53 protein-coding genes, 1 tRNA gene and 1 rRNA gene (1 of these 55 only partly in view) are annotated in these 55,998 nt (G+C 64.1%); 36 read left to right on the plus strand and 19 right to left on the minus strand.

Annotated elements, in window-relative coordinates:
• Positions 1–272: 272 nt before the first annotated feature.
• Positions 273–389, plus strand: a 5S ribosomal RNA gene (rrf, locus tag ACIPV6_RS14650).
• 210 nt (positions 390–599) lie between these two features.
• Here the strand turns inward: rrf and ACIPV6_RS14655 are convergent.
• The gene (locus ACIPV6_RS14655) at positions 600–1,559 is read right to left on the minus strand and encodes a hypothetical protein (protein WP_400271575.1); all 960 of its coding nucleotides are present in this window, start codon (positions 1,557–1,559) and stop codon (positions 600–602) included.
• Between the two features lie 6 nt (positions 1,560–1,565).
• On the opposite strand from ACIPV6_RS14655, the gene ACIPV6_RS14660 reads away from it, so the two are divergent.
• The 9 genes from ACIPV6_RS14660 to xerD all read left to right on the plus strand — a co-directional run bounded on the left by ACIPV6_RS14660 (position 1,566) and on the right by xerD (position 10,771).
• Positions 1,566–2,405, plus strand: a complete 840-nt coding sequence (locus ACIPV6_RS14660; protein ID WP_400271576.1) for a hypothetical protein — start codon at positions 1,566–1,568, stop codon at positions 2,403–2,405.
• Positions 2,398–3,384, plus strand: coding sequence for an HAD-IIA family hydrolase (locus ACIPV6_RS14665; RefSeq protein ID WP_400271577.1), 987 nt, complete (start codon positions 2,398–2,400; stop codon positions 3,382–3,384). Before ACIPV6_RS14660 ends, ACIPV6_RS14665 begins: the two co-directional genes overlap by 8 nt.
• A 9-nt stretch (positions 3,385–3,393) precedes the next feature.
• Positions 3,394–3,642: a hypothetical protein gene (locus ACIPV6_RS14670; protein ID WP_400271578.1), complete on the plus strand. Its 249-nt coding sequence runs from the start codon at positions 3,394–3,396 to the stop codon at positions 3,640–3,642.
• Positions 3,643–3,645: 3 nt separating this feature from the next.
• On the plus strand, positions 3,646–4,458 hold the full coding sequence (locus tag ACIPV6_RS14675) for a TlyA family RNA methyltransferase (protein ID WP_400271579.1): 813 nt from the start codon (positions 3,646–3,648) through the stop codon (positions 4,456–4,458).
• Between the two features lie 13 nt (positions 4,459–4,471).
• Complete coding sequence (locus ACIPV6_RS14680) at positions 4,472–5,494, plus strand: NAD kinase (protein ID WP_400271580.1); 1,023 nt, start codon at positions 4,472–4,474, stop codon at positions 5,492–5,494.
• A gap of 3 nt (positions 5,495–5,497) precedes the next feature.
• A complete protein-coding gene (gene recN / locus ACIPV6_RS14685; RefSeq protein WP_400271581.1) occupies positions 5,498–7,237 on the plus strand; it encodes a DNA repair protein RecN in 1,740 nt (579 codons plus the stop codon).
• A gap of 135 nt (positions 7,238–7,372) precedes the next feature.
• Complete coding sequence (locus ACIPV6_RS14690) at positions 7,373–9,118, plus strand: CTP synthase (RefSeq protein ID WP_400271582.1); 1,746 nt, start codon at positions 7,373–7,375, stop codon at positions 9,116–9,118.
• A gap of 28 nt (positions 9,119–9,146) precedes the next feature.
• Positions 9,147–9,809 carry an NUDIX domain-containing protein gene (locus ACIPV6_RS14695; RefSeq protein WP_400271583.1) on the plus strand — a complete coding sequence of 221 codons (663 nt, stop codon included), beginning with the start codon at positions 9,147–9,149 and terminating at the stop codon, positions 9,807–9,809.
• 2 nt (positions 9,810–9,811) lie between these two features.
• Positions 9,812–10,771, plus strand: a complete 960-nt coding sequence (gene xerD / locus ACIPV6_RS14700) for a site-specific tyrosine recombinase XerD (protein ID WP_400271584.1) — start codon at positions 9,812–9,814, stop codon at positions 10,769–10,771.
• A 2-nt stretch (positions 10,772–10,773) separates the two neighbouring features.
• On the opposite strand, the gene ACIPV6_RS14705 is transcribed toward xerD, so the two are convergent.
• Complete coding sequence (locus tag ACIPV6_RS14705; RefSeq protein WP_400271585.1) at positions 10,774–11,550, minus strand: hypothetical protein; 777 nt, start codon at positions 11,548–11,550, stop codon at positions 10,774–10,776.
• 56 nt (positions 11,551–11,606) lie between these two features.
• Here ACIPV6_RS14705 and ACIPV6_RS14710 point away from each other — a divergent pair, with 56 nt between their 5' ends.
• A complete protein-coding gene (locus tag ACIPV6_RS14710; RefSeq protein ID WP_400271586.1) occupies positions 11,607–12,101 on the plus strand; it encodes an 8-oxo-dGTP diphosphatase in 495 nt (164 codons plus the stop codon).
• Between the two features lie 100 nt (positions 12,102–12,201).
• On the opposite strand, the gene ACIPV6_RS14715 is transcribed toward ACIPV6_RS14710, so the two are convergent.
• The 6 genes from ACIPV6_RS14715 to ACIPV6_RS14740 form a co-directional block, all read right to left on the minus strand.
• Complete coding sequence (locus ACIPV6_RS14715; RefSeq protein ID WP_400271587.1) at positions 12,202–13,341, minus strand: bifunctional 2-methylcitrate synthase/citrate synthase; 1,140 nt, start codon at positions 13,339–13,341, stop codon at positions 12,202–12,204.
• Between the two features lie 73 nt (positions 13,342–13,414).
• Positions 13,415–14,320, minus strand: coding sequence for a methylisocitrate lyase (prpB, locus tag ACIPV6_RS14720; RefSeq protein WP_400271588.1), 906 nt, complete (start codon positions 14,318–14,320; stop codon positions 13,415–13,417).
• Positions 14,321–15,841, minus strand: coding sequence for an MmgE/PrpD family protein (locus ACIPV6_RS14725; protein WP_400271589.1), 1,521 nt, complete (start codon positions 15,839–15,841; stop codon positions 14,321–14,323).
• Positions 15,842–15,864: 23 nt separating this feature from the next.
• A complete protein-coding gene (locus ACIPV6_RS14730; protein ID WP_400271590.1) occupies positions 15,865–16,506 on the minus strand; it encodes a GntR family transcriptional regulator in 642 nt (213 codons plus the stop codon).
• A gap of 76 nt (positions 16,507–16,582) precedes the next feature.
• Complete coding sequence (locus ACIPV6_RS14735; protein ID WP_400271591.1) at positions 16,583–17,296, minus strand: response regulator; 714 nt, start codon at positions 17,294–17,296, stop codon at positions 16,583–16,585.
• Positions 17,293–18,957 (minus strand): ATP-binding protein, encoded by a 1,665-nt coding sequence (locus ACIPV6_RS14740; RefSeq protein ID WP_400271592.1) that lies wholly within the window; start codon positions 18,955–18,957, stop codon positions 17,293–17,295. The genes ACIPV6_RS14735 and ACIPV6_RS14740 overlap by 4 nt, the downstream gene beginning before the upstream one ends.
• A 141-nt stretch (positions 18,958–19,098) precedes the next feature.
• Here ACIPV6_RS14740 and ACIPV6_RS14745 point away from each other — a divergent pair, with 141 nt between their 5' ends.
• The 10 genes from ACIPV6_RS14745 to ACIPV6_RS14790 all read left to right on the plus strand — a co-directional run bounded on the left by ACIPV6_RS14745 (position 19,099) and on the right by ACIPV6_RS14790 (position 28,809).
• Positions 19,099–20,442 carry a cation:dicarboxylate symporter family transporter gene (locus tag ACIPV6_RS14745; protein WP_400271593.1) on the plus strand — a complete coding sequence of 448 codons (1,344 nt, stop codon included), beginning with the start codon at positions 19,099–19,101 and terminating at the stop codon, positions 20,440–20,442.
• Between the two features lie 243 nt (positions 20,443–20,685).
• Positions 20,686–21,585, plus strand: coding sequence for a ParA family protein (locus ACIPV6_RS14750; protein ID WP_397322929.1), 900 nt, complete (start codon positions 20,686–20,688; stop codon positions 21,583–21,585).
• Positions 21,586–21,623: 38 nt separating this feature from the next.
• Positions 21,624–22,490: a segregation and condensation protein A gene (locus ACIPV6_RS14755; RefSeq protein ID WP_400271712.1), complete on the plus strand. Its 867-nt coding sequence runs from the start codon at positions 21,624–21,626 to the stop codon at positions 22,488–22,490.
• Entirely contained in the window at positions 22,483–23,139 is a 657-nt protein-coding gene (locus ACIPV6_RS14760; RefSeq protein ID WP_400271594.1) for an SMC-Scp complex subunit ScpB, read from the plus strand. Before ACIPV6_RS14755 ends, ACIPV6_RS14760 begins: the two co-directional genes overlap by 8 nt.
• Positions 23,140–23,273: 134 nt before the next feature.
• Positions 23,274–24,482 carry a pseudouridine synthase gene (locus tag ACIPV6_RS14765; protein ID WP_400271595.1) on the plus strand — a complete coding sequence of 403 codons (1,209 nt, stop codon included), beginning with the start codon at positions 23,274–23,276 and terminating at the stop codon, positions 24,480–24,482.
• 2 nt (positions 24,483–24,484) lie between these two features.
• Positions 24,485–25,591 (plus strand): prephenate dehydrogenase, encoded by a 1,107-nt coding sequence (locus ACIPV6_RS14770; RefSeq protein WP_400271596.1) that lies wholly within the window; start codon positions 24,485–24,487, stop codon positions 25,589–25,591.
• Complete coding sequence (gene cmk / locus ACIPV6_RS14775) at positions 25,591–26,304, plus strand: (d)CMP kinase (RefSeq protein ID WP_400271597.1); 714 nt, start codon at positions 25,591–25,593, stop codon at positions 26,302–26,304. Before ACIPV6_RS14770 ends, cmk begins: the two co-directional genes overlap by 1 nt.
• Positions 26,294–27,028 carry a lysophospholipid acyltransferase family protein gene (locus tag ACIPV6_RS14780; RefSeq protein WP_400271598.1) on the plus strand — a complete coding sequence of 245 codons (735 nt, stop codon included), beginning with the start codon at positions 26,294–26,296 and terminating at the stop codon, positions 27,026–27,028. The genes cmk and ACIPV6_RS14780 overlap by 11 nt, the downstream gene beginning before the upstream one ends.
• Before the next feature lie 12 nt (positions 27,029–27,040).
• Positions 27,041–28,591, plus strand: a complete 1,551-nt coding sequence (gene der / locus ACIPV6_RS14785) for a ribosome biogenesis GTPase Der (RefSeq protein WP_400271599.1) — start codon at positions 27,041–27,043, stop codon at positions 28,589–28,591.
• A 141-nt stretch (positions 28,592–28,732) separates the two neighbouring features.
• Positions 28,733–28,809, plus strand: a tRNA-Pro gene (locus ACIPV6_RS14790).
• A gap of 104 nt (positions 28,810–28,913) precedes the next feature.
• Here ACIPV6_RS14790 and ACIPV6_RS14795 read toward each other — a convergent pair.
• On the minus strand, positions 28,914–29,360 hold the full coding sequence (locus ACIPV6_RS14795) for a MarR family winged helix-turn-helix transcriptional regulator (protein ID WP_400271600.1): 447 nt from the start codon (positions 29,358–29,360) through the stop codon (positions 28,914–28,916).
• A gap of 173 nt (positions 29,361–29,533) precedes the next feature.
• Between ACIPV6_RS14795 and ACIPV6_RS14800 the strand changes: the two genes are divergently transcribed.
• Entirely contained in the window at positions 29,534–30,742 is a 1,209-nt protein-coding gene (locus ACIPV6_RS14800) for an MFS transporter (protein WP_400271601.1), read from the plus strand.
• A gap of 106 nt (positions 30,743–30,848) precedes the next feature.
• Here the strand turns inward: ACIPV6_RS14800 and ACIPV6_RS14805 are convergent, their stop codons facing one another.
• Positions 30,849–31,439 (minus strand): hypothetical protein, encoded by a 591-nt coding sequence (locus ACIPV6_RS14805; RefSeq protein ID WP_400271602.1) that lies wholly within the window; start codon positions 31,437–31,439, stop codon positions 30,849–30,851.
• A gap of 117 nt (positions 31,440–31,556) precedes the next feature.
• Here ACIPV6_RS14805 and gcvH point away from each other — a divergent pair, with 117 nt between their 5' ends.
• The 5 genes from gcvH (at position 31,557) to ACIPV6_RS14830 (ending at position 34,631) form a co-directional block, all read left to right on the plus strand.
• Positions 31,557–31,943: a glycine cleavage system protein GcvH gene (gcvH, locus tag ACIPV6_RS14810; RefSeq protein ID WP_400271603.1), complete on the plus strand. Its 387-nt coding sequence runs from the start codon at positions 31,557–31,559 to the stop codon at positions 31,941–31,943.
• Between the two features lie 138 nt (positions 31,944–32,081).
• Positions 32,082–32,558, plus strand: coding sequence for an FHA domain-containing protein (locus tag ACIPV6_RS14815; protein ID WP_397322917.1), 477 nt, complete (start codon positions 32,082–32,084; stop codon positions 32,556–32,558).
• A 23-nt stretch (positions 32,559–32,581) separates the two neighbouring features.
• Positions 32,582–33,298 (plus strand): MerR family transcriptional regulator, encoded by a 717-nt coding sequence (locus tag ACIPV6_RS14820; protein WP_400271604.1) that lies wholly within the window; start codon positions 32,582–32,584, stop codon positions 33,296–33,298.
• Positions 33,298–33,801: a bifunctional nuclease family protein gene (locus tag ACIPV6_RS14825; protein ID WP_397322914.1), complete on the plus strand. Its 504-nt coding sequence runs from the start codon at positions 33,298–33,300 to the stop codon at positions 33,799–33,801. The genes ACIPV6_RS14820 and ACIPV6_RS14825 overlap by 1 nt, the downstream gene beginning before the upstream one ends.
• A gap of 236 nt (positions 33,802–34,037) precedes the next feature.
• Entirely contained in the window at positions 34,038–34,631 is a 594-nt protein-coding gene (locus ACIPV6_RS14830; RefSeq protein WP_387438600.1) for a MerR family transcriptional regulator, read from the plus strand.
• Between the two features lie 82 nt (positions 34,632–34,713).
• Here the strand turns inward: ACIPV6_RS14830 and ACIPV6_RS14835 are convergent, their stop codons facing one another.
• Positions 34,714–35,523, minus strand: coding sequence for a ParA family protein (locus tag ACIPV6_RS14835; RefSeq protein ID WP_400271605.1), 810 nt, complete (start codon positions 35,521–35,523; stop codon positions 34,714–34,716).
• 307 nt (positions 35,524–35,830) lie between these two features.
• On the opposite strand from ACIPV6_RS14835, the gene ACIPV6_RS14840 reads away from it, so the two are divergent.
• Positions 35,831–39,226, plus strand: coding sequence for a pyruvate carboxylase (locus ACIPV6_RS14840; protein ID WP_400271606.1), 3,396 nt, complete (start codon positions 35,831–35,833; stop codon positions 39,224–39,226).
• 79 nt (positions 39,227–39,305) lie between these two features.
• Here the strand turns inward: ACIPV6_RS14840 and ACIPV6_RS14845 are convergent, their stop codons facing one another.
• Complete coding sequence (locus ACIPV6_RS14845) at positions 39,306–41,117, minus strand: AMP-dependent synthetase/ligase (RefSeq protein ID WP_400271607.1); 1,812 nt, start codon at positions 41,115–41,117, stop codon at positions 39,306–39,308.
• Between the two features lie 187 nt (positions 41,118–41,304).
• Here ACIPV6_RS14845 and ACIPV6_RS14850 point away from each other — a divergent pair, with 187 nt between their 5' ends.
• Positions 41,305–42,363 carry an ROK family protein gene (locus ACIPV6_RS14850; protein WP_400271608.1) on the plus strand — a complete coding sequence of 353 codons (1,059 nt, stop codon included), beginning with the start codon at positions 41,305–41,307 and terminating at the stop codon, positions 42,361–42,363.
• A gap of 30 nt (positions 42,364–42,393) precedes the next feature.
• Here ACIPV6_RS14850 and ACIPV6_RS14855 read toward each other — a convergent pair whose 3' ends face one another.
• The 3 genes from ACIPV6_RS14855 to ACIPV6_RS14865 are packed head-to-tail and all read right to left on the minus strand — an operon-like array spanning position 42,394 to position 44,496.
• On the minus strand, positions 42,394–42,921 hold the full coding sequence (locus ACIPV6_RS14855) for a hypothetical protein (RefSeq protein WP_400271609.1): 528 nt from the start codon (positions 42,919–42,921) through the stop codon (positions 42,394–42,396).
• Entirely contained in the window at positions 42,908–43,711 is an 804-nt protein-coding gene (locus ACIPV6_RS14860) for an alpha/beta hydrolase (protein WP_400271610.1), read from the minus strand. The genes ACIPV6_RS14855 and ACIPV6_RS14860 overlap by 14 nt, the downstream gene beginning before the upstream one ends.
• Positions 43,708–44,496: an alpha/beta hydrolase gene (locus ACIPV6_RS14865; protein ID WP_400271611.1), complete on the minus strand. Its 789-nt coding sequence runs from the start codon at positions 44,494–44,496 to the stop codon at positions 43,708–43,710. Before ACIPV6_RS14865 ends, ACIPV6_RS14860 begins: the two co-directional genes overlap by 4 nt.
• 105 nt (positions 44,497–44,601) lie before the next feature.
• Here ACIPV6_RS14865 and ACIPV6_RS14870 point away from each other — a divergent pair, with 105 nt between their 5' ends.
• Together ACIPV6_RS14870 and ACIPV6_RS14875 are read left to right on the plus strand one after the other, a co-directional pair.
• On the plus strand, positions 44,602–45,393 hold the full coding sequence (locus tag ACIPV6_RS14870; protein ID WP_400271713.1) for a lysophospholipid acyltransferase family protein: 792 nt from the start codon (positions 44,602–44,604) through the stop codon (positions 45,391–45,393).
• A 66-nt stretch (positions 45,394–45,459) separates the two neighbouring features.
• Positions 45,460–46,863 (plus strand): class II 3-deoxy-7-phosphoheptulonate synthase, encoded by a 1,404-nt coding sequence (locus ACIPV6_RS14875; protein ID WP_400271612.1) that lies wholly within the window; start codon positions 45,460–45,462, stop codon positions 46,861–46,863.
• 65 nt (positions 46,864–46,928) lie between these two features.
• Here ACIPV6_RS14875 and pknB read toward each other — a convergent pair whose 3' ends face one another.
• Positions 46,929–48,968, minus strand: coding sequence for a Stk1 family PASTA domain-containing Ser/Thr kinase (gene pknB / locus ACIPV6_RS14880; protein ID WP_400271613.1), 2,040 nt, complete (start codon positions 48,966–48,968; stop codon positions 46,929–46,931).
• 76 nt (positions 48,969–49,044) lie between these two features.
• A complete protein-coding gene (locus tag ACIPV6_RS14885; RefSeq protein WP_400271614.1) occupies positions 49,045–50,394 on the minus strand; it encodes a LysM peptidoglycan-binding domain-containing protein in 1,350 nt (449 codons plus the stop codon).
• A 261-nt stretch (positions 50,395–50,655) separates the two neighbouring features.
• On the opposite strand from ACIPV6_RS14885, the gene ACIPV6_RS14890 reads away from it, so the two are divergent.
• The gene (locus ACIPV6_RS14890) at positions 50,656–51,009 is read left to right on the plus strand and encodes an Rv2175c family DNA-binding protein (protein ID WP_400271615.1); all 354 of its coding nucleotides are present in this window, start codon (positions 50,656–50,658) and stop codon (positions 51,007–51,009) included.
• 72 nt (positions 51,010–51,081) lie between these two features.
• Here the strand turns inward: ACIPV6_RS14890 and ACIPV6_RS14895 are convergent, their stop codons facing one another.
• Positions 51,082–52,167, minus strand: a complete 1,086-nt coding sequence (locus ACIPV6_RS14895) for a polyprenyl synthetase family protein (protein ID WP_400271616.1) — start codon at positions 52,165–52,167, stop codon at positions 51,082–51,084.
• Between the two features lie 8 nt (positions 52,168–52,175).
• Positions 52,176–52,730: a hypothetical protein gene (locus tag ACIPV6_RS14900; RefSeq protein ID WP_400271617.1), complete on the minus strand. Its 555-nt coding sequence runs from the start codon at positions 52,728–52,730 to the stop codon at positions 52,176–52,178.
• Positions 52,731–52,804: 74 nt separating this feature from the next.
• Between ACIPV6_RS14900 and dinB the strand changes: the two genes are divergently transcribed.
• The 4 genes from dinB to rsmH form a co-directional block, all read left to right on the plus strand.
• Entirely contained in the window at positions 52,805–54,067 is a 1,263-nt protein-coding gene (gene dinB / locus ACIPV6_RS14905; RefSeq protein WP_400271618.1) for a DNA polymerase IV, read from the plus strand.
• A gap of 240 nt (positions 54,068–54,307) precedes the next feature.
• Complete coding sequence (locus ACIPV6_RS14910) at positions 54,308–54,676, plus strand: DUF3040 domain-containing protein (RefSeq protein ID WP_400271619.1); 369 nt, start codon at positions 54,308–54,310, stop codon at positions 54,674–54,676.
• A gap of 486 nt (positions 54,677–55,162) precedes the next feature.
• Positions 55,163–55,594 (plus strand): division/cell wall cluster transcriptional repressor MraZ, encoded by a 432-nt coding sequence (gene mraZ, locus ACIPV6_RS14915; protein ID WP_397322897.1) that lies wholly within the window; start codon positions 55,163–55,165, stop codon positions 55,592–55,594.
• A gap of 164 nt (positions 55,595–55,758) precedes the next feature.
• Positions 55,759–55,998, plus strand: the 5' portion of a protein-coding gene (gene rsmH / locus ACIPV6_RS14920) for a 16S rRNA (cytosine(1402)-N(4))-methyltransferase RsmH (protein ID WP_400271620.1). It continues 759 nt past the right edge of the window; only the first 240 of its 999 coding nucleotides appear in the window; it begins with the start codon at positions 55,759–55,761; its stop codon lies off the right edge, out of view.

Here is a 55,998-nt window from a genome sequence, read left to right on the forward strand (position 1 = left end):
GTGTGAGAGGCCCCCAGCCAGACCACTGGGTTGATAGGCCGGATGTGGAAGCGAGGACTAAAGACTCGTGAAGCTGACCGGTACTAATAGGCCAACAACTTACACCACCCAAAAAACACTGCACGCGTCCACTATGTGGTTCCCAACCAACAACCCCGCCCCAACACCGGGGCAAACCAGGAAACCACTAATTGAATAACAACCAAGCACCACAGTTGTAACCACAAGACTTCCCAACCCCCACCAACAAGCGGGGGTGCGGGTGAAAAGGTTACGGCGGTCATAGCGTGGGGGAAACGCCCGGTCCCATTCCGAACCCGGAAGCTAAGACCCACAGCGCCGATGGTACTGCACCCGGGAGGGTGTGGGAGAGTAGGACACCGCCGGACAACACTTACAGGTCGAGGCCCCCCAACCACCACGGTTGGGGGGCCTCCCACTTTAACAACCAAAAGTACCGACAACAAGTTGTGAGACTTGCCACGGGAACACTATGAGGCGCCCTGGGCGTTCGGCTCCAGAAGTGCGGTCGCCTAGAATTGCATAAGACAAACGAGCCGGCATCCGTATTTGCCGGCGGCGTGACAACGAAATAAGGTTTATGAGCGACTACGCACGCGCCACTGGTCGGCTCGCAACAGGAGGAATCCATAATGGCTGAGCACAACGGCGGTAATCGAGGCGGCAATCGCGGTAACTTCGGCGGGAATCGTGGAGACCGCGGTTCCTACCGTCCCAATAACAACTCCGGCGGCGACCCCCGGGGCTTCCGCTCCAGGGAAAACCGAGATGGCAATGACCAAGGCCGTCCCTATGGCGAGCGGAAGCCCTTTGAGCGTCCTGCCCGTGACGGTGAGCGCCGACCGTTTAACAGCGATCGCAAGCCTTTCGGAGAGCGTCCCGAGCGCGGCTCCGACCGTCCGCGCCGTGATGGGGATGAGCGTCGTTCGTTTGGTGGTGACCGGAAGCCTTTTGGTGATCGTCCGCGCCGTGACGGTGACGACCGCCGTAGCTTTGGTGACCGCCCGGCACGCGGCGGGGAGCGTCCTGCCCGCGATGGTGAGCGCCGTTCCTTTGGTGACCGCCCGGCACGCGGCGGGGAGCGTCCTGCCCGCGATGGTGAGCGCCGGCCGTACAACGGTGACCGCAAGCCGTTTGGTGACCGCCCGGAACGTGGTCCGCGGAACTTTGATGGTCCGCGCCGCGACGGCGATGACCGCCGCACGTTCGGCGATCGTCCCCGGCGCGAAGGCGATCGCCCGCGCCGTGACGATGACCGTAAGCCCTTCCGTGATCGGACCGATCGCGACCGGAACGACCGTGGTGGGGATCGCCGGTCCTTCGGCGAGAACAGGCCCAGTGGTGGCCGTTTCGGCGAAGCCCGCGAAGACCGTCCGGCCCGTGTGCCTAACGCCAAGGACATTCGAAGCGCCAACCGTCCGGATCGTGAGCGTTCGCCGGAGATTGACGAGGATGTCACGGGCAATGAGCTGGACCGGGCCACAGGCCACCAGATCAAGACGCTTGAAGACCAGAACGCCGGTTGGGTTGCCAAGCATTTGGTCATGGCAGGGCGCCTGATCGATGTGGAGCCTGAACTCGCGTTCCAGCACGCCCTTGCTGCGAGCCGTCGTGGCGGCCGTTTGTCCGCTGTCCGCGAGGCTGTGGGTCTGACGGCTTACGCTGCCGGGCACTACGGTGAGGCACTGCGTGAGTTCCGCACGTACCGCCGTATCAGCGGCTCCAACGTGCATTTGCCGGTGATGGCTGACTGCGAGCGTGGCCTGGGCCGTGCCGACCGTGCCCTGGACATGGTGCGTTCACCCGAGGCCCAGGACCTGGATGCTCCGGGCAAGGTTGAGCTTGCCATTGTGGCTTCGGGCGCCCGTGCCGACCTTAACCAGTTGGATGCAGCGGTGGCCGAGCTAGAGATCCCGCAGCTGGACATCAACCGGGCCTTCTCCTACAGCCCCCGCTTGTTCCGCGCGTACGCCGAGGCCTTGACGGCTGCCGGCCGCGCTGATGAAGCAGTGCGCTGGGAGCGCCAGGCCGTCGTGGCCGAGAACGCCTTGGGCGTTGGCGACTTCGCGGAGCCGGAGATCCTGGACCTCGGTTGGGACGAAGAGGAAGAAGCAGCCGGGCGCAAGCCCCGTTTCCAGAAGCAGGACGGGGACGCCGCCGTCGGGCAGGCCGAAACCGAGACTGTGATCGCCGAGGCCGCGGCAGCGGATGCTGCCCACGATGACGTTGATGTGGACGACGCCGAGTCCGACTACTTTGAGTCGGACGACCCTGAGTCCGACATCGATTCCGCCGAGGACGAGGACGAGGACGAGGACCAGGACCAGGACGGCGACCCGGCTGAGGACGCAAAAGCAGCAGACGACGAGTCCCGCAATGGCTGAAGCGCTAATTGAGTCCTTTGACGCCGTTCTCTCCGATCTCGACGGCGTGGTTTATGCCGGGCCGCACGCCATTCCGGGCGCCGTGGAGTCGCTGCAGCGGCTGGAGTCCGTGGGAGTCGGCTTGGGGTACGTGACCAACAACGCGTCGCGGACGCCTGCACAGGTTGCCGCGCATTTGAGGGAACTGGGAGCGCCGGCAGAGGACCACCAGGTGGTGAGTTCCTCGCAGGCGGCAGGCGAACTGCTTGCGTCGATGCTGCCGGCGGGCGCGCATGTCCTGATTACAGGCAGCGCGGCCTTGGCCCATGAGATCGAGCTGGTGGGCCTCAAGCCCGTGCACAGCGCAGCTGAGCACCCGGTAGCGGTGGTGCAGGGTTTCAACCCGGAGATTGGCTGGAAGGAACTCGCCGAGGCCTCCTACGTCGTGGCTGGCGGCGCCAAGTGGTTCGCCACCAACACTGACATGTCCATTCCGCAGGCCCGCGGAATGGCTCCGGGCAACGGCACCTTGGTGGCGGCTGTTGCCGCCGCGACCGGGCAGTATCCCCTGGTTGCGGGCAAGCCGGAAGCGCCCCTGTTCCACGCCGCTGCGAAGCGGCTCAAGGCCGACCGGCCGCTCGTGGTGGGCGACCGCCTGGACACCGACATCCTGGGTGGCAACCGCGCAGGATATGCGACGGCGGCCGTCCTGACCGGCGTCGATACGAAGCACACCATCCTGGCCGCCCGGACGGATGAACGGCCGACGTACTTGCTGGCGGATCTCACCGAGCTCTACGAGCCTTATCCGGACGTCATCGGAGAAGACCACTCGTTCCGCTGCGGGGAGGCCTCCGCATCCGTGGAGGACAATGTTGTGACCGTCACGGGTTCCGAGGACGATCTCGATGCCTGGCGCGCGGCGTGTGCGGCCTGGTGGAGCGCTGTGCCGGATGCTTCCGAAGCGCAAGCGCCGAACCTCGAGTGGCGTTCTCACTAGACTGGTGCGATGACCGAGTCCACTGAAGAAACACTATGGCCCGGACCCGCCGCCCCCAGCGGTGAAGCGGCGGTCGACCGGACCCTGGAACTGTTGAACGCTGTTTCGGGGACTCCGGTATCGGAGCATGCGGACCTGTACACGGCGGTTCACGATTCGCTGTTGGAGGCCCTCGACGCCGAACCCGGCCTCCCGCCGGTCGCGGCGGCACAGGCGGCGGGACGGCCGAACGCCGACACCCCGGAAGGCAACAACTAGCGCATGGCACGACTCGATCAGGAACTCGTCGCCCGTGGGCTGGCGAGGTCCCGGACCCATGCGGCCAAGCTCATTGCCGATGGCAAGATCACGTCCGGCGGCACCGTCCTGTCCAAGGCTTCCCAGCCGGTGGGTGCCGAAACAGCTTTGGAGGTGGAACCCCATCCGGAGGACGCCTACGTCAGTCGTGCAGGTCATAAACTCGCGGGTGCGCTTGCAGCCTTCCCGGACGTGCTCGTTGCGGGCCGGAGGTGCCTCGACGCCGGTGCCTCCACCGGCGGCTTCACGGACGTCCTGCTGCGGCAGGGGGCCGCGCGGGTGGTGGCGGTGGACGTCGGGCACGGCCAGTTGGTCCAACGGCTCCGGGACGACTACCGGGTGGACGTCCATGAGGGACTCAATGTCAGGTACATGACGCCCGATCAGATCGGTGGGGCTGCATCCTTGACCGTGGCAGACCTCTCTTTTATTTCCTTGACGTTGGTCCTGGAGCCACTGGCGGCCTGCACCGCGCCGGGTGGTGACCTGGTGCTCATGGTGAAGCCGCAGTTCGAGGTTGGCAAGGAACGCTTGAGCCGCACCGGCGTGGTGTCTTCCGAACAGGAACGACGCCGGGCGGTCGCCCAGGTGGTGCGGGCCGCGGTGGATACCGGCTTGGACGTGCAGGGCCTCGCGGCCAGTCCGCTGCCGGGCCAGGACGGAAATGTTGAGTACTTCCTGTGGATGAAACGCAGGATGTCGGCGGAGTTGCCTAAGATCGAAGAGCGGGACGGGGACGTTGCTGCGTTGATGGAATCACTCTGGCCGAACCACTAGAAAGCAGAACCCGATGAGCAGGCATGTACTGGTCCTTGCCCACACCGGGCGGGAGGAATCGCTCCGCGCGGCGTGGGATGCCTGTACCCAACTGCATTCTTCCGGACTGGTTCCGGTGCTGCAGAAGTCCGAGCTGGCCGACGTCGAACGCTTTTTCGGCGCCGTGGATACGCCCATCGGGATCCTTCACGATCACGTGAGCCTGGAGGACGTCGAATTGGTGATGGTGCTGGGCGGCGACGGCACCATCCTGCGCGCTGCCGAACTGGTCCGCGAAGTGGATGTTCCGCTGCTGGGCGTGAACCTTGGTCACGTCGGCTTCCTTGCCGAAAGTGAACGCGCGGACCTGGCCCAGACCGTTGAATGGATTGCCAGCCGCCAGTACACGGTGGAAGAGCGCATGACCATCGATGTCCAGGTATGGATCAAGGGCCGGAAGATCTGGCATACCTGGGCCCTCAATGAGGCTGCCATCGAAAAAGCCAACCGGGAGCGCATGCTGGAAGTGGTCACCGAGGTGGACGAACGTCCGCTGACCTCGTTCGGCTGCGACGGCGTGGTCCTGGCAACTCCAACAGGTTCCACGGCTTACGCTTTCTCCTCCGGTGGCCCGGTTGTTTGGCCGGAAGTGGAGGCCTTGGTGATCGTGCCGATCAGCGCCCACGCCCTTTTCGCCAAGCCCTTGGTGGTGTCCCCGAGGTCCAAGCTGGCCGTGGAGATCATGAACCGGACAGATGCCCTGGGTGTGTTGTGGTGCGATGGCCGGCGTTCGGTGGACCTGCCGCCCGGAGCGCGCGTCGAGGTGACCCGGTCCGCCACACCCGTTCGGCTGGCCCGGACCCACATGACCCCGTTTTCCGCCCGACTGGTCCGGAAGTTCCAGCTGCCCATCCATGGCTGGCGTGGTCCCGCGCCACGCAGCGGCGAAGTCCACACCGGCCCGATCCCCGTGATCCGCACACCGTCGCCGGCACCCTTGCCGAGCCCGCACGAGCCTGGGCACGGTGAACCCTCCGACCCCACGAATGCGAAGTGAAGCATGCTTGAAGAACTCCGAATCCGTGACCTTGGCGTCATCACCGACGCCGCCCTTCCGCTCGGCCCCGGCCTGAGCGTCGTCACCGGTGAAACCGGCGCCGGCAAGACCATGGTGGTCACCGCCGTCGGGCTTCTCCTGGGCGCCCGCTCGGACGCCGGTGCCGTTCGCAGCGGCGCCAAGTCAGCATCCGCCGAGGCGGTACTGAAGCTCGATCCGCAACACAACGCCGTGGAGCGCACCCGGGAGGCCGGCGGCGAAGCGGAAGAGTACGACGGCGTGGCTGAACTCCTGCTCGCCCGTACCGTCAGTGCCGACGGACGCAGCCGGGCTTACGTGGGTGGGCGGACGGCGCCGGTCGGAGTCCTGGCGGAGCTGGGGGAGAGCCTGGTGGTGGTCCACGGCCAAACGGACCAGATCAGGCTCAAGGGCGCGGCAGCGCAGAGGCATGCCCTGGACCGCTTCGCCGGAGCATCCTTGGCCAAGCCGCTGGGGGAATACCAAGATCTGTACAAGCACTGGAAGTCGATCCAGTCCGAGCTGGAGACACTGCGCAACGAGGCCCGTGAGCGCTTGCGCGAAGCGGAGTCGTTGGATGCCGCGCTGACCGAAATCGATGAGATCGATCCCCAGCCCGGCGAAGACGAGGCACTCAAGGCCGAAGCGGTGAAACTTGCCAACGTCGAAGAATTGCGGATCGCCGCGGCATCAGCCCATGAGTCCTTGATCGCCGAGGAGTTCGGCGAGTCGGGGGATGCGACCTCCCTGGTGGATGCCGCCAAGCGGACCCTGGAACACGTGGCTGACCACGACGAAACCCTCGGCGCCGCCGCGGCACGACTGGCGGAAGTGGGCTTCCTGCTGAACGACATCGCGGCCGAACTGTCCAGCTACCAGGCTGCCCTGGACACGGAGGGACCCGAGCGACTGTCCGAAATCGAGGAACGCCGCGCTGCGCTGGCCAAGCTCATCCGCAAGTATGCTCCAAGCATCGATGAGGTGCTTGAGTGGGCCGCGACGGCGCGGATCCGCCTTGACGAACTCCAGGACGATTCGACCCGCATCGAATCCCTGGACGCCGAGGTTGCCGCGTCGGAGGAAAAGCTCCGCAAGTTGGCGGCCGCCATTACCAAGGCACGGCTCAAGGGGGCGAAGGAGCTTTCCTCGCGCGTCAGCGCGGAACTGAAGGCCCTGGCGATGGCCGACGCCACGTTGGTCATCGAGGTGGAGGACAGCGGCTCCCTGGGACCCTGGGGCACCGATGAGATCGCGTTCCTGCTCCGCCCGCACTCCGGTGCCCCGGCGAGGCCTTTGGGCAAGGGTGCCTCGGGCGGTGAACTGTCCCGGGTGATGCTTGCCATTGAAGTGGTCCTCGCTGCCGTGGACCCGGTTCCGACGTTCGTGTTCGACGAGGTTGACGCCGGCGTGGGCGGGCGAGCCGCCGTCGAAATCGGACGCCGGCTGGCCATGCTGGCCCGGCACGTCCAGGTGTTGGTAGTCACGCACTTGCCCCAGGTTGCCGCGTTTGCGGACCAGCACATCCGGGTCATCAAGACCTCGGTTCGTGGCGCGGACGGCAAGACCACCTCCGGATTCACGTCCAGCGATGTCCAGTTGTTGTCCGAGGAAGAACGGGTCAAGGAACTCGCCCGCATGCTGGCCGGGCAGGAGGACTCAGAGTCCGCGCAGGCGCACGCCCAGGAGCTCCTGGACGACGCGAAACTCCTTCCGCAGCAGGCATAGGGTCCAGGAGAGACACTGCGAGGACAATCACATTCAGTGCACTTTGTTCCGGCCGAACCCTTGATTGCAGGCCGGTAACTGGGCAACCATGGACCATTTGGGGAATCCGGACAGGACGCTTGGAAGGCGTAATTGATGATAAGCTCGAATTCCGTGGTGCAGCGATCAAATTCCCGTGTAAATTCCCGGTTCCCGGGTTCGTCCAAGACGACCAAACACATCTTCGTCACCGGCGGTGTGGCGTCCTCGCTCGGTAAGGGACTGACGGCTTCGAGCCTCGGCCACCTGCTGCGGGCACGCGGTTTGTCTGTAACTATGCAGAAGCTCGATCCCTACCTGAACGTGGATCCGGGCACGATGAATCCCTTCCAGCACGGCGAAGTGTTCGTGACTGACGATGGCGCCGAAACCGACCTCGACATCGGACACTACGAGCGCTTCCTCGACGAGAACCTCGAGGGTTCGGCCAACGTCACAACCGGCCAGATCTACTCGACGGTCATCGCGAAGGAACGCCGCGGCGAATACCTTGGCGATACTGTCCAGGTCATTCCGCACATCACTGACGAGATCAAGCGCCGCATGCGCCTGCCCGCCGAGGGCAAGAACGCTCCGGACGTCATCATCACCGAAATCGGTGGAACCGTTGGCGACATCGAATCGCAGCCGTTCCTGGAGTCAGCCCGCCAGGTCCGCCAGGACATCGGCCGGACGAACGTCTTCTTCCTCCATGTATCCCTGGTCCCGTACATCGGTCCCTCCCAGGAGCTGAAGACCAAGCCGACACAGCACTCCGTCGCTGCCCTGCGCTCCATCGGCATCCAGCCCGAAGCAATCGTGATCCGTTCTGACCGCGAAGTTCCCGAAGCCATGCGCGAGAAGATCGGCCGCATGTGCGATGTCGACATCGATGCCGTGGTCAACGCCGCCGACGCTCCGAGCATCTACGACATTCCCAAGACCCTGCACTCCCAGCAACTGGACTCCTACATCGTCCGCGCCCTGGACCTGCCGTTCAAGGACGTGGACTGGAGCAAGTGGGACAAACTGCTTGAGGCCGTGCACAACCCGAAGCACGAGGTCGAGGTCGCCCTGGTGGGCAAGTACATCGACCTTCCGGACGCCTACCTTTCGGTGACCGAGGCACTGCGCGCAGGCGGGTTCGCCAACGAGGCCAAGGTCAAGATCCGCTGGGTTCCTTCCGACGAATGCGAAACCCTCGCAGGTGCCACCAAGTCCCTGGCGGGCGTGGACGCGATCTGCGTTCCCGGTGGCTTCGGCATCCGTGGACTGGAAGGCAAGCTCGGTGCCTTGAAGTTCGCCCGTGAAACCAAGCTCCCAGTCCTGGGCCTGTGCCTCGGCCTGCAGTGCATGGTGATCGAGTACGCCCGCAACGTCGTGGGCCTTGAAGGCGCCTCTTCGAGCGAGTTCGAACCCGACTCCAAGTACCCGGTCATCGCCACCATGGAAGAGCAATTGGACATCGTGGACGGCAAGGGAGACCTCGGCGGGACCATGCGCCTGGGCCTCTACGAAGCCAAGCTCGACGAAGGCTCCGTGGTAGCCGAAACCTACGGCACCACGTCCGTGAGCGAACGCCACCGCCACCGGTACGAGGTCAACAACAAGTACCGCGACCAGATCGCGGCCGAGGGCCTGGTGTTCTCCGGTACCTCGCCCGATGGCAAGCTGGTGGAGTACGTGGAGCTTCCCCGCGAAGTGCACCCGTACTACGTCGCCACCCAGGCGCACCCCGAGCTCAGCTCCCGTCCCACGCGCCCCCACCCGCTGTTCGCAGGGCTGGTCAAGGCTGCGTTGGACCGCCGTGAAGGTGGAGCCGTCGAAGCTAAGCAGGCCGCCGACGCGGTAGCTGCCAAGTAAAGAAACCGCTCAAGCAAAGGACGGCGCGATGCCCGGTACTTCTGAAACCCCCAGCACGACACGGCAGGTTTCGGACGTGCCGAGCCCGCGCCGTCTTTTGTCTTCCAGCAAGGTCTATGAGGGCCGCATCTGGGATGTGGTCAGCGATTCCTTCCAACTCGGCGAGGACACCGACGCACTGGTGCGCGACTACATCGACCACCCCGGTGCCGTGGCCGTGCTGCCCATGAACGTGGACGGCGAAATTCTCCTCTTGAAGCAGTACCGCCACCCGGTGGCCATGGACCTCTGGGAAATCCCGGCAGGCCTCCTCGACGTGGAGGGCGAGGACTTCGTGGTGGGCGCTGCCCGCGAGCTGGCGGAGGAAGCGGACCTGACCGCGGCTACTTGGAACGTCCTTGTGGACTTCTTCAATTCGCCGGGATCCTCCAGCGAGGCCGTCCGCATCTACTTGGCCCGTGGCCTCAGCGAAGTTCCGGAAGCCGAACGCCATGTCCGAACGGACGAAGAAGCCGAGATTGAGCTGCATTGGATTCCGTTGGACGATGCCGTGCAGGCCGTCCTTGAGGGCCGGCTGCACAACCCTTCCGCGGTCCTTGGCATCCTGGCCGCGGCCGCTGCAAAGGCTGACGGCTTCAGCAGCCTCCGGCCGGCCACTGCTCCCTGGCCGGCACACCCGAGCCAGCGCTGAGCATGCCCGAGGCCGCCACCCGGACTGCCACGGCCATTGACCGTGGAATCACCGATTACCTGCAGTATGTGGGAGTGGAACGCGGCTTGGCGGCGAACACGCTGGCGGCGTACCGCCGGGACCTGGGCCGCTATGCGAATTTCCTTGCCGCGCAAGGGGTCGGCGAGCCAGGCGGGGTAACCCGTCACCATGTCACGGCTTTTGTGCAGGCCCTGTCCGACGGCGCGGACGGTGCATCCGTCCTGGGCGTGCGTTCGGCGGCCAGGACCGTGGTTGCGGTGCGGGGTCTGCATAAGTTTTGGGCTCTTGAGGGCCTCACGAGTTCAGACCCCGCGGGCGATGTCCACCCACCCATGCCCGGGAAGAGGCTTCCGAAAGCCATCAGCGTGGATGAGGTGACCCGGATCCTCGAAGCCGCCGGCACGGATACAGCCACAGGGCTCCGTGACCGCGCCCTCCTGGAGTTCCTCTACTCCACGGGCGCCCGCATCAGCGAGGCTGTCGGCCTGGATGTGGACGACGTCTCCTTGCAGGAAACGGGTCCCGGCCCGGCCATTGTCCGGCTGTTCGGCAAAGGATCCAAGGAACGCCTGGTACCCCTTGGCTCCTACGGCGCCCGGGCCGTTGGAGCTTATGTTGTCCGGGGCAGGCCGCTCCTTGCGTCCAAGGGTAAGGGCACCCCGGCCCTGTTCCTCAACGCGCGCGGCGGCCGACTCAGCAGGCAGAGCGCTTGGACCATCCTGAAGACCGCCGCCGAAAAAGCGAACATCACCAAGGACGTCTCGCCCCACACACTGCGGCATTCCTTTGCCACCCACCTCCTGGAAGGCGGAGCGGATGTGCGGGTCGTGCAGGAACTGCTGGGACATGCCTCGGTGACCACCACCCAGGTGTACACCCTGGTGACGGCGGATACGTTGCGTGAGGTCTACGCGGCGGCGCATCCCCGGGCCCTTGGATAGCCCTAGCCAATCACGCTGAACGTCAGCTCTACAGCGTCCACGAACAAGGCCAGCAGCGATGTTCCCAGGCCGGCCACCAGCAGCAATCCAGGGTGGGCCAGACCCACCACCACGCGCTTAAGGGCGGGTCGTCCGCGGAGGAACTTCTTGGGCACCCGGGTCTTCAGCGGTATTTGCCGCCAACCCCGCAGCCGCCGCAGGAACCAGGCGCACCGCACTATGAAGGCCATCCACAACACGGATAACACCAACGGTACCGATGCCACCATCAGGTTGAAGCCCAAGGCCGTGACTTCCTTTTCGGAATCACCGATCACTGTTTGGACGGTGGTTGAGATGGAAGCGCTCATCACCACGGAGGCGGCCCACACCATGAAAGCCGCCACGAGAGCCAGGAACCGCACGAAGAAGTGCCCCAGCACGGTCGCATCCACTGCTTTAAGGTGGCTCCGCGGGGTCGCGTGAAGGACCACCAACGTGGACACCAGTGTGGGCAGGGCGGCCACCAACACCAGCAGATACCAGGTCCAGCCAGCCAGGTCCACCACTTCGTCCAGGACGATCAGCCCGGACCACAGGACCGTCCAGGCCCACCCGGAGTACAGGGGGTGCGCCACCAGCCAGCGCGGCAACCATGCGTCACGGTCCGGAGCGGCTTTGGAAACCGGACCGGCCGCTGGAGCATCTGGACCGGCCATTGGAGTTACGGGACCGGACTCCCCAGCTGCGTGTTCGACGGCGGCCGTCGCCGTCCGCGGTTCACCCCCGGCTTTGCTCATGGGCTCACTGTAGCAATGGCGGCAGGACGGGGGGAGATCGGGTTAAGGTGGGCAGCATGACTGCAGCGCATGTGACGTTGTGCTTCCTCCTCCGCGATGATGCGGAGGGCGAGCACGTCCTTCTGGGAACCAAGAAGACCGGATTCGGCAGCGGCAAGGTGGTGGGTGTTGGCGGCCATGTCGAGGCCGGGGAGACGGCCATCGAAGCCGCGTGCCGGGAGGTCATGGAAGAGATCCATGTTGTGGTTGATGCCGCTGACCTCGTCCCTGCGGGAACCGTGGACTTCATCTTCCCCACCAGGCCCGAGTGGAACATGGCCACCACTGTCTTCCTCACCCGGATCTGGGAGGGCGAACCGTCGGAGAGCGACGAAATCGCGCCCGGCTGGTATCCGGTGGCACAGCTTCCGGTGGACCGGATGTGGGCCGACGCCGAGCATTGGCTGCCAGCCATGATCTCAGGCCGCCGCATCGCCGTGCGGGTGGAACTCGCACCGGACAACCAGAACGTGGCGGACGTCCAGACCGAGGTATGGACGGGCGTCGACTGACGGTATGGCACCGACGCACCCCACAGACGCGAACGACGGCGGGACGGCCACCTCAGGTGACCGGCCCGCCGTCGTTCGTCCTGCAGTGGCGTGCAACCCGTTAGGGGACGTGCCGTTCTTCCGGTCCGTTGTATTCGCTCAACGGCCGGATGAGCGAGTTGGAGGCCAACTGCTCCATGACGTGGGCGGTCCAGCCGGTGATGCGGCTGGCCACGAACAACGGAGTGAAGGTCTGGGTGTCGAATCCCATGAGGTGGTACGTGGGCCCGGCCGGGTAGTCGAGGTTGGGTTTGATGGCCTTGGCCTCGTCCATGGCCTGTTCCAGGCCGTTGTAGAGTCCCAGGAGTTCAGGCCGTCCGTAATGGGCGATCATCTTGTCCAGCGCAGCCTTCATGGTGGGAACTCGGGAGTCGCCGTGCTTGTAGACGCGGTGGCCGAAGCCCATGACCTTCTTCTTGTGTGCCAGGGCGTCTTCCATCCATGTACGCGCCCGGGCTGCGGCGTCCTCCAGGGATTCCTCCGGGCGGATGCCGATTTCGTCGAAGGTGTGCATGACGGCCTCGTTGGCGCCGCCGTGCAGGGGGCCCTTGAGTGCCCCGATCGCCGCCGTCACCGCGGAGTGCAAGTCGGAAAGCGTCGAAGTGACCACGCGGGCGGTGAACGTGGAAGCGTTGAAGGAGTGCTCGGCGTAGAGGATCATCGAGACGTTGAAGGCCTCAACCACCTCGTCAACGGGTTCCTCGCTGAACGTCATCCAGAGGAAGTTCGCCGAGTAGTCCAGATCGTCCCGGGGTTCCACCACGTCCTGGCCCCGGCGCCTGCGCTGGTCATAAGCCACCACGGCCGGCATGGCCGCCCACAGATCCACAGCCTTCTTCAGATTGGCTTCGGGCGAGGAATCCTCGGCAAGTTCGTGCCTGGCGCCCAGGACCGAGGCCGCCGTCCGGCAGACATCCATGGGATGCGCACTTGTGGGGAGCGTGTCGATGACCGACTTGACCACGGGATCCAGGGCACGGCCTGCGCGCTCGCGGGCCGTGAACTCTGCCAACTGCGACTCGTCCGGAAGCTCGCCGTTCCACAGGAGGTAGGCGACTTCCTCAAAGCTGCACTTCGCTGCCAGTTCCTGCACCGGGTACCCGCGGTACAGCAGGGAGTTGGTTTCCGGGTTGACCTTTGAAACGGCGGTGTAGTCCACCACGACTCCGGCGAGGCCCTTTTTGATGTCTTCAGCTGCCATGCTGAACTCCTTCGTTCTTGTGCAGGTCACCGGAGGGACCCCGGTTTCCTGCGTCCCCTATGATGATCCGGACCTAGCGGATGCCAGGAACCTGGAAGTTGAAAACGCCGGTATCGAATTGGTTGTATGCCTCGTAATCCACGAGTTCGTAGAGGCGAGCACGCGTAAGCATGGAGTCGACGTGTGCCTCTTGGGTCCCCGCAGCCTTGATCGATTCCAGAGTACGCTCTGCAGCGCCCATGGCAATGCGGAGGAGTGTCACCGGGTAGATCACCATGTTCACGCCGACGCCCTGGAGCTGTTCGGTGGTGAAGAGCTCGCTCTTTCCGAACTCAGTCATGTTGGCCAGGATGGGCACGTCCACGGCGTCGCGGATGGCCTGGAACTCGCTGAGGTCCTTCATCGCTTCGGGGAAGATCGCGTCGGCGCCGGCGTCCACCAGGGCTTTGGCTCTGTCCTGGGCCGCTTGGAGTCCATCCACGGCGCGGATGTCGGTGCGGGCCATGATGAGGAAGTTCGGGTCGCGGCGGGCGTCGGCTGCGGCGCGGATGCGTTTGGTGGCGGTGTCGAGGTCCACTACGTTCTTGCCGTCCAGGTGTCCGCAGCGTTTGGGGTTGAATTGGTCCTCGATGTGGCAGCCGGCCAGGCCGGCGTTTTCGAGTTCCTGGATGGTGCGGGCCACGTTCATGGGTTCACCAAAGCCGGTGTCCGCGTCCACTAAGGCAGGCAGCTCGGTCATGCGGGCGATCTGCCCGGCCCGGGTGGCGACTTCGGTGAGGGTGGTCAGCCCGATGTCCGGTAGTCCGAGGTCGTTGGCCAGGACTGCGCCGGAGATGTAGACGCCGGCGAAGCCCTTTTCTTCAATCAAGCGCGCCGAGAGCGGGTTGAACGCGCCCGGGAACTGCTGAACTGTTCCGGAGCCCAGGAGTTCCCGAAGCTTCACCCGCTTCTGTTCGGGAGTGGTCTTGGAGTACAGCATTTAGAACAGTCCCTTCGGAGCGTTCTCAAGGTCGATCACGCCGGGGGCGGCGGTGATGTTGAGTTGGTCCAGTTCGCCTGGCCCGAGTTCGGTGACGCGTTCGACGGCGGCGAGGAACCTGTCGATTTCGGCGTCCTCCACGAGCCCTGCGGCGAGGGTGCGGAACTTGTTCACGTACTGCTCCCGGGCGAACGGCCGGGCACCAAGCGGGTGGGCGTCGGCGACAGCGATCTCATCGGTGATGACCGTGCCATCGGTGAGGGTGATTTCCACGGAACCGCCGAAGGCTTTCTCCGCGATGTCCAGGGAGTGGTACCGGCGGGTCCATTCCGGGTCTTCCACGGTGGTGACCTTGTGCCAGAGCTCCACGGTGTCCGGGCGGGTGGCGCGTTCGGGGGCGTAGGAGTCCACATGGTGCCAGGCACCGTCCTGCAACGCGACGGTGAAGATGTACGGGATGGAATGGTCCAGGGTTTCCCGGGACGCCGTGGGGGAGTACTTCTGTGGGTCGTTGGCGCCGGAGCCGATCACATAGTGGGTGTGGTGGCTGGTCTTGATCAGCACGGAGTCCACGTTGGCGGGATCGGTGGTCTCCGGGTGTTCGCGATTGAGTTTCCGGGCCAGGTCGATCCAGGCCTGGGCTTGGTATTCGGCGGAGTGTTCCTTGGTGTAGGTGTCCAGGATGGCGCGCTTGGCCTCGCCCTTCTCCGGAAGCGGCACGTCATAGGAGGCGTCGGGGCCGTCGAGCATCCAGGCGATCACGCCGTCTTCGCCTTCATAGATCGGCACCGGCGAAGTCTGGCCGCGCATGGCCCGGTCCGCTGCTTCAACGGCCATTTTGCCGGCGAAGGCGGGGGCGTGGGCCTTCCAGGTGGAGATCTCGCCCTTGCGGGACTGGCGCGTTGCGGTGGTGGTGTGCAGGGCCTGGCCTACGGACTGGAAGATGGTCTCCACGTCCAGGCCCAGCAGGGTGCCGATACCGGCCGCGGCGGACGGGCCCAGGTGGGCTACGTGGTCGATCTTGTGCTTGTGCAGGCAGATGGCCTTGACCAGGTTCACCTGGATCTCGTAGCCGGTGGCGATCGCGCGGACCAGGTCGGCGCCGTTGGATCCCACGTGCTGGGCAACAGCCAGGATCGGCGGGATGTTATCGCCCGGATGCGAGTAGTCCGCTGCCAGGAACGTGTCGTGGTAGTCCAGTTCCCGAACGGCGACGCCGTTCGCCCAGGCAGCCCACTCCGGCGAAACCCGCTCCTCGATACCAAACACAGAAGCGCCCTTGCCGTTCGCGGACGGAGCATGGGCCAAGGCCTGCCCCCGGGCCGCAACGATCGGCGCCCGGTTCAGGGAGGCGATGGCTACTGAGGCGTTGTCGATGATCCGGTTGATCACCATGTCCGTCACTTCGGCAGTGACCTCTACGGGATCAGCGGCGACCGTGGCGATCTTGTGGGCCAACTGCTCCTCGCGGGGCAGGTTCTCCTCGGACTTGTAAACGCGGACGTGATGGTGCTGGACCATGGTGCTCCTTTGGGTTGGACGGTTCACTGGGCCGGCTGTGCGGCTTTGACGTGGGTGAGGCTGCGGTGCAAGTGGACGATCGTGGCGGCTTCGGCCAGTCGTGGGTTCCGCGCGGCTATGGCTTCGGCGATGGCTGCATGTTCTGCGGCCGCGGCGGCGAGGCGGGCGGAATCATCGACTGCGAGTCGCCGGATGCGGACCAGGTGGACACGGAGGCCCCGCATGGCCTGGGCGAGGTAGGTGTTGGCAACAGCGGCATCGATGGCGTCGTCCAAGCGCCCCACGAGGGCATAGTAATCGTGCCGTGCCGGGTCCGACTCCCGGAGCAGTCCGGGCGCGCGGTCCAGTTGTGCCTGCAGTTCGGTGAAAATGCCGGGATCGCCGCGATCCGCGGCCAAGGCTGCGGCCCTCACTTCCAAGGTTTCACGCAGTTCGAAGAGCTCATCGATGCTGTCCAGGGAGATATCGGTGACCACGACGCCCCGGCCGCCTGCCGCCGTCGTCAATCCTTCAGCGGTGAGCCGGCCGAGCGCTTCCCGGACCGGCGTCCTGGAGACGCCAAGGCGTTCGGACTGTTCCACTTCCGCCAGGACGGTGCCGGGACGGAGGCGCCATTCGATGATGTCCTCACGGAGGGCGGTGTAAGCCCGGTCACTGGCGCGCATGGTTTCCAGTGTATACAGAGCAGTCCAAATACACCATGAAGCGGTGTCCTGATGCCGTTAATGTATACACAAGCGGTCAGTTGCGACGCCATCCGTATTCGTTCTCCGGCCGCCCGGGGGTTCCGTACCGTGGGGTCCGGGTGACGGTGCCGGCGTCGGCCAGGTACTCCAAGTAGCGCCGGGCCGTCACGCGGGACATTCCCACTGCTTCCATGACCTCGCTGGCAGACACCGGCAGATCGCGGGTGCGCACCAGGTCCTTGACCGCCTCCAGTGTCGAGGGGGAGAGTCCCTTGGGCAGGGGCAGGTCCGTGGGTGCGCGAAGGCTGGCAAAGGCCTGGTCCACATCGCTCTGCGAGGCGCCCGCTCCGGGGGTCCCGGAGGTGGAGCCAGCCAATTGGTCGCGGAAAGCCCGGTAGCTGGTGAGCTTGTCCGCGAAGGTGGCATACGTGAACGGCTTGATCAGGTATTGCACCACACCGATCGACACCGCGCTCCGGACAATGCTGAGTTCGCGGACAGCCGTAATGGCGATGATGTCCGCAAGGATTCCAGCGGACCGCATGCGTCGGGCCACGTCCAGTCCATGGAGGTCGGGGAGGTTCATGTCCAGCAGCACCAGATCGACAGGTGACCCGGAAGCGGCGAATTCGCCCAGAATGCGGAGGGCCGATTGGCCGTCGGGGGCGGTGCCAACAACGGTGAAGCCGTCGATCCTGCCCACATAGACCGAATGGGCATCGGAAGCGATCGGTTCGTCCTCGACCACCAGGACGCGGATATCTGTCATGCCTTCCCTTCCCGGGGAGCCGTTGTGGGCAGCACAACACGGAATCGCGCGCCGCCCGGGTTGTCTGTTGTCCCCGGATTATCGATGGACATCGTACCGTTGAGCCGTTGGATCGCTTGCCGCACCAGTGCCAACCCGACGCCCCGGCCGTGGTTGCCGCGCGGATCTCCCGTCGATGACTTGGTGCTGTAGCCGTACTGCAGGACGTCGTCGATCGAAGCCGGATCGATCCCGGCGCCGGAGTCCCGGACCACGAACTCGACGGCGGCACTTCCGGTCAGCACCTCAAGTTCCACCGAGCGGGGGAGCCCGCCGGCTGCCGCTGCGTCGATGGCGTTGTCCAGCAGGTTTCCCACGATGGTCACCAGGTCCTGGATTTCCAGTCCGCGAACGCCCGCGGTTCCGGATGTCCGGACGGTCAGTTCCACGCCGCGTTCGTGGGCCTCTGCGGCCTTGCCCATCACCAGGGCGCTCATCACTGGTTCGTCCACGGCGGCCAGCATGTCGTCCGTCAGTTGCTGGCTCAGCTCAAGGTCCTTCGTGGCAAACTCCAGCGCCTGGGGCGTGCGGCCGAGCTCCAGCAGGGAGACGATCATGTGCAGGCGGTTGGCATGTTCATGGGTCTGCGCTCGCAGGGCGTCGGAGAGGGTCTTCATGGTTTCCAGTTCCGTGCCCAGGGCTTCGATCTCGGTACGGTCGCGGATGGTGGCCACGGTGCCGTAGACCGCGGGTTTCTGGCGGCTCCTGGGTGGGACGGGGCCAACGGCCGGGGCCTGGTTTACCACCAGGATCCGGGAACCCGTCAGATGAATCTCGTCGTGTGCCGATCGGCCTGACTCGAACAGGGCGCGCAGGCTGCCGTCGAAGGGAAGCTCGGCGAGCCGTGGTGCCTGGTCGGGGGAGCGGTCCGCTTCGGACGGCTCCAAGCCCAGCAATTCGGCTGCCTGGTCGTTGTACATGACGGCGTTGCCGCGCGTGTCGATGAGGATGAGGCCCTCGCGCACCGAGTGCAGGACCGATTCGTAGTAGGCAAAGAGCTGGGCCAGCTGCTCGGGTCCCCATCCACGCGTGACGGAGCGCAGGTATCGTCCCAGCAACCAGGACGCCACGGAGCCAAAGAAGAGTACGCCCAAGGCGATGGCGCCGATCACGGTCAGCCGTTCAGCGAGATCGGTGTCCACTGTGCGCACCGTGATGCCGGCAGCCACCAGGGCTTTGACGGACCCGGCCGCGTCCTTGACCGGGGCGATGGTCCGGACCGACGGGCCCAAGGTTCCCGCAGTTACTTCAGTGAACGTTTGGCCCTGCAGGGCCGGCTCGATGGTTCCAATGTAGGGCTTGCCCAGTTCCTCGGGCCGGGGGTGGGTCCACCGGGTCCGGTCCGGGGCCATGATGGTGATGAAATCCGCAACCGCAGTGTCCGTGACCTTCAGGGCGTAGGGCTGCAGGTCGGCTGAAGGATCGGGGCTGGAGGCAGCCTGCAGGACCAAGGGGTTGTTGGCAATGGAAGCGACGATCGCCTGCATCCGGCTGCCTGCGTCGTCGTAGGCACGGTTCCTGGCTTCCGCCACAGAGAAAGCGCCGAAGGCCGCCGTCAGCACCATGACGAACAGCAGGTTCGCCACGAACAACCGGCGGGCAATGCTCCAGCTATGAAACACGTGTGGGCCTCCCATGACCAATATGACCGCAACGGTGATGTATGTCACCAGCGGCTGAATGATGGATATCACACAAGGGCAGCGGAGTGGACACAAGTGCAGGACCGCAGCGCCTTACACAGTATCCAGAAGGAGATTCCCATGACCTCTCAACGAGGAGAGTCGGCATTGGCCGCCACCGGCGGGCGCAAGGGGCTCGACAAGTCGCACTACCTGTACATCGCTGTCATTCTCGCAGTCGTGCTCGGTGCCGTTGTTGGCCTGGTGTTCCCCGAAGCCGGCAAGTCGCTCAAGCCGCTCGGCGATGGCTTCATCAAGCTGATCAAGATGATGATCGCACCCGTCATCTTCTGCACCATCGTCCTGGGCATCGGCTCCATTGCCAAGGCCGCCACGGTGGGCAAGGTGGGCGGACTCGCCCTGGGGTACTTCGTGGCCATGTCCACGTTCGCGCTCGCCATCGGCTTGGTGGTCGGTAACCTGATCCACCCGGGCGAGGGCCTCAAGCTGACACCCTACGACCCCAACAAGAAGGCCGCCACGGACAGCACGGTGGACTTCCTGCTCGGCATCATTCCCGGTGATATTCCTGTGCTTCCCACCTTGCTGGCTGCCATCCTGGTGGGCTTTGCGCTCCAGAAAATGGGCAAGCAGGGACAGCCGATCCTCGCGGCCATCGGCCACGGGCAGCGCCTCGTGTTCCGCATCCTGATCATGATCATGTGGCTCGCACCCGTCGGCGCCTTCGGTGCCATTGCCGCAGTCGTTGGCGCAACCGGTGCGCAGGCAATCCTCAGTATGTTCACCCTGATGATCGCCTTCTACATCACCTGCATCCTGTTCATCGTGGTCATCCTCGGCACCCTGCTCCGTGCGGTTGCCGGTGTGAATATCTTCAAGCTGATGAAGTACCTGGCCCGCGAATACCTGCTGATCTTCTCCACCTCCTCCTCCGAAGCTGCGCTGCCGCGCCTCATCGCCAAGATGGAACACCTGGGTGTTTCCAAGCCAGTGGTAGGCGTGACTGTCCCCACCGGCTACTCGTTCAACCTGGACGGCACGGCCATCTACCTGACCATGGCCTCGCTGTTCGTTGCCAACGCCATGGGTACACCGCTTGACCTGGGCGCGCAGATCTCCCTCCTGGTCTTCATGATCATCGCTTCCAAGGGCGCGGCAGGCGTCACCGGCGCAGGCTTGGCCACGCTGGCCGCCGGGCTGCAGGCACACAAGCCGGAACTACTGGGTGGCGTGGGCATGATCGTCGGTATTGACCGCTTCATGTCCGAGGCGCGGGCGCTGACCAACTTCACCGGCAACGCCGTGGCGACGGTCCTGATCGGTACCTGGGTCAAGGAAATCGACACCAACCAGGTCAACCAGGTGCTGTCCGGCAACTCGCCCTTCGACGAGCAGACCATGCTGGCCCATGACGAGGTGGCCGAGGCTCCCGAAGCCGACGCCCGCGAGAAGGCAACCGTCTAGTCCTCCACCGAATCCCGAGCCCGTCTGAAGGCCGGTGCCCGCAGGGGCGCCGGTCTTCTTTCGCGCGCGGGGAGCAGGAAAATCCCAAACCTTCCACCTCTACTAGAGGGTAAAGGCTCAAAGACCGGGCAATGTCAAGTTCCCCGGAATACCGTGTCGGTCGCTGTAGCCTAGGTGGGTAGCAGTGCTGGTCCCACGGGACCGGCGGCCGGGAAGATCGTCGTCGAAAGAGTGGTTGGATACGTGAGCATCGAACGGGGAACAGCAACCCTGGCAGGCACCGAGCTCGATCTGGAAGACGCAATCATGGGGCCCACGGGCCGCCCGCACCGCGACTTCCCGGAACCGGCTCCGCTTGCTTCGCACGGCCCGGCGAGAGTCATCGCCATGGTCAACCAGAAGGGCGGAGTGGGCAAGACCACGTCAACCATCAACCTTGCTGCCGCGCTCGCCGAGTACGGCCGCCGCGTGCTGTTGGTGGACTTCGACCCGCAGGGCGCATTGTCGGCGGGGCTGGGCGTCAACCCCCATGAATTGGACCTCACCGTCTACAACGTGCTGATGGACCGGAAGGTGAGCATCCGCGAGGCCATCCACCAGACCGGCGTGGAGGGCGTGGACCTCCTGCCGGCCAACATCGACTTGTCCGCCGCCGAGGTGCAACTCGTCAATGAGGTGGCCCGTGAGCAAGTGCTGGACCGTGCCCTCAAGAGCGTCGAGGACGAGTACGATGTGGTCCTGATCGACTGCCAGCCGTCGCTGGGCCTGCTGACCGTCAACGCGCTGACCGCCGCGCACGGCGTCATCATCCCGCTCATTTGCGAGTTCTTTGCCCTGCGCGCTGTCGCCCTCCTGGTGGAAACCATCGAGAAGGTGCAGGACCGCCTGAATCCGCGCCTGCAAGTGGACGGCGTCCTGGCCACCATGTACGACGCCCGCACACTGCACAGCCGTGAGGTCATCTCCCGCTTGGTGGAGGCCTTTGGGGACAAAGTGTTCGAGACAGTCATCAAGCGTTCCATCAAGTTCGCGGACGCCACCGTTGCCGCCGAGCCCATCACGAGTTACGCGGGCAACCACGTCGGTGCGGACGCCTACCGCCGGCTCGCGAAGGAACTGATCTCGCGCGGCGGCGCGCCGTAGCCGTCGGCGTGGGATCGCCGTCTGCCCCACCGCTCGCGGTGGACTCCTCCGTTTCAACGCCCGACGCCGGCACCTCCGAAGCGTCAAAGGGCGGCTTTGAGGTACGGCTGGCCAACTTTACGGGCCCTTTCGACCTGCTGCTCGGCCTGATCGCCAAGCACAAGATGGACATCACTGAGGTGGCCCTCGCAACGGTGACGGACGAGTTCATCAAGTACATCCGCAGGTTGCAGGAACTGGGGGAGGACTGGGCGCTGGACGAAGCCAGCGAGTTCCTGGTCATTGCGGCCACCTTGCTGGATCTGAAGGCTGCCCGCCTCCTGCCCGCCGGCGAAGTGGAAGACGACGAGGACATTGCGCTGCTGGAAGCCCGTGACCTCCTGTTCGCCCGGTTGTTGCAATACAAGGCCTTCAAGGAAGTGGCTGGGCTCCTCGGCAACCAGTTGGAAGAGGAAGGCCTCAGGTTCCCGCGGCAAGTTGCCCTGGAGGGTCATTTTGCGGCGTTGTTGCCCGAGCTCGTGTGGCGCCACAGCCCGGAGCAATTTGCCGAGCTTGCCGCCAAGGCGCTCAAACCCAAAGATGCCCCGCCAAGCGAGGTGGGCCTGGGCCACCTGCATGCCCCACCTGTCAGCGTGAAGGAGCAGGCAGAGATCCTCGGCTACCGCTTGCAGTTGGGGGCGCCGCTGTCGTTCCAGGCGCTGATCGCAGACGCCGGGAGCACCCTGGTGGTGGTTGCCCGCTTCCTGGCCCTGCTCGAGATGTTCCGTGACCGCGTGGTCGCGTTTGAGCAGCCCACGCCCTTGGCCCAGTTGTTGGTCCGATGGACCGGAAGCGACGCAGAATGGGACAGCTCAAACCTGAGTGAAGAGTACGAAGACCTGGGAGATGGAGCCGCGGATGACTGAGCAGGCAGCGGGTACGGACGGCCTGGCCGAACTCGAGACCCTCCCGGGCGGCGCAAAGGCCGCCTTGGAAGCGGTGTTGATGGTGATCGACGAGCCGGCCACCTCCGAAGAGCTCGCCGCCGGGCTCAACGTGACGGTCGCCGTCGTCGATGATTTGCTGCAGGAACTCCTGCGCGAGTATAGCGGCTATACTGTTAAAGCCCCGGACGTGGATGCTGATGGCTTTGCAGCTGCAAGCAACGCACCCCGGGGTTTTGAATTGCGGAACATCGCCGGAGGTTGGCGTATCTATTCTCGGCCGGATTTTGCCCACATTGTTGGCAGGTTCGTCCTTGAGGGCCAAACCACCAGGCTGACCCAGGCAGCACTGGAAACTTTGGCGGTCATTGCCTACCGCCAGCCGGTCTCGAGGGCCAGGGTGTCCGCAATTCGCGGCGTTAACGTCGATTCCGTCGTCAGGACACTGACCCAGCGTGGATTGATCGAAGACGCCGGGAACGATCCCGAGTCCGGGGCAATCCTGTACCGGACAACCTCATACTTCCTGGAACGGATGGGCATCGGTTCAGTCGCGGACTTGCCGCAACTGTCCCCGCACCTCCCCGGCCTCGAAGGGATCGACGAGTATTACGACGCAAGCCGGATGTAACCATTCGGCACAAGTACATATTGGTTCACGGCGCGCAGGGCGTGCCGCAGCAGCAGGGGCAGGCGATTGCCTGCCGGGCTGGCTAGTGTTGATTGCAGCACGGAAGGCCGGCCAATACTACACAAGGACGGGTCATGACACAGGCGGGACGCCAGGGTTCACCACGTAACGGTTCGGGACGCAACAACTCCGGACGCAATGAGGCAAGGGGCGCAGGACGCTCCAACGCCGGCGGCTTTGCTGGCCGCGGCGGAAGTGCCGGCGCTGGAAAGCGCACCTTCAAGCAGGGCGACGGCCGGCCGTTCAAGGCCGCAAAGCCGCGGGAAGCGGCTCCTTTCGACCCCGACAACCCCACCACGGCCAGCGGCCGCGGCCAGGCGGCGAAGCCCGCCAAGCCCTTCCGCAAGCCTGGTTCCAACAAGCCGGGTTACGGCAAGGCACCCGGCACGCCCGGCGCCCTCAAGCCCAAGCCGAAGCCCGGCAACGCCAAGCAGTACGGCTCCAAGGCCTTCGGCAGCGAGCGTTTCGGCCAGAGCCTAGGTCCCGTCCGCAAGCCGGGCCGCAACCGCGGTCCACGACAGGACGTTCCGCAGTCGGACCTTCACGACGTCGATGGCGTGCGCCTGCAGAAAGTCATGGCGCAGGCCGGTGTCGCCTCCCGTCGCGTCTGTGAGGAGATGATCCTCGAAGGCCGCGTCGAAGTCGATGGCCAGGTCACCACTGAGCTGGGGATGCGCGTGGATCCCAAGTCGGCCGTCATCCACGTCGACGGTATCCGTATCCAGCTGGACGAAACGCTCGTCTACATGGTCTTCAACAAGCCCAAGGGCGTCGTGTCCACCATGGAAGACCCCGAGGGCCGTCCCTGCATCAGCGATTTCCTCAAGACCAACAAGAACAAGGGCGAACGCCTGTTCCACGTGGGCCGCCTGGACGTCGCCACCGAGGGGCTGCTGTTGTTGACCAACGACGGCGAACTGGCCAACCGCTTGACCCATCCTTCGTATGAGGTGCCCAAGACGTACCTCGTCCAGGTCCGTGGACCGTTCCCGCAGGGCGTCGGCGCCCAGCTCAAGTCCGGTGTGGAGCTCGAGGACGGCGTGGCCGCGGTGGACTCCTTCCGCTTGGTGGACTCCACTCCCGGCCATGTGCTGATTGAGGTTGTCCTGCACTCGGGCAAGAACCGCATTGTGCGCCGGATGTTCGACGCCGTCGGCTTCCCTGTACAGCGCCTGGTCCGCGTCAAGGTCGGACCGATTGGCTTGGGCGACCAGCGCCAGGGCAGCATCCGCAACCTCGGCAAGCAGGAAATCGGCCACCTGATGGCCGCCGTAGGGCTCTAGGCATGTCGGCATTCCGCACGCACGGACGGGGTCATCTCGATGGCCCCGTCGTGGTACTTGGTACGGGCTTGCTCGGTGCCAGCATCGGCCTGGGCCTGCGTGGGCGCGGCGTCCCGGTTTTCCTGTTCGACACCTCGCCCACCAACCAGGCCGTGGCCGTGGACATTGGTGCGGGTCGTCCCCTTGAAGAGCTGGACGCCCAGCCGCAACTTGTGGTTGTTGCAGCACCGCCGGATGTCACGGCAGACGTCGTCGAAAAGGCGTTGGCTGATTACCCGGAAGCCGTGGTCGTCGATATTGCCAGCGTCAAGGCCGCCATCCAGACCGACTTGCGTTCGCGAGGCGTGGATATGTCCCGCTATGTGGGCACCCACCCGATGGCAGGCCGGGAGAAATCCGGGCCCGTGGCGGCCAGGGGCGAGCTGTTCACGTCCATGCCCTGGGTCATCTGCCCGTCCGAAGAAACAGCGGACGAGGCACGCCAGGCAGCTCGTTCACTGGCCGGGGACCTGGGCGCGTTCGTTTCCCAGTTCACCGCTGACGAGCATGATGAGGCTGTGGCCCTGGTCTCGCACTTGCCGCAGATCATGTCCTCGCTGTTGGCCAGCCGGCTCCAAGGCACGCCGCTCCATGCACTGTCCCTTGCCGGTAACGGCCTGCGGGACACCACGCGCATCGCAGCAAGCGATCCTACCCTTTGGGTCCAGATCCTCGGTGGAAATGCGGAGAAGGTCGTGGAAATTCTGCATGGCGTCCGCGAAGACCTCAACCGGCTGATCGGCACCTTGGAGGATCCGTCGGCCCCTGGTGCCAGGCTTGACCTCGCCCAACTGATCAGCGAAGGCAACGCCGGGCAGGCCCGGATCCCGGGGAAGCACGGCGGCCCGCCGCAGGCATATTCCTGGTTGACCATCCTGGTCGATGACAGGCCAGGCCAGATCGCGCAGCTCCTCACCGAGATCGGCGAGATCGGCGTAAACCTGGAAGACCTTCGGCTGGACCATTCGTCAGGACAGAACGTGGGCATGGTGGAAATCTCCGTCCTGCCCAGCAAGCACGACCTCCTTGTTGAAGCATTGACCGATCGTGGATGGCGGGTACTCCAGTAATGACGCGTGAATTCTTTGGCCCGGAGACGGTCGCCCGTCCCGGCAAGCCGCTCGTGATAGCGATCGACGGTCCCTCCGGATCGGGCAAATCGAGTGTCAGCAAGGAAGTGGCCAAGCGACTGAAGCTGGCCTACCTGGACACGGGCGCCATGTACCGTGCCCTGACTTGGTACTGCCTCAAGACCGGGGTAGACCTCCACGACGGCGCCGCCGTTGAACTTGCTTCCAAGACCATGCCGTTGGAAATCAGCACCAGTGCCTCGAACGAGTACGTGGCTGTGGACGGAACGGACGTGACGGAGGAAATCAGGGATCCCCGGATTTCCTCGTCCGTGAGCGCCGTGGCCACCACGCTTGGTGCCAGGACGGAACTGATCCGCCGGCAGCGGCAACTGATCGACCAGCACCATCACCGCATGGTGGTGGAAGGCCGGGACATCACCACGGTCGTCGCGCCCGGTGCCGAAGTGCGCATGCTCCTGACCGCCAGCGAGGAAGCCAGGCTCCGCCGTCGCGGGATCCAGTTGGGCGGCACCCAGACAAAGGAACAGCTGGCCGCGCAGGTGATCCAGCGCGATGCGAAGGATTCCACGGTGGTCAACTTCACCCAGGCCGCCGATGGTGTGGTGACCCTGGATTCCTCGGACCTCGACTTTGAGGAAACCGTCCAAACCGCGTTGGCGATTGTCAGCAAGGTCATCTATGGCGACTGAGCAGTTGCGGCTTCCGGCATCCTGGAACCGTTTCTGGAGCCGTCCCATCGGGTGGTTCCTGGATCACGTTCTCTACAGGACTTCGGTGACGGGCAAGAGCAATATCCCTGCCGCCGGTCCGGTCATTTTCGCCGCCAACCACATCAGCTTCCTGGACGGCCCCGTCATGTACGGAGCCGCGCCGCGGCCCATGCACATCATGGTCAAGAAGGAGATGTTCAAGGGTTTCCTGGGCGGGGTCCTGACGGCTTCGGGCCAGATCCCGGTGGACCGCAGCGGCGACCGTGCCGCCCTGCACCTGGGCAAGGAACTGCTCGACGGCGGCCGTTGCGTCGGTATCCTGCCGGAAGGGACGCGGGGGACCGGTGCCGCCGAAAGCATCAGCAGCGGGGTTGCCTGGCTGGCGGTCAACTCCGGAGCCACGGTGATTCCCGTGGCCATCCTTGGCACGCGACACCCCGGCGAGCACCGTGACCATATTCCCCACCTGCGCAGGAAGCTGTACGTCAGCTTCGGCGAACCCCTGACGGTGCAGCGCCGGAAGGGCGAACCGGGGCGTGTTTCAATGGACAGGGCGGCGACGGCAATCCGCGAGGCCCTGGCAGCACACGTCCAGGATGCCGTCCGGAAGACCGGGCAGGCCCTTCCCCGGGAAGCAGCCCCTGAACCGGACCAGCACCACCGCCACATCGAAGTAGCCGGAACCCCGGCAGACCACCACTGAAGGAAAAGTGCAATGAGCGATACGACTCAAAAATCCGGCCACCATGGTGCCGGCGACGACGAATACACGCCCACCGGCACCGACCAGGTGGCTGAAAACCTGGCTGCCCTGGACGACGAGGAAGCGGAGCTCCGGGCCGCCACCCTTCGTGCCGGACTCGATGATTACGAGCTCGACGAAGACGACGCTGCCCTCCTCAGCGGCGACTACGAGGACGAAGGCGACGAGGGACCGCTCAAGCTGGATCCGGTCCTGGCCATCATCGGGCGTCCCAATGTTGGCAAGTCCACCCTGGTCAACCGCATCCTGGGCCGTCGTGAAGCCGTGGTGGAGGACACCCCGGGCGTCACCCGCGACCGTGTGATGTACTCGGCGCGCTGGAACGGCAAGAACTTCACGCTCGTGGACACCGGAGGGTGGGAGCACGACGCCAAGGGCATCCATGCCCGCGTGGCCGACCAAGCCGAGATGGCCGTTGAGTTGGCCGATGCCGTGCTGTTCGTGGTGGACTCCGCCGTTGGCGCCACGGCAACCGATGAAGGCGTCATGAAGATGCTCCGCAAGAGCAAGAAGCCGGTCATCATGGTGGCCAACAAGGTGGACGATTTCGCGCAGGAAGCCGACTCCGCCTCGTTGTGGGGCCTTGGCTTCGGTCAGCCGTATCCGGTGTCGGCCCTGCATGGCCGCGGGGTCGCCGACCTCCTGGACCATGTCATTGACACCTTGCCGGAGTTCTCGCAGGTGGAAGGCGTCGAGCGGTCCGGTGGTCCACGCCGCATCGCACTCATCGGTCGCCCGAACGTCGGCAAGTCCTCGCTGTTGAACAAGCTCGCCGGTTCGGAGCGTGTTGTGGTGGACCCGCTGGCAGGAACCACGCGTGATCCTGTGGACGAGTTCATCGAACTCGGCGACCGCACGTGGCGCTTCGTGGACACCGCCGGTATCCGCCGCCGCCAGCACATGGCCCAAGGCGCGGACTTCTATGCCTCGCTCCGAACCCAGGCCGCGCTCGAGAAGGCGGAGGTCGCCGTCGTGCTCCTCGCCGTCGACGAAGTCCTTAGCGAGCAGGACGTCCGCATCCTGCAGTTGGCCATCGAGTCCGGCCGTGCGCTGGTCCTGGCCTTCAACAAGTGGGACCTCCTGGACGATGAGCGTCGCCGCTACCTGGAACGCGAAATCGAACAGGACCTGGCGCACGTTGAATGGGCACCCCGTGTGAACATCTCCGCCAAGACCGGCTGGCACAAGGACCGTTTGGTTCCTGCGCTGGACAAGGCGCTGGAGAGCTGGGACCGCCGTATTCCCACCGGGCGCCTCAACGCGTTCCTGGGTGAACTCGTGGCAGCCCACCCGCACCCCGTCCGTGGCGGAAAGCAGCCGCGCATCCTCTTCGGCACCCAGGCCTCCAGCAGGCCGCCGAAGTTCGTGCTGTTCACCACCGGCTTCCTGGACCCCGGATACCGCCGGTTCATCACGCGGCGCCTGCGCGAAGCGTTCGGCTTCGAGGGCACGCCCATCGAGGTCAACATGCGCGTTCGAGAGAAGCGCGGCCGGAAAAAGTAAATGAGACGCGCATCACAGCCAACTTTGGCTTGGATGGCATAAGGGGCCTCCAACTTCGTGTAAGCTTTTGGAGGTGGTTCGGCCGGACTGCTTAGGTAGGAATCTTCGGAGAAATACCTTGGCGGAGAACGGTGGAACCAGCGGGCTGTAGCGCAGCTTGGTAGCGCACTTGACTGGGGGTCAAGGGGTCGCAGGTTCAAATCCTGTCAGCCCGACCATAAAGGCCGGAGTTCCGTGGAAACACGGGACTCCGGCCTTGGTCGTTAAAACGTGCGGCCTGTGGGCGGCCCGGCGAAAGCCGGGCCACCCAGGAGCGCGTGCGTCAGACTGCCTGCAAAGCGCCGAGCGCCCGCACCAGCGGCTCGAGTTCCGGAACCCGTTCAGCCGCAGCCAATGCTGATGCCAACGTCTCGTCGTGGACGGGCTTGGCATCCACGAGCAGCTTTTGTCCGGCCACCGTCAGTTCCGTGTAGATCCCGCGACGGTCATCGGCGCAGAGGATACGGGTGAGGAGCCCGCGGTCCTCCAGTCGATTCACGAGCCGGGTGGTAGCGCTGCTTGAAAGTGCCGTGGCGCGGGCGAGTTGTTGCATGCGCATGTGCCAGCCGTCCTGCCGGCTCAGCGCGTCAAGGACCGTGTACTCCACCACCGAGAGCTCGCTGGAGGCCTGGAGTGCTTTCTCCAATTCGGCTTCGATAGTCCCGTGCAAGGCGGCAAGCGTGCGCCATCCCTGTGCCCGTACCTCTACGGCGTCATCCTTGATGCCCATGTCTGCTCTGCTCCTGACTTGGTGGTGGCCCGATTGCAGGCTGCGTAAAGTAGTTGCTTGCGCAATTATCTAGCGTGTGCAACTATATATACAGCGTCTGCAACTATTATTCTACGGTTCCCGGCGGCGCACTTCCACTCCAGGGGACCACCCCATTTGAAGGAGCTCTCCACATGCCTGCAGGGTTGATTGCCCTTGCCCTGGGCGGTTTCGGTATCGGATTGACCGAATTCGTCATCATGGGCCTCTTGCCCGAAGTAGCGGCTGATTTCCGCGTCAGCGAAGCGTCGGCCGGCTGGTTCATCTCCGGCTACGCTTTGAGCGTCACCGTCGGTGCCCTCTTGGTTACGGCTGCCGTGACCAGGCTTCCCCGAAAGCCCGTGCTCATGGGCCTCCTGGTCCTCTTCATTGTTGGCAACTTCCTGTCCGCGGTGTCGGAAACCTACAGCGCCATGCTGGTTGGCCGGATTATTGCCGCGCTCTGCCATGGAGCCTTCTTTGGCATCGGTTCGGTGGTGGCTGCGAGCCTGGTTCCCGCACAAAAGAAGGCCGGAGCCATAGCCATCATGTTCACCGGCCTCACTGCCGCGAACGTCCTGGGAGTGCCGTTCGGTACCCTGCTCGGCCAGAACTTTGGCTGGCGCTCCACTTTCTGGGCCATTACCGTCATTGGGGTCGTCGCCTTGGCGGGGATTGCCCTCATGGTGCCCAAGGCCAGTTCCGAAGCCGCCAAGAGCCTGCGAACCGAAATCGGTGCCTTCCGCTCCGGCCAGGTGTGGCTCTCGATTGTGGTGACCATCCTCGGATTCGGCGGCATGTTCGGCGCGTTCACCTACATTGCCTTCACCCTGACCGAAGTCTCCGGGTTCGCGGCAAGTTCGGTTCCGTGGCTCCTTGTGCTGTTCGGTGCCGGCCTGTTCGTGGGCAACTTCCTGGGCGGCAAGGCGGCGGACAAGGCCCTCGATGCATCCCTGATGGTGATCCTCGGTGGCTTGGTGCTGGTCCTGGTGTTCTTCGCCCTGACGGCTTCCAGCAGCATCGCCACCCTCGTCTCGCTAGCGCTCATGGGTGGCTTCGGCTTTGCAACGGTGCCCGGTCTTCAGATGCGCGTCATGCATTTTGCCACGTCGGCGCCCACTTTGGCGTCCGGGGCAAACATCGGTGCCTTCAACCTTGGCAACGCCCTCGGTGCCTGGCTTGGCGGCATGACAATCAGTGCCGGCCTCGGCTACACATCGCCCATTTGGGCGGGTGCGGGGATCACGGTGGCAGCCCTGCTTGTCATGGTGGCGGCCGCTGTGGCGGCCAAGCGCAAGGATGTTTCGGCGCGAAAGCAGGCGTCCGACGTCGAACGCGAACCTCAGGCGGCCACCGTCGGCTGACGCTGACGGCAGCATGGAAGAGCCCGCCGCGGATATGTGTCCGTGGCGGGCTTCTTCATGCTCTGTTGCTGTCGGGTCAGACTCCTGGGGGGCAAAACGCCTGGGCTCACGGTCCGCTGTGCGTCCCGTTCCCTGCGTCTTCCGGCGACGGTGCAGCCTTGGCGGAGCGTACGCGTTCCAGTTCGGCTTGCTTGAGTGCCTTCATTTGCTTGCCACGGCGACGCCACACTGCCCAAAGAATGGTGACTGCGGCGAAGATGAGCGCGGCGGCCACTGCGGAGATCGCCGTCCATGTGGTGAAGAAACCGGCATCCACGCTGAGGGTGCGCTGGCCCGCGTGGGCGGATTCGCTGGAGCCGAACACGATTCCCGCGGTCAGGAGGTTCGGCGTCGCCACGGCTACCGCCACCAGGAGGATGGCGATCTTGAGGGGCCACTTCACTGCCTTGTGGGTGGCCTGCCAGGCAATCACCAGGGGTACGAAGGTGAAGACGAATCCGTAGAACATGCCTACCAGGACGCTGGCACCAAGGTCACGCCGAATTTGTCCCGCGATGACATCGGACCACCAGCGGGGGAGTATTGCGCCCAAAACAAAGTAGGTTGCCACAGCAACAAGCAATGCCACGATGATCAGGATTATTTTGACGCCCCAATTGCCTTTTTTCCCTGGTGGTACTTGTGCTTGTTCAGTCATGGGTCAATCATGGCAGAGACCTCACAGGGCGTAACGGAATTATGCCTATACTTTCAGCGGTGGCCGGAAGCCCGGGCCGCCGTCGAGGTCCAAAAAAGTCCCGATGAAAGGCGACCCATGAGCAATATTCCAGCCGATCTTTCCTATACCGCAGAACACGAATGGGTTTCGGCGCCGGACGGCGACGGAGTTGTCCGTATAGGCATCACGGATTTTGCCCAGGATGCCCTGGGCGATGTGGTCTATGCCCAGATGCCGGAACCGGGAACCAAGATCACCGGAAATGATGTTGTGGGAGAGGTTGAATCGACCAAGAGCGTCAGCGATATCTATGCTCCGGTCAGCGGCGAAGTCATCAACAGGAATGACGCCCTGGACCAGGATCCTGCCCTTATCAACTCCGATCCTTACGGCGAGGGCTGGCTTTTTGAAGTCAAACTCGCCGAAGCTGACGCAGTGGATTCCCTGCTCAGTGCATCGGAGTACGAACAACAGGTAGGCTAAAGTTATCTGGCCCGCCCGGCTGTATTTCCCCTGAGGGGAGTAACGGGAAGGCGGGCCAGCAACCGATTTGCCCGGCGGTACCGGGAGGTGGATGTGCCCGGCAGGTTTTGGAATGCCGGCGGATGAGGAGGAAATTCCATGGTTGGCGGCGACAAGAACCAAGCCAATGTAGGGAACGGCGCGGAGGAACAGCCCACGTCGGAGACCACCTCGATCAGCATCACGCCAACGTGGGACGAGCCGAGCATTGCCCCAAAGCTTGCGCCGGAAGAGCGAGCGTCGGTTGACGCGCTGCCGCCGGACTCCGCACTGCTCATTGCACACAGCGGCCCGAACGCCGGAGCGCGGTTCCTCCTCGATGCCGATACCACGACGGCAGGCCGGCACCCTGATGCCGACATCTTCCTGGATGACGTCACCGTTTCACGCAAGCACGTTGAATTCCACCGCACTTCCGCAGGCTTCGAGCTCGTGGACATGGGAAGCCTGAACGGCACTTACGTCAACCATGACCGAGTGGACCGTGTGCAGCTGAAGAGCGGCAACGAAGTGCAGATCGGCAAGTTCCGGCTGACCTACTACCTGAGCCCGGGCCGCCCGGCGGGCCAAGCCTGACCCCGGGGTACCTGCCTGTGGCAATGGCCCAGCCTGAACGTCGCGGACCGCAGGTCCTGAACATCGGGGAAGTCCTGGCTCAACTGAGCGATGATTTCCCAGGAATGACCGCGTCCAAGATCCGCTTCCTTGAGGAAAAGGGCCTCATCAATCCCAAACGCACGCCGGCCGGTTACCGGCAGTATGCGGACAGTGATGTGGAACGACTGCGGTTCGTCCTGGCCCTCCAGCGGGACCAGTACTTGCCGCTGAAGGTGATCAAGGATTACCTGGATGCGATCGACCGTGGGGAACGCCCGGACAATCTCCCGCCAGGCGTCTCGGTGACGCCCCGGGCAGTTACTGCCGAGATGGCTGCTGAGGTCCATGGCCGTGCCCGGACGCTAACGGCAGAACAGCTTCGCGCCGAGTCCGGTGCGAGCGTCCCCTTGCTGGAATCGCTGCTGAGTTTCGGGTTGATCAGCCACATTGGCGGGAAGTTTGACGAACATGCCCTCCAGGTGGCCCGCGCCTGCGTCCAACTGGAAGTCCACGGCCTTGAGCCCCGGCACTTGAGGCCGTTCCAGGCCGCCGCCGACCGCGAGTTTGGCCTGGTGGAAAGGGCCGTGGCGCCGCTGACGTCCCGGAAGGATGCTGCGTCGCAGGCCCGGGCGGCCGAAGCCGCGCGCGAAATCAGCGACCTCTGCCTCACCTTGCACCGGGCGCTCGTCCACCACCGCATCTCACGGATGGACTCCTGATGATCGAAGTAGAAATTGTCGGCGTTCGCATTGAGTTGCCGTCCAACCAGCCCTTGGTTTTGCTCAGGGAACTCAAGGGGGAGCGGCATGTTCCCATCTGGATCGGCACTCCCGAGGCCAGCGCCATCGCACTTGCACAGCAGGGCGTGGTTCCCCCGCGCCCCATGACGCACGATCTCCTGATCGACGTTGTTGAGTCCCTGGGCCACTCGATCATCAGCGTCAACATCGTTGCCGTCGAGGACAACATCTTCTACGGACAACTGCAGTTCGACGACGGCACGGTGGTCAGTTCACGGGCGTCGGATGCCCTGGCCCTGGCTTTGCGGGCAAAGTGCCGCATCTGGTGCGCCGACGCAGTTATGGAAGAAGCCGGCGTCCGCATCACTGAACACGACGAGGGTGAAGACTCCGAGCCGGATCCCAGCGTGGACGAAGAACGCGAGATGCGGCGCTTCCGCGAGTTCCTGGACGATGTGGAGCCTGAGGATTTCGAAGGCTGAGTCACCCTAAGCCTAAAGTTGAGGGTGAAAGTTTCGACACGCCTTTTTTCGCGGCCAACGTCTTTGACCTAAGGCCTGTACCGGCCTAACGTCGAAGTATCAAGTTCCCGTTGCATACACTGCCGGCGCAAGTCACACTGGAAGGTGCGGACTTGTGGGAATTACACGGCTGATTTTCAGCGTTGTGTTTCAGTGATGTGCACCGTCCCCAAGGGAACTGTCAACAAGGAGGTCACGTGAGTCCGAAAGGCGAAGCAGGCGAGCTGAAGCAGGCCTCGACCGGCATTGCTGCGCCCGCATCCGGCGCCCAAGGTTTGCTCTTTACGGAGGACCTTCCCGTGCTGGACGAGGACGCAGGCTACCGCGGCCCCACCGCATGCAAGGCAGCGGGAATCACGTACCGCCAGCTCGACTACTGGGCACGCACCGGCTTGGTTGAACCCGCTGTCCGCGGCGCCGCCGGTTCCGGTTCCCAGCGCCTTTACGGATTCCGCGACATCCTGGTCCTTAAAGTCGTCAAACGGTTGTTGGACACCGGAGTCTCGCTGCAGCAAATCCGGAGTGCCGTCGAGCACCTCCGGGAACGCGGTGTCGAAGACCTGGCACAGATCACGCTGATGAGTGATGGCGCCAGCGTCTACGAATGTACGTCCGCGGATGAAGTCATTGACCTGGTGCAAGGTGGCCAAGGCGTCTTTGGCATAGCCGTGGGCCGCGTGTGGCGCGAAGTCGAGGGGAGCCTCGCCGCCCTTCCGAGTGAGCATGCCGCCGAACAATCCTTTCCGGACGACGAACTCAGCAAGCGACGCGTAGCCCGCAAGATCGGCTGACCGAGCCGGGACTTTATGCAGTACCGAAGAAGCCGCCTCCCGCATCGGGAGGCGGCTTCTTCGCGTTGGTCCAGAGGGTGGCTCAGCCTTGGCGGCGGGATTGGGATGCTGATGGACCTGTGATGAGGTTCTGCAGCAACGCATCGAAAAGCTTGGCGGAGTTCTTGGCCGAGTCGCCGGGCCAGTGATGCACCGAATGGGCTGCACCCTGGATCTGCTGCCAGTTTGCCTGTTCCGGAATGTGCGGGCTGAGCAGGAGTTCCCCGAACATGGATTCCATTTCGGCAAGCCTGAACGCGTGTTCCGTTGAGCCGGTGCGTACGCGGTTGGCAACGATGCCGGCCGGAGCCAGATTCGGTGCGAATTCCTGCTTGAACAATTGGATGGCGCGCATGGTCCGCTCGGTTCCCGCAACCGAGAAGAGTCCGGGCTCCGCCACGAGTACTACGCGATCGCTGGCGCTCCAGGCCATGCGGGTCAGTCCGTTGAGTGATGGCGGGCAGTCCACCAGGACCAGGTCATAGCTGCTGGTCCCCGCGAGGACGGCGGAGAGGCGGCGGAGGTCCCTGCGGCCAAGGTCCGGCCGGTCATAGATTCCCGTCAGCGCCGAGCCGACGGCGACATCCAGGGTGCCGTTGCTGGAACCATTGGAAACCCAGCTGCTGCCGGAGACATTCTCGGGGAGCTTGGCCTTGCGCGGGCTCTTCAGCATCCGGCCGATGTCCAGCTTCCCGTTGGGCTGGACGCCAAGGGCGGTGGTGGCATCAGCGTGGGGATCGAGGTCCACCACCAGGGTGGAAATTCCTGCTGCGAGGGCCGCCGAGGCGAGGCCGGTGGTCACGGACGTCTTTCCCACGCCGCCTTTAAGGCTGCTGATGCTGACTACTTGCACTTGAAAACCCAAAACCTAACGCCGGTTGCCGTATCGCGCTGTTTTCCGCTCCTGCAGAGCTGGAGCCCGGGACTTGCCGAAGCCCCCTGAACATCATATGGTGCACGGCCCCCGAATCCCGCTTTCTACGCGCCCGGGGGACTCTTGGGAAGGGCCTGACATATCACGCCTTATGGTCCTCCATACCCATATACAGCGCACATGACGAATACTGTTGTGATGGTTGCCACAAAGATTTGTGTTTGATGCTGGCGGCACTACACACTGTGACCACCGACCGATCCACCCGCAATGATGCAGGAGAAGTATGTTTTCGAAAATTCTGGTGGCCAATCGCGGAGAGATCGCGATTAGGGCGTTTCGCGCTGGTTATGAACTGGGCGCAAAAACCGTTGCCGTCTTCCCGCACGAGGATCGTAACTCGATCCACAGGCAGAAGGCTGACGAGGCCTACCTGATCGGCGAGGTGGGCCACCCGGTCCGCGCCTACCTGGACGTAGAGGAGGTTGTCCGCGTCGCCAAGGAAGCCGGCGCCGACGCCATTTACCCCGGTTACGGTTTCCTGTCCGAGAACCCGGACCTCGCCCGCGCAGCAGCGGCCCAGGGCATCACCTTCGTTGGCCCGCCCGCCGAGGTGCTCGAGCTGGCAGGCAACAAGGTTGCTGCCCTTGAAGCTGCCCGCAAGGCCGGCGTTCCCGTCTTGAAGTCGAGCAAGCCATCCAAGGACCTGGACGAGCTGATCGCCGCAGCGGATGAGATCGGCTTCCCCATTTTCGCCAAGGCAGTTGCCGGTGGTGGTGGCCGCGGCATGCGCCGCGTCGAAACCCGCGAAGCGCTTCCCGAGGCCCTTCAGTCCGCCATGCGCGAGGCAGATGCGGCCTTCGGCGATCCCACGATGTTCCTTGAGCAGGCCGTGCTGCGTCCCCGCCACATCGAGGTGCAGATCCTTGCCGACGCCGAGGGCAACGTCATGCACCTCTTCGAGCGTGATTGTTCGCTCCAGCGCCGCCACCAGAAGGTTGTGGAAATCGCTCCGGCGCCGAACCTGGACGAAAACATCCGCCAGGCCCTTTACCGTGACGCTGTGGCGTTCGCGAAAGCGCTGAACTACGTCAACGCCGGAACCGTCGAGTTCCTGGTGGACACCGAGGGCGCACGTGCGGGTCAGCATGTATTCATCGAGATGAACCCCCGCATCCAGGTTGAGCACACGGTCACCGAAGAGATCACGGACGTGGACCTGGTCCAGGCCCAGATGCGCATTGCCTCCGGCGAGACTCTTGCCGACCTTGGGCTGAGCCAGGAAACCGTCGCCATCAAGGGCGCTGCACTGCAGTGCCGCATCACCACCGAGGACCCCGCGAACGGTTTCCGTCCCGACGTCGGAAAGATCACCGGCTACCGTTCGGCCGGTGGCGCCGGTGTCAGGCTCGACGGCGGTACCGTTTACTCCGGTGCCGAGATCAGCCCGCACTTTGACTCGATGCTGGTCAAGCTCACCTGCCGTGGACGCGACTACCCGGCCGCAGTTGCCCGCGCCCGCCGCGGCCTCGCCGAATTCCGTATCCGCGGTGTATCCACCAACATCCCCTTCCTCCAGGCTGTCCTGGCCGACCCGGACTTCAACGCCGGCAACGTGGCCACTGACTTCATCGACAAGCGCCCCGAACTGCTCAAGTCCCACATTTCGGCAGACCGTGGCACCAAGCTGTTGACCTGGCTGGCAGACGTTACGGTGAACAAGCCCAACGGGGAACTGACGGTCCAGTCGGACCCGGCCGATAAGTTGCCGGTTATCGATGGCCCGGTGCCCACCTCGGGTTCACGCCAGCGCCTCCAGGAACTCGGTCCGGAAGGCTTCGCCAAGGCCCTTCGTGAACAGCAGGCTCTCGCCGTCACGGACACCACGTTCCGTGATGCCCACCAATCCCTCCTGGCTACCCGCGTGCGCACCCGCGACCTGGTTGCCGCCGGCCCTGCGGTCACGGCTTTGCTGCCGGAACTGCTTTCGGTCGAAGCCTGGGGTGGAGCCACGTACGACGTCGCGCTCCGCTTCCTCGGTGAGGACCCATGGGACCGCTTGGCTGCTTTGCGTCAGGCACTGCCCAACACGTGTATCCAGATGCTGCTCCGCGGCCGGAACACTGTTGGCTACACACCGTACCCGGAAGAAGTCACGGAAGCCTTCGTCAACGAAGCCGCAGCCACCGGCATCGATATCTTCCGTATTTTCGACGCGCTGAACGACGTGAACCAGATGGCTCCCGCCATCCGCGCCGTCCGCGCCACGGGAACCGCAGTCGCCGAGGTGGCCCTCTGCTACACCGGCAACCTGCTTGACCCTGAAGAGAAGCTGTACACGCTCGACTACTACCTGGACCTCGCCCAGAAGATTGTCGACGCCGGTGCCCACATCCTCGCGATCAAGGACATGGCCGGCCTGTTGCGTCCGGCGGCCGCCGCCAAGCTGGTTTCCGCGCTGCGCGAGCGGTTCGACCTCCCGGTTCACCTGCACACGCACGACACCGCCGGAGGACAGCTCGCAACGCTGCTCGCGGCCGTCGACGCCGGCGTGGACGCCGTCGACGTCGCAGCCGCCTCCCTCGCCGGTACCACGAGCCAGCCGGCAGCTTCGGCCCTCGTGGCAGCCTTGGCCAATACGCCGCGGGACACAGGCCTCAGCCTGGAGAACGTGGGGGCCTTCGAACCGTACTGGGAGGCTGTGCGCCGTGTGTACGCGCCGTTCGAGTCCGGCCTTCCGGGTCCGACAGGCCGGGTTTACCAGCACGAAATCCCCGGTGGACAGCTCTCCAACCTCAGGCAGCAGGCGATCGCCTTGGGCCTCGGTGAGCAGTTCGAGGCCATCGAGGACATGTACACGGCTGCCGACCGGATCCTTGGCCGCCTCGTCAAGGTAACCCCGTCGTCCAAGGTGGTGGGTGACCTCGCCCTGCACCTGGTGGGACTGAACGCCGATCCGGCCGACTTCAACGAGAACCCGCAGAATTACGACATTCCGGATTCCGTCATCGGCTTCCTCTCCGGCGAACTCGGTGATCCTCCCGGAGGCTGGCCCGAGCCGTTCCGCACCAAGGCCCTCCAGGGCCGCAGCGTGAAGGTCCGCGACGTCGAGATCAGCGCAGAGGACAGCGCCGCGCTGAAGGCGGATTCCAAGACCCGCCAGCAGACGCTGAACCGCCTCCTGTTCGCCGGCCCTACCAAGGACTACCAGAAGAGCGTTGACACCTACGGCAACATCTCTGTCCTTGATACGCGCGACTACCTTTACGGCCTGCAGCGCGGTGCAGAGCACATCATCGAACTGGAGAAGGGCGTCCGGCTCATCGCGCAGCTGGAAGCTGTTTCCGAAGCTGATGAAAAGGGCATGCGTACGGTGATGTGCACGCTCAACGGACAGTCCCGCCCGGTGGTGGTCCGTGACCGTTCCGTGGTGAGCAACGTCAAGGCCGCCGAAAAGGCAGATCCCGCCCAGCCGGGCCAGGTCGCGGCGCCCTTCGCCGGTGCCGTCACGGTGACCGTGAAGGTTGGCGATGAAGTAAAGGCCGGCGATACCGTCGCTACCATCGAAGCCATGAAGATGGAAGCGTCCATCACCACACCCGTGGCAGGAACCGTTTCCCGCCTCGCCATCTCCGCGGTGGAGCAGGTCCAGGGTGGCGATTTGCTGCTCGTGGTCGGCTAGCCACTGAACCGAAAGAACCCCGCCGGGAAACTTTCCTGGCGGGGTTCTTTGCTGCGATGGGCTGTATGCCGGGGAGGTCCTAGGAGTTCCGCGGGGCCGAGTACATATCCTCGATCACGGTGTCGAAGTCCTTCATGACCTGCGCGCGCTTGACCTTGAGCGAAGGGGTCAAATGGCCGGACGCCTCGGTAAAGTCCGAGGGAACGATCCGGAACGACTTGATCGCTTCGGCCTGCGAGACGGACTGGTTGGCCTTGCTGATGAGTTCCTGGACAGCTGCCTTGACCACGGCGTTGTCAGTTGCTTGCTCCAGGGTGGTGGAACCCGGGAGTCCGTGGCGTTCAAGCCAGCCGGGCAGTGCTTCCTCATCGAGGGTCACCAAAGCGCCGATGAACGGGCGGTTGTCGCCCACCACGAGCACCTGGGAGACCAGTGCATCGGCCCGGATCTGGTCCTCAAGGAGTGCCGGGACCACATTCTTGCCACCGGCGGTGACAATGATTTCCTTCTTGCGCCCGGTAATCTTCAGGAAGCCGTTGCTGTCCAGCTCGCCAATGTCTCCGGTCCGGAACCAGCCATCAACGAACGTCTCGTCGGTGAGGTCCTCGCGCTTGTAGTAGCCGCGCATCACGCAGACGCCCTTGGTGAGGATCTCGCCGTCGTCCGCAATCTTGACCGCATTGCCCGGAAGCGGCGCTCCCACTGTGCCGATCTTGATCATCGACGGCGTGTTCACCGAGATCGGTGCCGTGGTCTCGGTAAGGCCGTAGCCTTCCAGGATTTGGAGGCCAATGCCTTGGAAGAAGTGGCCAAGGCGTTCGCCGAGCGGGCCACCACCGGAAACTGCGTGGGCAACATGCCCGCCCATGGCCGCGCGGAGCCTGCCATACACGAGCTTGTCGAAGACTGCATGCTTGATCTTGAGGCCGATTCCCAGGGAACCGGACTGGCGTGCCTTGGAGTAGGCGATCGCGGTGTCCACCGCACGGTGGAAGATGGCGCCCTTTCCGCCGTCCTCCGCCTTGGTCAGTGCCGAGTTGTAGACCTTTTCGAAGACGCGGGGTACGGCAAGGATGAACGTCGGCTGGAAGCTCTGGAGATCCGCGAGGAGGTTCTTGATATCCGGGGTGTGCGCAACCTGGACGCCGCCGGCTACCGCCAGGACGGAAATGAAGCGGGCGAATACGTGTGCCAGCGGGAGGAACATGATGGTCTTCCCTGACTCGTTGATGATCTCGCCGAGTGCTGCCCGGGCATTCTCGGAAAGTTCAACGAAGTTGCCATGGGTCAGTTCGCAGCCCTTGGGGCGGCCTGTGGTGCCGGAGGTGTAGATGATGGTGGCGAGGTCGGAGAGGCCGGCAGCGGAGCGGCGGATTTCCAGCTCGTCATCGCTGACGTCAGCCCCGGCGGCGCGAAGGGCGTCCAGACCGGATTCTTCGAGCTGCCAGACGTTGGTGACAGTGCTGATGTCCTCTGCAGCGACGGCCTGCCGGATGATGTCCTCGTGATGGGCGGCTTCGCCGAACGCTGCCACGGCTCCTGAATCGCCGAGGTTCCAGGCAACCTGCGACGGCGAGGATGTCTCGTAGATCGGCACGGAGACGGCGCCGGCGAACCAGATGGCGAAGTCCACCAGGGACCATTCGTAGCGGGTGCGGGACATGATGCCCACGCGGTCGCCTGCGCCAACGCCGCTGGCGATCAGGCCCTTGGCCAGGGCTTTGACGTCCGCCAGGAATTCGGTGGCGCGGATGTCCTGCCATTGGCCTTGGCTGTCCAGCTTGGAAAAGAGAGCGGGGTTGGATGCCTTCGCGGCCTCCCGGACAACGAAGTCCGTGATGTTGGTTTCGGGGGCGACATTGACGAGGGGAGGAACACTGATTTCACGCACGGCAGCTCCTTTGATATCCACGGGCCACAAGGGGGCACTGTCCACTCTAGTATGCCCACTCATGGAGGTGTGTCCGATTTCACCTACTGGCGGGTAACTTTACGGATTGCTCGCCATTTTGGGCAACTTGGCGCCACTAATGGCGCCCGATGCCGGGCTGTCAGGGGCAGCGGAATAGGATGAGGGGATGCCTCAAATTCGGTCAAGTTCACGTCCCCGGCTCCGGCCTCCCGTTGCCGGCTGGAAGGACGTTCCGTGGGGCGCCCGGCGCAGCCACCTTGGCCGGCGCGGGCTTGCCATCGGCATCGACATCGGCGGAACCAAGGTGGCCGCCGGCGTAATCGACGCCGACGGCCGGGTGCTTGCCGAAGCCCGCCGCGCCACTCCGGGGTCCGATGCCCGGGCCGTTGAGCGGACCATCGTGGAACTGGTGGACGAGCTCAGTGCCGGTCACCGGATCGCTTCCGTGGGTATTGGGGCCGCCGGATGGATGGACCTCGACGGCGGAACGGTCCTGTTCAGCCCGCATCTGGCCTGGCGCAACGAGCCCCTGCGCGAAAGCCTGCAGAACCTCCTGCGGCGCCCGGTCCTGTTGACCAACGACGCCGATGCCGCCGCGTGGGCGGAATGGCGCTTTGGCGCGGGACAAGGAGAGAGCCGACTGGTGTGCATCACCCTGGGCACCGGGATCGGCGGCGCCATGGTGATGGACGGCCGCGTGGAGCGCGGCCGCTTTGGCGTGGCCGGGGAGTTCGGCCACCAGATCATTTTCCCGGGGGGCCACCGATGTGAATGCGGAAACCGCGGCTGCTGGGAACAGTACGCTTCAGGCAATGCCCTGGGCCGCGAAGCCAGGCAGCTCGTCAAGACCAACTCACCCGAGGGCCGGGGCCTTCTTGAAAAGGCCGGTGGCGTGGCGGACAGCATCACCGGAGCTGCAGTGACCACCTTGGCTTTGAACGGTGACGCCACCTCCAAGGAACTTATTGCCTACCAGGGTGAGTGGCTGGGCCTTGGGCTGGCCAATCTCGCAGCAGCCTTGGACCCGGGCATGTTCGTCATCGGCGGCGGATTGTGCGACGCCGGTGACCTCCTGGCCGATCCGGCGAGGGCGGCGTTTGCCAAGAACCTGACCGGACGCGGCTTCCGGCCGATGGCCCGTATCGAACTCGCTGCGCTGGGGCCGCGGGCCGGCATGATTGGCGCCGCCGACCTGTCGCGTGTCAGCGGACGCGCCCACGGCTAAGCTTTCACCCCTAGACCAGAGAATGCGCGCCTAGATGCGTGCGCCGTCGTCGTCCTCGTTCTTTTCGCGCGGAAGCCGCATGATGAGGTAGACCACGGAGGCGACGAAGGCTGCCACGATCCCCAGGATCGCGGCCAAGGGCGCCGAGCGCCAGAACATGGCCGTGAACAACAGGGCGAGCGGGCCTCCGACGGCGCCAAGCCACGCCAGCATGGTCAGCGGGTCTGTTCCCGCCAGGCTCGGCGGCTCCTCCGGAATGAAGGCCCCGTCATCGTCGGCAACATCGTAGTCCCGGGGACCTGCGGGAACGCCGGAACCGTCCTGCAGGCGGGGAGCATCTGTGCTTGGTCCGTCCTGCACTGCGCCCGGAGCCGAGAGGCCCAGTGGGTCGAAGTCCCGGAAGGATTTCCGGTCAACTGCAGGATCCGGCGTCGCCGCGGGTTCCGCGTCCAAGGGCGAGGATTCGGTCGCCTCCAGGCGGGCAACCAGGTCCAGCCATACGGCGTCGTCGTCATTGTTGGCGCTTTGGTCGGCAGAGTTGGGATCAGGCCTGTTCATCGGCTTTATCCTTTTCGAGCGATGGCCCGCTGCCGGCCATTGCCGCCAGGGTTTTCTGGATGAACCCAACAGTGCCCGAGAAAATTTCCGGAGCATCGTTGTCGAGGGTTGCCACATGGTAGCTGTTCCTGAGGTAGCTGACATCCACGTTGGCCTGCACCCGCGATTGCAGGATAGCCAGGCTGGCGTCGGACACGATGTTGTCAACTGTTGAACGGAACACCCGGACAGGGGCGTGGATCCGGGGGAGGAGGCCCACCGTGTCCTTGTACATCCGTTTCAACTGGTGGGCTGCCGCAACCGGTGTCCGCGGATAGGCACCCTCGTCCTGGTCCGGTTTCAGGATGTCGTTGGCGATCGCCGGTGTGCTTTTCAGTACGTACTTCAACGCGCCCACGATCACGGCCCGGGGATCATCCAGCACCATTCCCGGGTTGACCACGATGGTGCCAGCCACTGGTCGCGTGGCAGCGATCCGCAAGGCCAAGGTGCCGCCCATGGACAGTCCTGCGGCGAAGACGTAGTCGCACTCTTGGGCAAGTTCCAGATACGCATCGTCCACTGCGCGATGCCATTCGTGCCAGGAACGCGTGGCCATGTCCTGCCACGTGGTCCCATGGCCCGGCAAAAGCGGAAGATTGACGGCGTAACCGGCGGCCGCCAGATGCTCCGCCCACGGCCTGATGCTGCGGGGGCTTCCAGTGAATCCGTGGGACATGACCACGCCAATGCGGAGGCCGGTGGCCGTGAAGGCGCTGCGGAACGGAGCAGAATCGGGAAGCTTGTTCATGATGTCTCCGAGGCTACTCTGTCACCGGCATGACGGCGGAAAAACTGCGCGGATTCTTCAAAAATGATGGGGGCGTCCACGTCCAAGGTGGCCACGTGTCCACTGCCAGGGAGGGAAACCACCCTGAGCCGGGACGGATCCAGGTGTTTGGCAATCGTGGCCACGGAACTCGGCGGGATGACGCCGTCCACAGCGGACTTGAACACCAAAGCCGGTGCGTCCACCTGGGGCAGGGCGCGCGTCGCGTGCCTGAAGAGCTTCTTGAGTTCGTGGACGGACTGCAACGGGGTCTTCGAATAGTCGCCGTCCTCCGTGGCGGCCGCTGTCGGTTTCTCTTCCTCAATGGGGGACGTGGTGCGCATGACGTATTTCAAGGCACCCACGTAGCGCACCCGGCGGTCATAGAAGCTCAATCCGGGGTTGACCAACACCACGCCTGGAACAGGGTGCAGGGAAGCAACGCGCAGGGCGACGGCCCCGCCCATGGAGAGCCCGGCAACGAAACAGGCATTGGTTTGTCCGGCGAGATCCAGGTAGCTCTTTTCGAAAGTCCTGTACCAGTCCTGCCAGCGGGTAGTGGCAAGATCCCGCCAGTTGGTTCCATGCCCGGGGAGAAGCGGCACGGAGACGGCGAAGCCCCGCTCCGCCAAGTACTCCGCCCAGGGGAGTACGCTCAGGGGACTTCCGGTGAATCCATGGCAGATGGCGATACCCGTGGAGGCGTTTTCCCCGTGGCCTGGGTGGTGGAAAGCCAGTGGGGCCGCCGCTTGGTGTGGTTCCGTCATGGCTCCATCGTGTCACTGTTCCGGGCATTTCTCACTGGAGTAGGGTTGCTGTTGAATCCTGGCCGCAGCCGGGAGGCACCTGCCATCGGCCGTGAGAGGACAACCGTGTTCTATTGGGTCATGAAGAGGATCTTCCTCGGTCCCATCGTCAAACTCCTGTTCAGGCCCTGGGTCAAAGGCTTGGACAACGTTCCAGCGAACGGTGCCGCCATACTGGCATCGAACCACCTGTCATTTTCGGACTCGATCTTCCTTCCGTTGATGGTGCACCGGCCTGTGGTCTTCCTGGCCAAATCGGAGTACTTCACGGGCAAGGGCATCAAGGGCAGGTTGACGGCCCTCTTCTTCAGGCTGAGCAACCAGTTGCCCATGGACAGGTCGGGCGGCGCGGCCTCGGAGTCGTCCTTGCAGGCAGGCAGGGACGTATTGGCCGCCGGTGGCCTGCTGGGGATCTACCCCGAGGGGACACGCAGCCCGGATGCCCGGCTCTATCGTGGCAAGGTGGGCGTCGCCCGTCTTGCCCTCCAAACACGGGTTCCCGTGGTGCCGGTGGCCATGATCGGAACGGAAAAGGTGCAGCCCATTGGAAAGAGGCTGCCGAACATCCGACGGATCGGTTTGATCTTCGGGCAACCCATGGACTTCAGCCGGTACTACGGCATGGAGGAAGACCGGCACATCCAGCGGGCCGTCACGGACGAAATCATGTATGAACTCATGAGGTTATCCGGGCAGGAATATGTGGATGAGTATGCGGCAGTGGTCAAGGCAAGGCTGGCCGGCAAAGGCCCGGAGCCGGTACAGAAAGTCGAAGCCGCAGAGGAAGCTGCGGGTGGGATCGCGGAAGACCGGGATGAGCCGGGCAGTGGCATGGGGCCTTCCGACAGGACACTGTGACGCATCCCGCAGGATGGGTTACGGATGCTGTGCCCCAAGAACCGCCCGGGCTACTACTCTTGTAGGGTGACTGAGCTAACCGCGAACACCGCACCATCTGTAGCAGATCCGCTTGCCAGCACCGCCCAGAGCGGTGCCGCGAACTATCCCGGACTCGATGCCTGGCGTGACCTGCCCATCTCGCAGCAGCCTTCCTGGGCCGACGCAGAGGTCTTCAAGGCTTCCGTCAGGGAGTTGTCGATCGTTCCGCCCCTGGTTTTCGCCGGTGAAGTAGACGTCCTCCGGGACCGCTTGGCCGCTGCCGCGCAGGGGAAGGCTTTCCTCCTGCAAGGTGGCGACTGCGCCGAAACCTTTGAGGCTGCCACTGCCGACAAGATCAGCGCCCGCGTCAAGACGATCCTCCAGATGGCAGTGGTCCTCACCTATGGTGCCGCGATGCCCGTCATCAAGATGGGCCGCATGGCCGGCCAGTTCGCCAAGCCGCGTTCCTCGAACGACGAAACCCGCAACGGCGTCACTCTGCCCGCCTACCGCGGAGACATCGTCAACGGTTACGACTTCACTCCCGAGTCCCGCGCCCACGACGCCGGAAGGATGCTTCAGGCCTACCACACCTCGGCTTCCACGCTGAACCTCATCAGGGCTTTCACGCAGGGCGGTTTCGCTGATCTTCGCCTGGTCCACCAGTGGAACAAGGGCTTCACGGAAAACCCGGCGCACGCCCGCTACGAATCCCTGGCCCGTGACATCGACCGCGCCATCAAGTTCATGGATTCCTGCGGTGCTGACTTCGAGGCGCTCAAGCGCGTGGAGTTCTTCGCGAGCCACGAGGCACTCCTCCTGGACTACGAGCGGGCCCTGACCCGCATTGACTCGCGCACGGGGCTCCCGTATGACACCTCCGCGCATTTCCTGTGGATCGGCGAGCGGACTCGCGAACTGGACCACGCCCACGTGGACTTCCTGTCCCGTGTCCGCAACCCGATCGGCGTCAAGCTCGGCCCCACCACCAGCGGTGACGACGCCCTGCGCCTGATCGACAAGCTGGACCCGAACCGCGAACCGGGCCGCCTGACGTTCATTACCCGCATGGGTGCCAAGAACATCCGCGAAAAGCTGCCCGCCGTCGTCGAGCGTGTCACGGCTTCCGGCGCCCAGGTGCTCTGGGTCACCGACCCGATGCACGGCAACACCGTCACCTCGCCCAACGGCTACAAGACCCGCAACTTCGACGACGTCATTGACGAGGTCCGCGGGTTCTTCGAGGTCCACCACGCGCTTGGCACCGTTCCCGGTGGCCTGCACGTGGAGATGACCGGCGACGATGTCGCCGAATGCCTGGGCGGCGCAGACCCGATCGACCAGGATGCCTTCCTGGACCGCTACGAGTCGGTCTGCGACCCGCGACTGAACCACATGCAGTCCCTGGAGATGGCTTTCCTTGTGGCAGGAGCCCTCGCCAAACGTTAGGCGTGCTCATAGGAAAGGCGCGGTCCGGATGCTCCGGGCCGCGCCTTTTTTGCCTGGCTGGTCTCCTAGACCACGGTCAGCGTGATGAGGGAACCCTCGGGAACCTCGCTGTTTACCGGGTTCTGGTCCCGCACCGTGCCGAAGAAGCCGCCCAGGATCTCGTTGACTTTGACCTCGAAACCCAGATCCTCGAGCTGTTTACGGGCGTCCTTGGCCTGCTTGCCAACAAAGCTCGGAACCTTGACCAACTTGGGTCCCTTGGAAACGGTCAGCGTCACCGCGTCGCCCTTGATCAGGGTGCCGTTCGCAGGGGACTGCGTCACAACCGATCCCTTGGGCACGGTCTTGTCGTTGACCGTCTCCGGGGCGATCACGGCCTTCAGCCCGGCGTCCTGGATCGCCTTCACCGCGGCATCCTGCGGTTGGCCCCGCACATCCGGCACCGGGATGGGCTGCGGACCCTTGGAGACAACCAGTGCTACAGGCGTGCCGTGCCGCACTTCGGTGCCTTTGGCCGGGTCCTGCGAGAGGACGACGCCGGCAGGTGCCTTGTCGTCGAAAGCCTGGGTAACGTTCCCCAGGGCCATTTGCGCGGTGTTGAGTGCGTTCTTGGCGTCATCGAGCGTTCCGCCCGTCAGCCCGGGAAGCGCGAACAGTTGGGCGCCCTTGGACACGAAGAGCGTGATGGGCTGGAACTTCCTCACCTGCGCACCGGATTCGGGCTTGGTTCCCACAGTGAGGCCGGCTTTGATGTCGTCGTCGAAGACGTCTTGCGGTTCAGACTGGAATCCGGCCGTCCGAAGGAGTTGCTGTGCTTCGGCAACGGTCTTGTTCTTCACATCCGGGACAGTGCCGGGAGATCCCGGACCCATGCCGAAGAACCATCCCGCGGAACCTGCCAGGAGCGCCAGAATGACGATCACCACCGCCCAGATCACCCCGCGGCGCCGTGGATTCCCCTCGCGTAGGGGCCGGACAGGGGTGGCCGCCGCTCGCGCCCGATCCTTCGCTTCCTGCTTTTCAAGCCGTTTCGCCTCCCGTTTCCCGGGCGTGCGGACGGGATCGTCAACGCCGGGTACAGTGGCGCGTCCCCGGGGAGCGGCGGAGGCCATCACGGTTGTCGGGTTGCTCTGGTGGGAGATGAACTCCGTGGGCGAAGACGTGGCCGGGATGGCTTCTGTTGGGTGCTCCCCGTACGGCGCCGGGGCCGTTGCCGGCAGATGTGCGTTCGAGGACGCCTGCTTGTGGTCGAGTTGTTCGTCACTGAGCGAGGTGCGGATATGGCGGAGCTCCGACAACAGCGCGGTCCCGTCCACTGGCCGGTTCTCGGCGTCCACCGCAGTGCACCATTGGACCAGTTCGTCCAGGTCCTGCGCCAGTCCGGGGGTGGCCTCGGAAGGCCGTGACACCGCGGAGTTGACGTGCTGGTAGGCCACCTGGATGGGGGAGTCGCCGGAGTACGGCTGCTTGCCCGTCAGCATTTCGTAAAGCATGATTCCGGCCGAGTAGATGTCGCTCCTGGCATCGGCGGCCTTTCCCAGCACCAGTTCGGGAGCCAAATAAGCGACGGTGCCGATCAGGGCGCCGGTGCTGGTGGTGGCGGTGACGGCCCGGGCCAGTCCAAAGTCGCCCACCTTGATCCGGCCGTCGTCGGCAATGAGCACATTTTCGGGCTTGATGTCCCGATGGATGAGGCCTGAGCCGTGGGCTGCCGCCAGTCCCTCGATCACCGGATCGATCAGGGCCAGGGCCAGCCGGGGAGGGAGGGCGCCTTGCTCGTCCAGCACATCGCGGAGCGTGTGGCCCTTGACGTATTCCATGACCAGGTAGGCGATGTGGCCGTCTTCGCCTTGGTCCAGGACACCCACCACGTGGGGGTGGGACAGGCTTGCGGCTGCCTTGGCCTCACGGCTCAGGCGTTCCAGGAAGGTCTGGTCGTTGGCCAGGTGCGGGTGCAGGACCTTCAGGGCCACATCGCGTTCCAGGCGCTGGTCTGTCGCCAAATAGACCGTGGACATTCCGCCCCTGGCGAGGCGGGAGCGCACCAGGTAGCGCCCGTCCACAGTTGTTCCGATCAGGTGGTCCTGCTGAGGTTCTTGCACCATACGATCCTAATCGAGGCATGGAAGAGGCCCGAATTCCAGCGGAATCCGGGCCTCTTTCCCGTGTATGAGGGGGTCGTCAGGCAAAGGTGCGCTGGCGGGCCTTGATCGACTCCACATACCGCTTGGTGTCGTCATACATGCCGTACTTGCTCACGGAGTACTGGCCCTGGTAGTAACCGGCGATGGCAGTGTCCAGGTCCTTGGAGGTGGCAATCAGGGCACGGATGATGGCCACGCCGGCAGTGGCATTGTCATAGGGGTCCAGGAGGTTCAGCTTTCGTCCCACCAGGTCCGATGCCCACTCGCCCGACGACGGGATGACCTGCATGGTGCCGATTGCGTTGGCAGGAGAGACAGCGCGCTGGTCGAAACCGGATTCCTGTTCCGCAAAAGCCAACGCCAACGAAGGGCTGACGCCCATGCGACGGGCCGTGTCCGCCACGATCGTCTTCATTTCGGCGCGGCTGGGCACCGGTGACGCGTTGAGGAGGGCCTTGTTTTCGTTCGCCGAACTGACCACCGCGGGCGGGTAGGTGAAGCCAAGGAAGGAGCTGGGCACCAAAGGCGTGGTGCTCGACGCCGGCGCCAGGCTGCTGCTGCCCGGAATGGTCAGCTTCTGGCCTGGGTAGATGACCGTGGTGGCGGTGACGTTGTTGGCGCTCATGAGTGCGGACAGGGAGACGCCCTGCCGGGATGCGATGGAGCTGAGGGTGTCACCGGCCTTGATGGTGTAGGTGCCGGAGCCCGACGCCGGTGCGGAAGGAGCCGGGGCAGGGGCCGGAGTCGACGGGGCGGGTGCGGAGGAACCACCGCTGACCTTGATCTTCTGGCCTGGGTAGATGATGGAACTTCCGTTGAGGTTGTTCCAGCTGAAGATGCTGGACAGGGGGACTCCATGCCGGGCGGCAATGGCCCCCAGGGTGTCCCCGGGCACCACCGTGTAGGTGGCAGCAGCACCTGACGAGGCAGCCGGCGCAGGCGCAGCAGCAGGGGCCGGAGCAGGAGTGGCTGTCGGCGCCGTGCCCTTGAGCTGGATAGTTTGACCCGGGTAGATCAACGTGGTGGCCGTGAGCTTGTTCAGCTTCAGCACCTCGTTGGTGTCCAGGCTAAACCGGTGGGCAATGGCACTGATGGTGTCGCCCCGGACGATCTTGTACGTGTCCGGGACGGACGGTGCCATGGGGCGCAGTGCTGCAGGAAGCGCTGACGCGACGGCCTGCGCGGGGATGACATGTGCGGTACGGGCAGCCTGGGCCTGGATCGCCGCGGCCAGCGTCGCCGGAATCTTGCGCGGCTGCGGTGCCGGGGCTGCCGTGGCGGGCTGGGCCACTGCAAGCGAGGACAACACCACTGCAGGAAGCGCAGCCGTGGTTGCCGCGATTACGGGCATGCTCATGGTTCGTTTCGTCGAGCGGGGCGTGGTCATGAAGTGAGTCCTCATCTCGGCAGCGGGGGATGGTTGGGTGTTGCCGCTGTTACCAATGTTACTGATGTTATCAATGATGCAGTTGTTATCAATGGTGCAAGTGTGATCAAAGTGAATCTCTCACACTTATTCCATCGGCACAACAATTCCTCCCGATTGACGAAATCAAGCAAGAAAGCCGTGGGAGGCTGAAACAGGAATGCCCTCGCCCCTAAAGCATTCGGCTAGGCGGGAGGTGGGGCGTCATGGCACCCTTGATCCGTGAGTAATCTTGAAAACCTTGTAACCGACTGGCTGCCCCTGCCCGATGTCGCCGAGTTGTTGGATGTCACCATCACAAAAGTCCACGGACTGCTCGACGAGCGCGCGCTTGTGGCCGTCAGGCGGGGTGAGCGGAATATCCGTTCCATCCCGGCACTGTTTATCCAGGATGGACACGTCGTGGACAGCCTCAAGGGGACCGTTGCCGTCCTCAGCGATGCAGGCTACAGCGACGAGGAATTGATCGTCTGGCTGTTCACGCCGGATGAGTCCCTGCGCGGCCGTCCCATTGATGCACTGCGTGAAGGACGAAAGACGGAAATCAGGCGCAGGGCCCAGTCCCTGGCCTGGTAGCAGGTCCAAAAAAAGGAATCGACGGCGGTGCCACACCGCCGTCGATTCCCTTTAAGTAGCTTGCCTGATGGATCAGGCCGCGCGGCTAACGGCCGCCTCGGCCAGCTGGCGGAGCGCTGAAAGCGGCAATTCAGCCAGAGGAAGCTGTTCGAGCGCCGCGAATGCCTTGTCACTGAGTTTCGCAATGAGTGACTCGGTGGCGTCCAAGGCACCGCATTCGACAATAATGTGACGGATGCGGTCAACTTCCTCCGCGCTGAGATCCTGTTTGCCCAGGAGTTGGTCTACGTGGGCCGCATCTACAGCGGATGCCATATTGATGGCGAATCCCACCAGGACCGTACGTTTGCCTTCGCGGAGGTCGTCGCCGGCAGGTTTGCCAGTGGTTTCCGGATCACCGAACACGCCCAGGACATCGTCACGCATTTGGAAGGCCTCGCCCAGTGGCAAGGCGAAAGCCGAATAGCCCTTGAGTAATTCCGCGGGTGCGCCGGCAAGGGCACCGCCCAGCGCCAGGGGATGCTCTGTTGAATACTTGGCCGACTTGTAGCGGATGATCGACTTGGCCCGATCCACTGATCCCGCGCGCTCCCGGACCGGACCGGCTACTTCCTCCAGGATGTCCAGGTACTGTCCGGCCATTACTTCGGCCCGCATGAGGTTGAAGATGGCCCGGGCCTGGGTACCGGCTGCCGCCCTGGGGCCGATCCGGGTAAACGATTCTTCACTGAAGGAGAGGCAAAGGTCTCCGGTCAGGATGGCGGCTGCATGGCCGAACCGTTCGTTGTCCAGGGCCCAGCCGTTGACCTCGTGCAGCTGGCTGAATCGTTTATGCACACTGGGGCCACCGCGGCGGGTGTCTGAACGGTCGATGATGTCGTCGTGGATCAAGGCGGCAGCCTGGAAGAGCTCCAAGGCGCAGCCTGCCGTCAGGATGTCCTGATGGTTTTCGGCGCCGCCGGCCCCCCGCCAACCCCAGTAGCACATGAGGGCACGCAGCCGCTTGCCGCCCGTGACCAGGCTCGAAATCGAGCCCAGCAGGGGCTCCACGTCGGGGGATACCCTCGCCATGATGTCCTGCTGTGAGGACAGGAAGGCTTCAAGATGGTCCGCGACGCCAAGGACGAACCGGGACTGCTCCGCCTGGAGCTGTTCCACATGCGCGGTCACTTGACGGAACCGGCCGCCACGTTGGCGCCGATGGTAAAGGTGGAGACGCCTTCCTTCTGGCGGACAGAAAGATTAACTGTTTCGCCGTCACCCCGGATGAAGTCGATCGAGGTGACGTTGCCTACCGCTCCGGATCCGGGAACCTCTTTGAAGCCCTGGGCCTCCAAGGATGCCTTGTAGTAGTCAACCACGCCCTCCGGCGGAGCCTTGACGGTTCCGACCAAGGCCACCGTGGCCGGGGACGCAGTCTTGTCGAAGCTGCTGGAACGGACGGACGTTTTTGGCATCACGGGAATCAGTTGCTGGGGGAAGCCTTCAACCAACGCTCCGACGGTGGCAGTGGCGCTGGGGGCAGCCGAGGCCGAACTGCTGGCAGCGGCGGTGGTGCTCGCTGAAGGCGTGGAGGACGCGGGGGCCGCTGAGGTGGCAGGGCCTGAGGACGACGGAGCAGCGGTTCCTTGGGGAGCAGGAGTGCAGGCGGAAACCGCCAGGGCCACGGTGACTGCGATCAGGGCAAATCCTCGCACGTGGGCAGTTCCAGGGAGCTTCACAGGGGTATCCTTCCGTTGGCTGACGCCGGGGCGTGCCTCCAGTTTAGTCAGTGGCGGGGCATAGTATTGCCGTTGTGAGGCAGGATGCAGTTGGCGGCGGCGCGGAAACGGACCAGGGGTCGGCCCGAAGTGCCGCGGACGCCCTGCGCGAACTTCGGCGCACCAGCATCCTGCATGTGGACATGGATGCCTTTTTTGTTTCGGTGGAGCTTCGGAGCCGGCCGGACCTGCGGGGCAAGCCGGTGATTGTCGGTTTCCCGGCCGAACGCTCCGTAGTCCTCTCCGCGTCCTATGAGGCCCGGGCAACGGGAGTGAAGTCGGCGATGCCCATGGCCATAGCCATGAGGATGTGCCCGGCCGCCGTCATCATTCCGCCCCGCCATAAGCTGTACTACGAGGTTTCCGGGCAGATCATGGACATCTTCGCGTCCATCACGGATCTCGTCGAGCCGTTGAGCGTGGATGAGGCCTTCCTTGATGTGGGAGGGGCCATCCGTCGATTGGGTCCGCCGCTGGAGATCGGGCACCTGATCCGGCGTCGGGTACATTCGGAACTCGGCATCACTGCATCGGTGGGAATTGCCGGGACAAAATTCGTGGCCAAGATCGCATCGACGCGCTGCAAGCCGGACGGCATCCTGAAGATCGATGCCGCGGACACTGTGGCCTACCTGCACAGTTTGCCGGTGAATGCGTTGTGGGGCGTCGGCGGAAAAACCGCGGAGGTCCTGGCGCGTCTCGGAATCCGAACGGTGGCCGACGTCGCCGCTACTCCGCGAGCATCACTCAAGAAGGTCCTGGGGGCCAGCGGTGAACATGTGCATCGGCTGTCCATGGGCGTGGACCCCCGCCCGGTGACGCCTACCCGACTTGAAAAAAGCATCGGTGCCGAGGAGACGTTCACCACGGACACGGCGGATCCTTCACTGCTGAACAGGGAGTTGCTCAGGTTGTCGCACCGGGTCGCCGGACGTCTGCGGGGCGCCGGAATGCTGACACGTACGGTGGCCTTGAAACTGCGTTATTCGGATTTCTCCACTGTGACCCGCAGCAGGACCGTGCAGACTCCCATGGACAGCGCCCAGCTCATTTACCAGGTGGCTGTCCAACTCCTGGACTCGCTGGGGCCACGTCCGTTGAGTGTCAGGCTGGTGGGCGTCCGCGCGGAGCAGTTGGAGGCTGCCGGCCAAACGTCCGTGCAGCTAAGCCTTGACCGCCGGGACGACAATTGGCGGGCGGCCGAGCAAGCGCTGGACCGGGTTGCCGAGCGGTTTGGTTCCAAGACTCTGCTTCCGGCACGGTTGCTGGAGCCCGGCAAGCCTCCCGAGGCCCCCTGAGTCGCGGCTTCGGGCTCCACTCAAGGGGTTTGCCCGTCTTTCAGAACGGCGCTGGACAAACTATCCTAATGAGTACAGATATTTAGATCGTCTGGACTGCTGTTTCCTGAGCTATCGGCCCCGGGAAGCCTGCTTATCCTTGCAGGAATTCATGGGAACCAATTCTCGGATCCGTTCGTTCTGGAAACAGACGCAAAGGCCGCGGTCCGTCCAGACGCTGGCTGACTTAAGGAGGTCGCGATGCCCCTCTCGGAGCACGAACAGAAGCTGCTGGAGCAACTCGAGAAGCAGCTTCACGAGGACGATCCGAAGTTTGCCAACACCATGGGCTCTGATCCCATTCGCAGTTGGTCAACCCGTCACGTCATCATCGGTGTGTTGGGTGCAATTGCGGGCATCCTTCTTTTGCTCGTCGGAGTCTCACTCCAGCAGATATTCGTTGGCGTCCTCGGTTTTGTGGTGATGGGCGCGGGCGTCTACTTCGCAACCCTGCGTGGAGCCGCCTTCGGTAAGGGACGCAAGGGCAAGCCCGGCAAGGCCAAGTCCAAGAGTTCCTTCATGAGCAACCTGGAAGAGCGTTGGGACGAGCGTCGCCGCGACGACAATTGAAAGTTCTGGCGTGAATTGACGTCCGGCACTGCTCGCCGGTCCTTCCCAAGCCAAGAGTTTGACGTGTGGCGCCCCTGAAAGGAGCGCCACAACAGCGTCTGCCATAAGACCCGAACCGGGTCTTTTCGTGTTTAAGGGGCATGGGGATTCCAAGGGGCGGGGGGTAGCTGAGGCCCTCCACTTTCCACCCCTTTCCGGATTTCCCTCCATTTCCCTCCCGGCGGGCTGCTCCCTGGCGCGATTCCGCCCGCAGGGCCTGTCCGACGTAGGACAAGGGGAGGCGAATCCGCCGCGGCTTCCCTGAACCCTCCACTTCCCACCACGCCCTGAATTCCGCGTCATTCCGGCTTTCTGGAATCTCAAAGTGGTGGAGAAACGCCGCGGCGTGCGTTGACTGTGGTGCGTTGTGGAGTAAAGTGGAGCGCATAAGAGGGTAATGGCAGGGCTGGGTATGTGCGGGCACCTTGATTGAGGGGCGGTGGGCCGGTGTTTCTGGGCACCCATTCGCCGCGTCTCGATGAGAAGGGCCGGATCATACTTCCCGCCAAGTTCCGCGAGGAACTGGCTGAGGGCTTGGTACTCACAAGGGGCCAGGAGCGCTGCATTTACGTCTTCAGCCAGAAAGAATTCGAACGCATTCACGAGTCGATGCGGGAGGCTCCACTGTCCTCCAAGCAGGCACGCGATTACATCCGGGTTTTCCTGTCTGGAGCCTCTGATGAGGTACCTGACAAGCAGGGGCGCGTAACGATTCCGCCGGCGCTCCGGTCTTACGCAGGGCTCGGCAGGGAACTGGCAGTCATCGGCGCCGGTACCCGCGCGGAGATCTGGGATGCCGAAGCTTGGGAGGAGTACCTCGCCGAGAAGGAAGCCGCCTTCTCGGAGACCGACGATGACAATCTGCCCGGGTTTTTCTAGCCGGACAGGACAGGCAGTACCGGTTCTTGGATGGGATCTCCAGCCGCCCATCGATCCGTTTTCCTGGCTCACCTTCCCCGGAGCCAGGCCGGCGGGGCGATAGGCGCGGATGGGGATCCGGTTCAAGAACCACCAGCAGGGCCAATGAGGAAAGAGGAGGCAGCGTGGAGGAGCAAGACGCGGCAAAGCCCACATCGGAACGCCACGTACCCGTCCTTAAAGACCGCTGCATCAATCTCCTCGCTCCAGGCTTCGAGGCTGCCCGAAAGCGCGGCCAAACGCCCGTGGCCATCGACGCAACGCTGGGCATGGGCGGACACTCCGAGGCCATGCTGCAGAGATTCCCGGACCTGCACCTCGTGGGTATTGACCGCGACGAGGAAGCGCTGGCGTTGGCAGGCGCG

The sequence above is a fragment of the Paenarthrobacter sp. NPDC089988 genome (genome assembly GCF_044748465.1).
In the GTDB taxonomy this organism is placed as follows: Bacteria; Actinomycetota; Actinomycetes; order Actinomycetales; family Micrococcaceae; genus Arthrobacter.

Excerpts from the sequence above, each read along its gene's own strand:
- ACIPV6_RS14655 (WP_400271575.1), bottom strand. The coding sequence starts at position 1,559 with ATGCTTGGCAACCCAACCGGCGTTCTGGTCTTCAAGCGTCTTGATCTG.
- ACIPV6_RS14660 (WP_400271576.1), top strand. The coding sequence starts at position 1,566 with ATGGCAGGGCGCCTGATCGATGTGGAGCCTGAACTCGCGTTCCAGCAC.
- ACIPV6_RS14665 (WP_400271577.1), top strand. The coding sequence starts at position 2,398 with ATGGCTGAAGCGCTAATTGAGTCCTTTGACGCCGTTCTCTCCGATCTC.
- ACIPV6_RS14670 (WP_400271578.1), top strand. The coding sequence starts at position 3,394 with ATGACCGAGTCCACTGAAGAAACACTATGGCCCGGACCCGCCGCCCCC.
- ACIPV6_RS14675 (WP_400271579.1), top strand. The coding sequence starts at position 3,646 with ATGGCACGACTCGATCAGGAACTCGTCGCCCGTGGGCTGGCGAGGTCC.
- ACIPV6_RS14680 (WP_400271580.1), top strand. The coding sequence starts at position 4,472 with ATGAGCAGGCATGTACTGGTCCTTGCCCACACCGGGCGGGAGGAATCG.
- recN (WP_400271581.1), top strand. The coding sequence starts at position 5,498 with ATGCTTGAAGAACTCCGAATCCGTGACCTTGGCGTCATCACCGACGCC.
- ACIPV6_RS14690 (WP_400271582.1), top strand. The coding sequence starts at position 7,373 with ATGATAAGCTCGAATTCCGTGGTGCAGCGATCAAATTCCCGTGTAAAT.
- ACIPV6_RS14695 (WP_400271583.1), top strand. The coding sequence starts at position 9,147 with ATGCCCGGTACTTCTGAAACCCCCAGCACGACACGGCAGGTTTCGGAC.
- xerD (WP_400271584.1), top strand. The coding sequence starts at position 9,812 with ATGCCCGAGGCCGCCACCCGGACTGCCACGGCCATTGACCGTGGAATC.
- ACIPV6_RS14705 (WP_400271585.1), bottom strand. The coding sequence starts at position 11,550 with ATGAGCAAAGCCGGGGGTGAACCGCGGACGGCGACGGCCGCCGTCGAA.
- ACIPV6_RS14710 (WP_400271586.1), top strand. The coding sequence starts at position 11,607 with ATGACTGCAGCGCATGTGACGTTGTGCTTCCTCCTCCGCGATGATGCG.
- ACIPV6_RS14715 (WP_400271587.1), bottom strand. The coding sequence starts at position 13,341 with ATGGCAGCTGAAGACATCAAAAAGGGCCTCGCCGGAGTCGTGGTGGAC.
- prpB (WP_400271588.1), bottom strand. The coding sequence starts at position 14,320 with ATGCTGTACTCCAAGACCACTCCCGAACAGAAGCGGGTGAAGCTTCGG.
- ACIPV6_RS14725 (WP_400271589.1), bottom strand. The coding sequence starts at position 15,841 with ATGGTCCAGCACCATCACGTCCGCGTTTACAAGTCCGAGGAGAACCTG.
- ACIPV6_RS14730 (WP_400271590.1), bottom strand. The coding sequence starts at position 16,506 with ATGCGCGCCAGTGACCGGGCTTACACCGCCCTCCGTGAGGACATCATC.
- ACIPV6_RS14735 (WP_400271591.1), bottom strand. The coding sequence starts at position 17,296 with ATGACAGATATCCGCGTCCTGGTGGTCGAGGACGAACCGATCGCTTCC.
- ACIPV6_RS14745 (WP_400271593.1), top strand. The coding sequence starts at position 19,099 with ATGACCTCTCAACGAGGAGAGTCGGCATTGGCCGCCACCGGCGGGCGC.
- ACIPV6_RS14760 (WP_400271594.1), top strand. The coding sequence starts at position 22,483 with ATGACTGAGCAGGCAGCGGGTACGGACGGCCTGGCCGAACTCGAGACC.
- ACIPV6_RS14765 (WP_400271595.1), top strand. The coding sequence starts at position 23,274 with ATGACACAGGCGGGACGCCAGGGTTCACCACGTAACGGTTCGGGACGC.
- ACIPV6_RS14770 (WP_400271596.1), top strand. The coding sequence starts at position 24,485 with ATGTCGGCATTCCGCACGCACGGACGGGGTCATCTCGATGGCCCCGTC.
- cmk (WP_400271597.1), top strand. The coding sequence starts at position 25,591 with ATGACGCGTGAATTCTTTGGCCCGGAGACGGTCGCCCGTCCCGGCAAG.
- ACIPV6_RS14780 (WP_400271598.1), top strand. The coding sequence starts at position 26,294 with ATGGCGACTGAGCAGTTGCGGCTTCCGGCATCCTGGAACCGTTTCTGG.
- der (WP_400271599.1), top strand. The coding sequence starts at position 27,041 with ATGAGCGATACGACTCAAAAATCCGGCCACCATGGTGCCGGCGACGAC.
- ACIPV6_RS14795 (WP_400271600.1), bottom strand. The coding sequence starts at position 29,360 with ATGGGCATCAAGGATGACGCCGTAGAGGTACGGGCACAGGGATGGCGC.
- ACIPV6_RS14800 (WP_400271601.1), top strand. The coding sequence starts at position 29,534 with ATGCCTGCAGGGTTGATTGCCCTTGCCCTGGGCGGTTTCGGTATCGGA.
- ACIPV6_RS14805 (WP_400271602.1), bottom strand. The coding sequence starts at position 31,439 with ATGACTGAACAAGCACAAGTACCACCAGGGAAAAAAGGCAATTGGGGC.
- gcvH (WP_400271603.1), top strand. The coding sequence starts at position 31,557 with ATGAGCAATATTCCAGCCGATCTTTCCTATACCGCAGAACACGAATGG.
- ACIPV6_RS14815 (WP_397322917.1), top strand. The coding sequence starts at position 32,082 with ATGGTTGGCGGCGACAAGAACCAAGCCAATGTAGGGAACGGCGCGGAG.
- ACIPV6_RS14820 (WP_400271604.1), top strand. The coding sequence starts at position 32,582 with ATGGCCCAGCCTGAACGTCGCGGACCGCAGGTCCTGAACATCGGGGAA.
- ACIPV6_RS14825 (WP_397322914.1), top strand. The coding sequence starts at position 33,298 with ATGATCGAAGTAGAAATTGTCGGCGTTCGCATTGAGTTGCCGTCCAAC.
- ACIPV6_RS14840 (WP_400271606.1), top strand. The coding sequence starts at position 35,831 with ATGTTTTCGAAAATTCTGGTGGCCAATCGCGGAGAGATCGCGATTAGG.
- ACIPV6_RS14850 (WP_400271608.1), top strand. The coding sequence starts at position 41,305 with ATGCCTCAAATTCGGTCAAGTTCACGTCCCCGGCTCCGGCCTCCCGTT.
- ACIPV6_RS14855 (WP_400271609.1), bottom strand. The coding sequence starts at position 42,921 with ATGAACAGGCCTGATCCCAACTCTGCCGACCAAAGCGCCAACAATGAC.
- ACIPV6_RS14860 (WP_400271610.1), bottom strand. The coding sequence starts at position 43,711 with ATGAACAAGCTTCCCGATTCTGCTCCGTTCCGCAGCGCCTTCACGGCC.
- ACIPV6_RS14865 (WP_400271611.1), bottom strand. The coding sequence starts at position 44,496 with ATGACGGAACCACACCAAGCGGCGGCCCCACTGGCTTTCCACCACCCA.
- pknB (WP_400271613.1), bottom strand. The coding sequence starts at position 48,968 with ATGGTGCAAGAACCTCAGCAGGACCACCTGATCGGAACAACTGTGGAC.
- ACIPV6_RS14885 (WP_400271614.1), bottom strand. The coding sequence starts at position 50,394 with ATGACCACGCCCCGCTCGACGAAACGAACCATGAGCATGCCCGTAATC.
- ACIPV6_RS14910 (WP_400271619.1), top strand. The coding sequence starts at position 54,308 with ATGCCCCTCTCGGAGCACGAACAGAAGCTGCTGGAGCAACTCGAGAAG.